General features: G+C 56.0%; 44 protein-coding genes (1 of these 44 cut by a window edge). 23 read left to right on the forward strand and 21 right to left on the reverse strand.

What is annotated here, in order from left to right; translation table 11 throughout:
- The 5 genes in view from RTX96_RS18170 to rhaM are tightly spaced (at most 30 nt apart) and all read left to right on the forward strand, a layout consistent with a single transcriptional unit that may run on beyond the window.
- Positions 1-392, forward strand: partial view of a sugar ABC transporter ATP-binding protein gene (locus tag RTX96_RS18170; RefSeq protein WP_312671727.1) — the 3' end only. 1,111 nt of this gene lie to the left of the window's left edge; only the last 392 of its 1,503 coding nucleotides appear in the window; its start codon lies beyond the left edge, outside the window; it ends in the stop codon at positions 390-392.
- Entirely contained in the window at positions 392-1,396 is a 1,005-nt protein-coding gene (locus tag RTX96_RS18175; protein ID WP_103821694.1) for an ABC transporter permease, read from the forward strand. Before RTX96_RS18170 ends, RTX96_RS18175 begins: the two co-directional genes overlap by 1 nt.
- Positions 1,393-2,397 carry an ABC transporter permease gene (locus tag RTX96_RS18180; RefSeq protein WP_312671728.1) on the forward strand — a complete coding sequence of 335 codons (1,005 nt, stop codon included), beginning with the start codon at positions 1,393-1,395 and terminating at the stop codon, positions 2,395-2,397. The genes RTX96_RS18175 and RTX96_RS18180 overlap by 4 nt, the downstream gene beginning before the upstream one ends.
- A 30-nt stretch (positions 2,398-2,427) precedes the next feature.
- The gene (gene fucO / locus RTX96_RS18185; protein ID WP_312671729.1) at positions 2,428-3,576 is read left to right on the forward strand and encodes a lactaldehyde reductase; all 1,149 of its coding nucleotides are present in this window, start codon (positions 2,428-2,430) and stop codon (positions 3,574-3,576) included.
- On the forward strand, positions 3,573-3,887 hold the full coding sequence (gene rhaM, locus RTX96_RS18190; protein ID WP_042394514.1) for an L-rhamnose mutarotase: 315 nt from the start codon (positions 3,573-3,575) through the stop codon (positions 3,885-3,887). Before fucO ends, rhaM begins: the two co-directional genes overlap by 4 nt.
- 39 nt (positions 3,888-3,926) lie before the next feature.
- Here the strand turns inward: rhaM and RTX96_RS18195 are convergent, their stop codons facing one another.
- From RTX96_RS18195 to RTX96_RS18210, 4 genes are all read right to left on the reverse strand, one after another.
- Positions 3,927-5,192, reverse strand: coding sequence for an MFS transporter (locus RTX96_RS18195; RefSeq protein ID WP_312269551.1), 1,266 nt, complete (start codon positions 5,190-5,192; stop codon positions 3,927-3,929).
- Positions 5,193-5,236: 44 nt separating this feature from the next.
- Positions 5,237-7,360 carry an alpha-galactosidase gene (locus RTX96_RS18200; RefSeq protein ID WP_312671730.1) on the reverse strand — a complete coding sequence of 708 codons (2,124 nt, stop codon included), beginning with the start codon at positions 7,358-7,360 and terminating at the stop codon, positions 5,237-5,239.
- A 104-nt stretch (positions 7,361-7,464) separates the two neighbouring features.
- On the reverse strand, positions 7,465-8,460 hold the full coding sequence (locus RTX96_RS18205) for a LacI family DNA-binding transcriptional regulator (RefSeq protein ID WP_312671731.1): 996 nt from the start codon (positions 8,458-8,460) through the stop codon (positions 7,465-7,467).
- A 20-nt stretch (positions 8,461-8,480) separates the two neighbouring features.
- Positions 8,481-9,029: a helix-turn-helix domain-containing protein gene (locus tag RTX96_RS18210; RefSeq protein ID WP_103821700.1), complete on the reverse strand. Its 549-nt coding sequence runs from the start codon at positions 9,027-9,029 to the stop codon at positions 8,481-8,483.
- Positions 9,030-9,144: 115 nt separating this feature from the next.
- Here RTX96_RS18210 and RTX96_RS18215 point away from each other — a divergent pair, with 115 nt between their 5' ends.
- Positions 9,145-9,804 carry an AzlC family ABC transporter permease gene (locus tag RTX96_RS18215; protein ID WP_103821701.1) on the forward strand — a complete coding sequence of 220 codons (660 nt, stop codon included), beginning with the start codon at positions 9,145-9,147 and terminating at the stop codon, positions 9,802-9,804.
- Positions 9,804-10,127, forward strand: coding sequence for an AzlD domain-containing protein (locus RTX96_RS18220; protein WP_312671732.1), 324 nt, complete (start codon positions 9,804-9,806; stop codon positions 10,125-10,127). Before RTX96_RS18215 ends, RTX96_RS18220 begins: the two co-directional genes overlap by 1 nt.
- A 38-nt stretch (positions 10,128-10,165) precedes the next feature.
- Here the strand turns inward: RTX96_RS18220 and RTX96_RS18225 are convergent, their stop codons facing one another.
- Together RTX96_RS18225 and fdhD are read right to left on the reverse strand one after the other, a co-directional pair.
- On the reverse strand, positions 10,166-10,378 hold the full coding sequence (locus RTX96_RS18225) for a DUF1471 domain-containing protein (protein WP_042394493.1): 213 nt from the start codon (positions 10,376-10,378) through the stop codon (positions 10,166-10,168).
- A gap of 128 nt (positions 10,379-10,506) precedes the next feature.
- On the reverse strand, positions 10,507-11,331 hold the full coding sequence (gene fdhD, locus RTX96_RS18230; RefSeq protein WP_312671733.1) for a formate dehydrogenase accessory sulfurtransferase FdhD: 825 nt from the start codon (positions 11,329-11,331) through the stop codon (positions 10,507-10,509).
- Positions 11,332-11,521: 190 nt separating this feature from the next.
- Here fdhD and fdnG point away from each other — a divergent pair, with 190 nt between their 5' ends.
- Genes fdnG through fdhE form a run of 4 tightly spaced genes read left to right on the forward strand, consistent with a single transcriptional unit; the run spans position 11,522 to position 17,048 of the window.
- The gene (gene fdnG / locus RTX96_RS18235; protein WP_312671734.1) at positions 11,522-14,572 is read left to right on the forward strand and encodes a formate dehydrogenase-N subunit alpha; all 3,051 of its coding nucleotides are present in this window, start codon (positions 11,522-11,524) and stop codon (positions 14,570-14,572) included.
- Positions 14,573-14,584: 12 nt separating this feature from the next.
- Positions 14,585-15,490, forward strand: coding sequence for a formate dehydrogenase subunit beta (gene fdxH / locus RTX96_RS18240; protein ID WP_312671735.1), 906 nt, complete (start codon positions 14,585-14,587; stop codon positions 15,488-15,490).
- Complete coding sequence (gene fdoI, locus RTX96_RS18245) at positions 15,487-16,122, forward strand: formate dehydrogenase cytochrome b556 subunit (RefSeq protein ID WP_042394479.1); 636 nt, start codon at positions 15,487-15,489, stop codon at positions 16,120-16,122. Before fdxH ends, fdoI begins: the two co-directional genes overlap by 4 nt.
- Positions 16,119-17,048, forward strand: coding sequence for a formate dehydrogenase accessory protein FdhE (gene fdhE / locus RTX96_RS18250; protein WP_103821707.1), 930 nt, complete (start codon positions 16,119-16,121; stop codon positions 17,046-17,048). The genes fdoI and fdhE overlap by 4 nt, the downstream gene beginning before the upstream one ends.
- A 40-nt stretch (positions 17,049-17,088) precedes the next feature.
- Here fdhE and RTX96_RS18255 read toward each other — a convergent pair whose 3' ends face one another.
- The 8 genes from RTX96_RS18255 to RTX96_RS18290 form a co-directional block, all read right to left on the reverse strand.
- On the reverse strand, positions 17,089-17,460 hold the full coding sequence (locus tag RTX96_RS18255) for a type II toxin-antitoxin system VapC family toxin (protein ID WP_312269547.1): 372 nt from the start codon (positions 17,458-17,460) through the stop codon (positions 17,089-17,091).
- Positions 17,461-17,462: 2 nt separating this feature from the next.
- Entirely contained in the window at positions 17,463-17,711 is a 249-nt protein-coding gene (locus RTX96_RS18260) for a CopG family transcriptional regulator (protein WP_312269546.1), read from the reverse strand.
- 130 nt (positions 17,712-17,841) lie between these two features.
- Positions 17,842-18,783 carry a fatty acid biosynthesis protein FabY gene (gene fabY, locus RTX96_RS18265; protein WP_181016669.1) on the reverse strand — a complete coding sequence of 314 codons (942 nt, stop codon included), beginning with the start codon at positions 18,781-18,783 and terminating at the stop codon, positions 17,842-17,844.
- Positions 18,784-18,827: 44 nt separating this feature from the next.
- On the reverse strand, positions 18,828-19,265 hold the full coding sequence (gene dtd / locus RTX96_RS18270; protein ID WP_312671736.1) for a D-aminoacyl-tRNA deacylase: 438 nt from the start codon (positions 19,263-19,265) through the stop codon (positions 18,828-18,830).
- Positions 19,262-20,134: a virulence factor BrkB family protein gene (locus RTX96_RS18275; RefSeq protein ID WP_103821709.1), complete on the reverse strand. Its 873-nt coding sequence runs from the start codon at positions 20,132-20,134 to the stop codon at positions 19,262-19,264. The genes dtd and RTX96_RS18275 overlap by 4 nt, the downstream gene beginning before the upstream one ends.
- Positions 20,128-20,727 (reverse strand): glucose-1-phosphatase, encoded by a 600-nt coding sequence (gene yihX / locus RTX96_RS18280; RefSeq protein WP_312671737.1) that lies wholly within the window; start codon positions 20,725-20,727, stop codon positions 20,128-20,130. Before yihX ends, RTX96_RS18275 begins: the two co-directional genes overlap by 7 nt.
- A 159-nt stretch (positions 20,728-20,886) precedes the next feature.
- A complete protein-coding gene (locus tag RTX96_RS18285; RefSeq protein WP_312671738.1) occupies positions 20,887-21,675 on the reverse strand; it encodes a DeoR/GlpR family DNA-binding transcription regulator in 789 nt (262 codons plus the stop codon).
- 34 nt (positions 21,676-21,709) lie between these two features.
- Positions 21,710-22,606, reverse strand: coding sequence for a sugar kinase (locus RTX96_RS18290; RefSeq protein WP_312671739.1), 897 nt, complete (start codon positions 22,604-22,606; stop codon positions 21,710-21,712).
- A gap of 167 nt (positions 22,607-22,773) precedes the next feature.
- Between RTX96_RS18290 and yihU the strand changes: the two genes are divergently transcribed.
- Genes yihU through RTX96_RS18320 form a run of 6 tightly spaced genes read left to right on the forward strand, consistent with a single transcriptional unit; the run spans position 22,774 to position 30,753 of the window.
- Positions 22,774-23,664 carry a sulfolactaldehyde 3-reductase gene (yihU, locus tag RTX96_RS18295; RefSeq protein ID WP_312671740.1) on the forward strand — a complete coding sequence of 297 codons (891 nt, stop codon included), beginning with the start codon at positions 22,774-22,776 and terminating at the stop codon, positions 23,662-23,664.
- Positions 23,665-23,684: 20 nt separating this feature from the next.
- Positions 23,685-24,560, forward strand: a complete 876-nt coding sequence (gene yihT, locus RTX96_RS18300; RefSeq protein ID WP_312671741.1) for a sulfofructosephosphate aldolase — start codon at positions 23,685-23,687, stop codon at positions 24,558-24,560.
- A 14-nt stretch (positions 24,561-24,574) separates the two neighbouring features.
- Entirely contained in the window at positions 24,575-25,816 is a 1,242-nt protein-coding gene (gene yihS, locus RTX96_RS18305) for a sulfoquinovose isomerase (protein WP_312671742.1), read from the forward strand.
- Between the two features lie 16 nt (positions 25,817-25,832).
- On the forward strand, positions 25,833-27,857 hold the full coding sequence (locus RTX96_RS18310; RefSeq protein ID WP_312671743.1) for an alpha-glucosidase: 2,025 nt from the start codon (positions 25,833-25,835) through the stop codon (positions 27,855-27,857).
- A 45-nt stretch (positions 27,858-27,902) separates the two neighbouring features.
- On the forward strand, positions 27,903-29,285 hold the full coding sequence (locus tag RTX96_RS18315) for an MFS transporter (RefSeq protein ID WP_312671744.1): 1,383 nt from the start codon (positions 27,903-27,905) through the stop codon (positions 29,283-29,285).
- A gap of 43 nt (positions 29,286-29,328) precedes the next feature.
- Positions 29,329-30,753, forward strand: coding sequence for an MFS transporter (locus RTX96_RS18320; protein WP_312671745.1), 1,425 nt, complete (start codon positions 29,329-29,331; stop codon positions 30,751-30,753).
- Positions 30,754-30,801: 48 nt separating this feature from the next.
- On the opposite strand, the gene typA is transcribed toward RTX96_RS18320, so the two are convergent.
- Positions 30,802-32,625, reverse strand: coding sequence for a ribosome-dependent GTPase TypA (gene typA, locus RTX96_RS18325; protein ID WP_103821711.1), 1,824 nt, complete (start codon positions 32,623-32,625; stop codon positions 30,802-30,804).
- 372 nt (positions 32,626-32,997) lie between these two features.
- Here typA and glnA point away from each other — a divergent pair, with 372 nt between their 5' ends.
- The 3 genes from glnA (at position 32,998) to glnG (ending at position 37,080) form a co-directional block, all read left to right on the forward strand.
- Positions 32,998-34,407, forward strand: a complete 1,410-nt coding sequence (gene glnA / locus RTX96_RS18330) for a glutamate--ammonia ligase (RefSeq protein WP_103821712.1) — start codon at positions 32,998-33,000, stop codon at positions 34,405-34,407.
- 202 nt (positions 34,408-34,609) lie between these two features.
- A complete protein-coding gene (glnL, locus tag RTX96_RS18335) occupies positions 34,610-35,659 on the forward strand; it encodes a nitrogen regulation protein NR(II) (protein ID WP_103821713.1) in 1,050 nt (349 codons plus the stop codon).
- 11 nt (positions 35,660-35,670) lie between these two features.
- Positions 35,671-37,080 carry a nitrogen regulation protein NR(I) gene (gene glnG, locus RTX96_RS18340; protein WP_103821714.1) on the forward strand — a complete coding sequence of 470 codons (1,410 nt, stop codon included), beginning with the start codon at positions 35,671-35,673 and terminating at the stop codon, positions 37,078-37,080.
- A 53-nt stretch (positions 37,081-37,133) separates the two neighbouring features.
- Here glnG and hemN read toward each other — a convergent pair whose 3' ends face one another.
- On the reverse strand, positions 37,134-38,507 hold the full coding sequence (hemN, locus tag RTX96_RS18345) for an oxygen-independent coproporphyrinogen III oxidase (RefSeq protein ID WP_312671746.1): 1,374 nt from the start codon (positions 38,505-38,507) through the stop codon (positions 37,134-37,136).
- A gap of 200 nt (positions 38,508-38,707) precedes the next feature.
- Positions 38,708-39,223: a Der GTPase-activating protein YihI gene (yihI, locus tag RTX96_RS18350; protein ID WP_103821723.1), complete on the reverse strand. Its 516-nt coding sequence runs from the start codon at positions 39,221-39,223 to the stop codon at positions 38,708-38,710.
- 586 nt (positions 39,224-39,809) lie between these two features.
- Here yihI and yihA point away from each other — a divergent pair.
- The gene (gene yihA, locus RTX96_RS18355) at positions 39,810-40,442 is read left to right on the forward strand and encodes a ribosome biogenesis GTP-binding protein YihA/YsxC (protein ID WP_181016670.1); all 633 of its coding nucleotides are present in this window, start codon (positions 39,810-39,812) and stop codon (positions 40,440-40,442) included.
- A 259-nt stretch (positions 40,443-40,701) separates the two neighbouring features.
- On the opposite strand, the gene polA is transcribed toward yihA, so the two are convergent.
- The 4 genes from polA to RTX96_RS18375 form a co-directional block, all read right to left on the reverse strand.
- Positions 40,702-43,488: a DNA polymerase I gene (gene polA / locus RTX96_RS18360; RefSeq protein ID WP_312671747.1), complete on the reverse strand. Its 2,787-nt coding sequence runs from the start codon at positions 43,486-43,488 to the stop codon at positions 40,702-40,704.
- Between the two features lie 412 nt (positions 43,489-43,900).
- Entirely contained in the window at positions 43,901-44,524 is a 624-nt protein-coding gene (dsbA, locus tag RTX96_RS18365; protein ID WP_268106321.1) for a thiol:disulfide interchange protein DsbA, read from the reverse strand.
- Between the two features lie 27 nt (positions 44,525-44,551).
- Complete coding sequence (locus tag RTX96_RS18370) at positions 44,552-45,538, reverse strand: serine/threonine protein kinase (protein WP_312671748.1); 987 nt, start codon at positions 45,536-45,538, stop codon at positions 44,552-44,554.
- A gap of 76 nt (positions 45,539-45,614) precedes the next feature.
- A complete protein-coding gene (locus tag RTX96_RS18375; protein WP_103821720.1) occupies positions 45,615-45,884 on the reverse strand; it encodes a YihD family protein in 270 nt (89 codons plus the stop codon).
- Positions 45,885-45,954: 70 nt separating this feature from the next.
- Between RTX96_RS18375 and mobA the strand changes: the two genes are divergently transcribed.
- Together mobA and mobB are read left to right on the forward strand one after the other, a co-directional pair.
- On the forward strand, positions 45,955-46,539 hold the full coding sequence (gene mobA / locus RTX96_RS18380) for a molybdenum cofactor guanylyltransferase MobA (RefSeq protein WP_312671749.1): 585 nt from the start codon (positions 45,955-45,957) through the stop codon (positions 46,537-46,539).
- On the forward strand, positions 46,536-47,048 hold the full coding sequence (gene mobB, locus RTX96_RS18385; RefSeq protein ID WP_312671750.1) for a molybdopterin-guanine dinucleotide biosynthesis protein MobB: 513 nt from the start codon (positions 46,536-46,538) through the stop codon (positions 47,046-47,048). The genes mobA and mobB overlap by 4 nt, the downstream gene beginning before the upstream one ends.
- Positions 47,049-47,187: the final 139 nt, after the last annotated feature.

A 47,187-nucleotide genomic window follows, 5' to 3' on the forward strand; every position in this document is an offset into this window, starting at 1 on the left:
GCGAGTGGCAACTCGCCGACGAATATGCCAGACGGCTTCAGGTTAAAGCGTTCAGCTGGAAACAGCCGGTAGAGACGCTCTCCGGCGGTAACCAGCAGAAGGTGGTAATTGGCAAATGGCTCGCCACGCACCCGGACGTCATCATCCTCGATGAGCCAACCAAAGGTATCGATATCGGCTCAAAAGCCGCCGTACATCAGTTTATGTCCGAGCTGGTCGGCCAGGGGCTGGCGGTGATCATGGTCTCCTCAGAGCTGCCGGAAGTGATGGGCATGGCCGACCGGATTGTGGTGATGCACGAGGGGCGAATGGTTGCTGAATACGCGGCGGGTGAAGCTACGGCAGAGACCATCGTTAGCGCCGCCAGCGGTGCGAAACAGGAGGCAGCATAATGTGGCAACAACTGCTTAAAAACCGCGAGGCGCTGCTGGCCGCGGTGATTGTCCTGATGGTGCTGGCTATCGGCAGCCGCGTGCCGTCGTTTATCGCGCCCGGCAACCTGGCGGAGATGTTTAACGATACGGCGATCCTGATTATTCTCGCCCTCGGCCAGATGATGGTACTGCTGACCAAAGGCATTGACCTGTCGATGGCCGCCAACCTGGCGCTGACCGGCATGATCGTCGCCCTGCTCAACTTCCACCATCCTGACATTCCGGTCTGGGCGCTGCTGATCCTAGCGACCGGCCTTGGGCTGGTGATGGGCATGATCAACGGCCTGCTGGTGTGGAAGATGGGGATCCCGGCGATTGTGGTGACGCTGGGCACTATGAGCATCTATCGCGGCATTATCTTTCTGCTCTCCGACGGGGGCTGGATCAACTCCCACCAGATGAGTGGCGATTTCCTTGCCCTGCCGCGCGCCAGCGTGCTGGGGCTGCCGCTGCTGAGCTGGTGTGCCATCGCTGCGCTGCTGGTGGTGGGCTACTTCCTGCGCTACAGCCGCACCGGGCGGGCGCTCTATACCGCTGGCGGCAATGCCACGGCGGCCTACTACACCGGTATCAACGCCGGAAAAATGCAGTTCGTCAGCTTCTGCCTCTCCGGGGCGCTGGCCGGTTTCTGCGGCTACCTGTGGATCTCCCGCTTCGCCGTTGCCTATGTCGACGTCGCCAACGGCTTTGAACTGCAGGTGGTGGCCGCCTGCGTGATCGGCGGGGTCAGCACGATGGGCGGCACGGGCCGCGTGCTCGGCTGCCTGTTTGGCGCCCTGTTCCTCGGCGTGATCAACAACGCGCTGCCGGTGATCGGCATCTCGCCCTTCTGGCAGATGGCCATCTCCGGCACGGTGATTGTAATAGCGGTTCTGCTTAACGAGCGCGGCAATAAACGTAAAGGTCGGCTGATCCTGCGCGATGCGGCGCTGGCCCGACAGAAACAGGCGGTGAAACCATGAGCAAAATGTTAACCACTGATGGGGTGGGCGGCACGCCTGCAACGCTGCCGCTGCTGAAACGGCTCCTGTGCTGGGAGGGTTTCTTACTCGCCGTCACGCTGCTGGTGTTTTTAATTAACGCCTTCGCGTCACCCTACTTTCTCAATATCTGGAACCTCTCTGACGCCACCTTCAACTTCACCGAGAAGGCGATCATCGTGCTGCCGATGGCGATGCTGATTATCGCTCGAGAGATTGACCTGTCGGTGGCCTCTACCATTGCCCTTAGCTCCACCGTGATGGGCTTTTGCGCTCAGGCAGGGGTGGATACGCCACTGCTGGTGATGGTGGGATTAGGCGTGGGACTGCTGTGCGGGCTATTCAACGGCCTGCTGGTGACGCGGTTTAATCTCTCCTCTATCGTCATCACCATCGGCACCATGAGCCTCTATCGCGGCATCACCTACATTCTGCTTGGTGATAAGGCGTTAAATGACTATCCCGAGAGCTTTGCCTGGTTCGGCCAGGGCTACGTCTGGGGGGCGCTGTCGTTTGAGTTTGCGCTCTTTATCGTGTTGGCGGGCATCTTCGCGTTCGTGCTGCACCGCACTAACTTTGGCCGCCGCACCTACGCCATTGGTAATAACCCGACCGGGGCATGGTACTCCGGTATCAACGTCAAGCGTCACAATCTGCTGCTCTTTGCTCTGGTAGGGCTGATGGCCGGGCTGGCCTCGGTGCTGCTCACCTCGCGCCTCGGCAGCACCCGCCCCACTATCGCTACCGGCTGGGAGCTGGCAGTGGTGACGATGGCGGTGTTGGGCGGGGTTAATATTCTCGGCGGCTCCGGCAGCATGGTGGGTGTGATTATCGCCGCCTTCCTGATGGGACTGGTGACCTTTGGCCTGAGCCTGCTCAACGTCCCGGGCATCGTCATGTCGATCATCATCGGCGCGATGCTGATTGTGGTTATCTCCCTGCCGATCATCACCCGCCGGATTTTGCAGCGAAGACGAATTTAACAAAATCAAAGTAATTAACGGAGATCTATCATGAGCTTTATGTTGGCACTGCCTAAAATCAGCCTGCATGGCGCAGGTGCAATTGGCGATATGGTTAATCTGGTAGCAAACAAGCAGTGGGGAAAGGCGCTGGTTGTCACCGACAGCCAGCTGGTTAAGCTGGGCCTACTCGATAGCCTGTTTACCGCCCTGAATGCGCACCGGATGCCATATCATCTGTTTGATAGCGTCTTCCCCAACCCCACCGAGGCGCTGGTGCAGGAGGGCTACGCGGCCTATCAATCGGCGCAGTGCGATTACATCATCGCCTTCGGCGGCGGCAGTCCGATCGATACCGCGAAGGCCATAAAAATCCTCACGACCAACCCAGGCCCCTCAACTGCCTACTCCGGCGTCGGTAAAGTGGTTAACGCCGGCGTGCCGCTGGTCGCCATCAATACCACTGCCGGTACGGCGGCGGAGATGACCAGCAACGCGGTGATCATCGACTCGGCACGTCAGGTGAAAGAGGTGATTATCGACTCAAACATTATTCCAGATATCGCCGTAGACGATGCCAGCGTAATGCTGGCGATCCCGGCCTCGGTCACCGCTGCCACCGGCATGGATGCTCTGACCCATGCGATAGAGGCGTTTGTCTCCGTCGGCGCGCATCCGCTAACGGACGCCAATGCGCTGGAGGCGATTCGCCTGATCAACCTCTGGCTGCCGAAGGCGGTCGACGATGGACAAAACATCGAAGCTCGGGAGCAGATGGCCTTCGGCCAGTATCTGGCGGGGATGGCCTTTAACAGCGCCGGGCTGGGCCTGGTACACGCTCTGGCGCATCAGCCGGGAGCGACGCATAACCTGCCTCACGGCGTCTGCAACGCTATCCTGCTGCCGATTATCGAGAATTTTAATCGTCCGAATGCGGTGGCGCGCTTTGCCCGTATCGCCCAGGCGATGGGGGTCGATACTCGCGGCATGAGCGACGAGGCCGCCAGCATGGAAGCCATTAACGCTATTCGCGCCCTCAGCACCCGCGTAGGTATTCCCTCCGGTTTTAGCCAGCTTGGTGTGACGAAAGAGGATATCGAAGGCTGGCTGGATAAGGCGCTGGCCGATCCGTGCGCGCCCTGTAACCCGCGCACGGCCAGCCGCGACGAGGTGCGTGAGCTCTATCTGGAGGCATTATGATCCGTAAAGCGTTTGTCATGCAGGTCAACGCTAACGCGCACGAAGAGTACGAGCGTCGCCACAATCCTATCTGGCCCGAGCTGGAGGCGGTGCTGAAGGATCACGGTGCGCATCATTACGCTATCTATCTCGATAAGGCACGTAATCTGCTGTTTGCCACCGTGGAGATCGAGTCCGAGGAGCGCTGGAACGCGGTCGCCAATACCGACGTCTGCCAGCGCTGGTGGCAGCATATGCGCGACGTGATGCCCGCCAACGCAGATAACAGCCCGGTCAGCGCCGAGCTACAAGAGGTGTTCTACCTGGAGTGATAGATTGTACGCTGCCGCCGGGACGGCAGCGTTATCACCTTAATTTACTTTCACCGTGTTGCCCGGCGTAACGCCCTGCTGCCTGCCGCTGAGCGTAAACGCCGATACCACCGTAATCGCCAGCACAAAGCAGCCCAGCATCAGGTAGGTATCCTGGAAGCCGATCCGGTCATACATATTCCCGGCAAAGGCAGAGAGGAATATCGCCGCCGACTGCTTAGCAAACTGGAAGCCAATCAGGTAGATGGTGGCAGACAGACGGGTATCAAATACGCCAGTGATGTACTTAAAGGCCCCCACCAGCAGGAACGGCACCTCCAGCGCATGCAGCATCTTCAGGGCCACCACCTCTACCACCGTGGTGGCGAACGACGAGCCGATAATGCGCGTCGCCATAATCAGCCCGGCAATCAGCAGCGTGTTTTTTGCGCCGATGCGGTTAATGATCCACGGCGAGCAGAACATGATGATGGCGTTGCAGATCTCTCCGGCCGTGGTGGCAAAGCCGAAGGCGCGGGTACCCTCCTGGGGCGTGGCGAAGAAGGATTTGAAGAAGGTGGCAAACTGCTGGTCAAACACGTCATAGACGCAGGCAACGCCCACCACGTAGAGAATAAACAGCCACATTTTGCGCTGGCGGAAGAGGTTAAATACCGTTTTCGCCGTGATTTGCGGCTGGTTGGCCCCGAGCGCGTTCATCACCTCTGCCGTCTGGTTGGGTTTTGGTTTGGCGATAATCAGCAGCAGCATCAGCAACAGCGCCGCCGCCGAGCCCATCCAGAACACATATGACGGGTCGATACCGAACAGGATCCCGCCCGTAGAGGCGCAGAGTCCCCAGCCCAGGCAGCCAAACATACGTGCCTTGCCATATTCGAAATAGCTGTTGCGGCTTACGCGCTCAACATAGGCTTCGATGGCCCCCGAGCCCGCTGAGAAAACAAAGCCGATATACAGACCGCCGCTTAGTGCCCCCAGCCAGATGTTGGTTTTCAATAGCGGGGCGAAAACGTAGAGGAAAAACGGTGCGAATAAAAACAGCAGCACCGAGATGATCCACAGCATGTGTTTTTTTAGCCCCAACTTGTCCGAAATCACGCCCAGCACGGGCTGAAAGGCGATGGCGGAGAGCGAGATGCAGGAGAAGACGATCCCGGTATGGGTTTTATTCAGGCCGATGACATCCGACAGCCAGATCGGCAGGAACGGAAAGCAGGTGGCCATAATGAAGAAGTAGAAAAAGAAAAACAATCCGAAGATCCAGAAGTTAGGGTTGTCTTTGTGGGTACAGGCCGTTGTGCTCATTATTATTATCCTCAGCTGTGGGCCGGGAAGCCGGCCCATCACGATTACACCCGTTCTACACCAATCAGGATGGCGCTTTCCGGATCCAGAATCGGCAGTGCAATTCCCGCCTGCATTAACCACTCGCCGCTTACCGTCTGCGGGGCTTCCATCCACGCAGGTAGCTTGCGCATGGTGTGTCCACCCTCGCCGGTTAAGCGAATATTGGGATGGTCGAGCAGCGTGATACGGTACTGCGCGCCCGCCTCCAGTCCCGGCATGCGCAGTGGCATCATCAGGGTATAATCCGGCATCGCCAGCTGGCTGACGATAAATAAGCCCTGGCCTCGATCCTGGCTCACGATCCCCTGCGCAAGGGTGGTGGCATCCGGCATATCCACACGCCATTGGGTACCGGTGTGGATCACCTCGCGCCACTGTTTATGCAGCGCGGCGTAATGCCGGTAGCCTTCACGCTCCTGCTCGTCGACGCTGAGCGGATCCAGCTCCAGCCCCATATGGCCGAACAGCGCGGTAAGACCACGGAACGCAATGCTGTGCTGACGGAAGGTGGCGTGACATTTATGATGACCGATATGCGCGCCCATCACCTCCGGCGGGAAGAAGTAGCTCATCCCGCGCTGAATAGTATTGCGCTCCAGCGCGTCGTTGTTGTCAGATGCCCAGAAGCGATGGCTGCGGGTCAGCACCTCATAGTCAATGCGTCCTCCGCCCGAGGAGCAGGATTCAAACTCAATATGCGGGAAACGTTCGCCAAGGAGATCGAGCAGACGGTAGAACTGACGCGTCTGCGCATCGGCGGCGGCCTTGCCGTTGTGTCCAGGCTGCACCAGCTCCCGGTTCATGTCCCACTTCACGTAGTCCACCGGATGCTCACCCAGCAGCCAGCTCATGCGTTCAAGCAGATACTCGAACGCTTCTGCAATATTCAGGTTAAGGACGTACTGATGGCGGCCCGTTGGCTGTGCGTATCCCGGCATCGCCAGCACCCAGTCCGGGTGCGCCCGGTAGAGATCGGAGTCCGGGTTGATCATCTCCGGCTCCACCCAGATACCGAACTCCATGCCGAGGTTTTTAACGTGGTTAATTACCGGCATCAGGCCATTGGGGTACTTTTCCTCGTCAAGATACCAGTCTCCTAACGCAGCGTGATCGTCGTTGCGCCCTTTAAACCAGCCGTCGTCGATAATAAATCGCTCCACGCCCAGGGCTGCCGCTTCGTCCGCCATCTGCATAATGTAGTGCGGATCGTGGTTGAAATAGATCCCTTCCCAGGTATTGAGGTGAACCGGACGCGGCTTATTTTCCGGGAAGCGGATAACGTTGTCCCGCAGATAGTGGTGGAACTGCTGGCTCATGCCGTTCAGCCCGTTTGCGGAGTAGCTGGCATACAGACGCGGTGTCCACAGGGTTTCTCCTTCGGCGATGGCCATCTCTCCCGGCAGGTAGAGCGCTTCGGCCTGCAGATAGCGGCGGCCGTCGGTTTTGGCTTCGGCCCGCAGACGATGGTTGCCGCTCCAGCCAAGATGTACGCCCCACACGTCGCCGTGCATCTCGCTGAATGCCTGAGTGCCGCTAATCAGCGCCGGGAAGTGTTCATGGGAGGTGCGACCGCGGCGGTTTTCGATCACGAAGCTGTCGTGCTCGAGCTTCACACGATGCGGCTGGAATTCGCGGATCCAGCGCCCGTGAAAGGCCATTACCTCTCCGGCGCGCTCGGCAATCGGCAGCGTGACGGCAAGACGGTCGACCTGCCACGGCTGCGCGCGAAGGTTGGTTAAACCGTGATGCACCACCAGCACGCCGCTATCGTCGAGAGCAAGTTCGCTAGTCAGACGCAGACCGGCATGCGTATCTTCAGCGGTCACCGTCAAGGTTTGCCCCTGCTGTGTAACACCAACGGTTTTGAAGAGCGGTGAGCTATCCATGCCCTCACGATGGCCTTCAATCCCCGGTGTCCCAAACAGACCGTGGCCCAGCTCGGCCATCAGGGTTACCGGTGAGTCCACATCCAGCCTGCCGTTGGCGACCGGGCGCGACAAACTCTCTGCATCCTGCAGCGAAAAGTGGTTAAGATGCGGGCCCCAGTAAAGAATTTCGGCAAACGGATGAGTTTTTAGCACCACGTCCACCGTTTTGCTTTCCAGTCGTAAAATCGAATCTTGCATCAGACATCTCCTGTCGTCGGGATGTCTTGAGTGTTGATCCGAAACGTTTCGGATACAAACCAAAACGTTTCGGTTTTGTGATCCGGTTTAGAGTTTCAGGAGATTTACGCCGTCTGTCCGGCAGAAAAGCCAGGCTGCCACAGTACCTGAAGCCTGGCGATATCCTCGCCGTTAATTAACCGCAGCACCATCTCGGCGATCTGTTTGCCGACCCCCTGACGGGTAGCCTGGATCACCGCCGCCACGTCGACATCCACGATGCTGTCCTGCGGCAGACCGTCGTACACTACCAGCGAAACGGCGTTATCACCGGTTAATCGGCCAAGCTGGGACAGCGCCATCGCCACCCCATCGCCGTGGGTGTTGCAGTCGGTCAGGATGGCCGTAGGCGGTGAGGCCAGCGAGAGCAGCTCCTGAGTGGTGGTATAGCCCGCGCGCCGTGAAGGCGGCATGGTGCGCAGCCATTCGCTGGACAGCCCCGCCTCGGCCAAAGCATCAAGGTAGCCCTGGCGGCGTTGGGTGATAAAAGCCTGGGTATTACTCTCGCCCAGCAGGGCAATACGCTGATGGCCCTTATCAATCAGCCAGCGTGTGGCGTGATACATCCCGGCGTAGTTGTCGAAGTCAAACCATGCATACGGCTGCGGCAGCTGGCTGCGGCCCAGCGCCAGGAAAGGGAAACCGATAGTCTGGAGCTGCTCAAGACGCGGATCGCGATCGAGCGTATGGGCAACGATCAGCGCATCCACGCGGCGGCTTTGCACCATGCGCATATAGCTGTGCTTATCGGCCAGATCGTCGTCGGCAATGAGCAGCAAATCAATCTCATGCCGCGCAAGCTCGTGGCTAATTTCGCCCACCATCTCCATAAATACGCTGTTATTGAGCGGAACGGGATGCACCGGGAAAACCAGCCCAACGGCGTCGATTTTGCCCATCTTCAGACGGCGGGCAAAGGTATTCGGACGATAGCCACGGCGCTGTGCTTCCGCTTCAACCCGGGCGCGCGTCTCTTTGGAGACATCATCATACCCGTTGAGCGCACGGCTAACGGTGGTAACGGACAGCCCCAGTTCTTTGGCAATGGCTTTAAGCGACATGTTTTTCCGTGTCTTACTGTTTAATTTTGTTCCGCAACCAGAAGCGCATGCGTATCCGGCTCAAGCGCTTTAAAGATATGCGGCCGATCGGCGGGATAGCAGATGTAATCCCCTTCCCCTAGCTCTTCCGGCGCATCGGTCAGCCCCACGAGCGCCCGACCCTGGGTTACAATGATGTGCTCCACCGATCCCGGCGGATGAGGCTGGGAGATGCGGTCTGCACCCGGCTGGGTCAGCAGTAGATAGATATCACGCCGCGCCCCTGGTGGACAGGCGGCCAGTAAAATTGCTTCATAATTCGCCTGGCCAGCAATGACCTTTGTTCCCTCTCCCCGGCGGATCACCTGCGTAGCGGGCTGCTGCGGCTCCAGCAGACGGGCGAAAGGAATATCCAGCGCCACGCACAGCGACCAGAGCGTCTCCAGGCTGGGGTTGCCGTTGCCAGACTCTAGCTGAGAGAGCGTGGATTTAGCGATCCCGGCCCGGCGGGCAATTTCCGCCAGTGAAAGTCCGGTTCGCAGGCGTTCTCGCACTAAACTTTTAGCGATCACGCTAATTGGCTGCGTCATATAACGGCCCTTGCTCTATAAATCGAACGAATCGTTCATCTTGTAAAACGATCTTGATGCGTTCATTATAATGGATATTCGTTCGATATGGCTAAACCAATACGGCTAAAACAGTATGAAACATCATCTCTCTTGCCTGAAAGGCGACACGATAAAGGCGATTGTTCTGGTCTGCCTGGCAGTGGGTATTGTCGGGATGTCCTATGGCTCGCTGGCAATGGCGTATGGCTTCCCGATCTGGGTACCTTTTGTGCTCTCCATCACCGTGCTGGCGGGCGCCTCGGAGTTTATGTTTATCGGTATTGTTGCCAGCGGCGGTAATCCGCTGGCGGCGGCGGCCGCTGGGCTATTGGTTAACGCCCGTCATGTGCCGTTTGGCGTGACGGTGCGCGAGCTGGTCGGCAAGCGCGGCGCCAGCCTGCTCGGCTGCCACATTATGAATGACGAAAGCGTGGTGTTTGGCCTGTCGCAAAAGACGCCTGAACAGCGTAAAGCGGCCTACTGGCTGTGCGGCCTGGGGGTAGCGATTATCTGGCCGCTCGGCGCGCTGCTTGGCGCCATCGTAGGTAAACTGCTGCCCGATCCGGAGACCATCGGTCTGGATGCGGTCTTTCCGGCTATTTTGCTGGCGTTAGTGGTGCCTGCGTTTAAAAATCGCACCACGCTTATCCGCGCCTGCAGCGGCGCGGTGCTGTCACTGGCCGCCGTTCCTTTTGCACCGGTAGGTTTACCGGTCCTGCTCTCTCTGCTCGGCCTGGCCGCAAGGAAAAAATAGTGGAAAACATGACGGTATTTATTCTCGGCATCGTCCTGTTGTCCGCAGGAACTTATTTAATGCGCCTCGGCGGCGCCAAACTCGGTAGCCGACTGGCCCTCTCTGAGCGTTCGCAGGCACTGCTTTCCGATGCGGCCACCGTGCTGCTGTTTTCCGTGGCGCTGGCCACCACCTTTTACGAAGGGGATCATTTTGCCGGTATGGCGCGGGTGATCGGCGTCGCCTTTGCCCTATTCCTGGCCTGGCGCAAGATGCCGTTAATTGTGGTGATCGTGGCAGCGGCGGTAGTGACTGCGCTGCTGCGGTTGGTGGGAATAGCATAAAAAAAGCGCCCGTAGGCGCTCTTTCGACAATGGAGATGTTATTTAGTCAGCTCAGCGGTCATGTGTACATAGTTGCCTGAGTAAGCCTGGGTAATTTTGTAAGATGAGGCACCAGCCTGCTCGGCCTGAGCGGCGATTTTCGCTTCCGCACCGGAGAGCGTGGTGTCAGTCGCGGAGACTGACTGGGCAGCAAAAGAACCGAAGGAAGCGGCAAGAGCGATAACTGCAACAAAAGTTTTGATGTTTTTCATGATGGTTACCCTTTGATTAAGTTGTTTGTATAAGGCGTGTCGCCTTGATGTGATAAATAGTAGACCTATTAATCACCAACTAAAAGTAAAGGTATTTGCTGAGTACATTCAAAATTTTTGAATAAATTTTATGCACCCACCAAACGTTGGGGATGGGTATAGATCGTCGCCCTTCCCGGCTTGCAAAAGCCCACCAGCGTCAGGTTGCAGCGCTCGGCAACCTCGACCGCCAGCGTCGTTGCCGCCGATACCGAAAACAGAATTTCCACGCCACACATGGCCGACTTCTGTACCATCTCATAGCTTGCCCGGCTGGAGACCAGCGCCGCGCCCTGCTGCCAGTCTGCGCCTTCCCGGGCGCGATGGCCCAACAGCTTATCCAGCGCCACGTGCCTGCCAACGTCCTCGTGCCCGCCGATCAGTTCGCCATCGGACGCGATCCACGCTGCGGCATGGGTGCAGCCGGTGAGCTGGCCGACCGGCTGCACGCTGCTCAGCTGGCGCAGCGCCCGGTCCAGGTTTGTCAGATCAAACGTCTGGGTAAAAGGCAGCGGGGTGACCGGCTTGCCAATATCGTTAAGCTGCTCCACGCCACAGACGCCACAGCCGGTACGTCCCGCCAGCGCCCGACGGCGCTCTTTCAGTCCCATAAAGCGGCGGCTGGAGAGCTCAATCTGCACCTCCAGGCCATTACAGGAGGGCACAACGTCCATCCCGTAGATCTCTGTCGGGGCGTCGATAATGCCTTCTGAAAGAGAAAACCCAATGGCGAACTCGCTGAGATCCTTCGGCGAGGCCATCATCACCACGTGTGAAATCCCGTTATAGACCAGCGCGACGGGCACCTCTTCCGCCAGGCTATCCGGCTGAGGATGCTGTAGATCATCACGCTTCCAGAGCATCGCCTGGCGACACCCCGTGATATCGGTCGACTTTTTAGGAGTAGAGAGCATTTTATTGTTCACTTTTTGTTAACTGAATGGGAACAGGCCTGGCGACATTGTGGTATTCTGGCGGCAATTCCTCCAGAGCGAGGAGGACCATCCTATTCTGAACCTTTACGGCCATGCCCGCAAAGCGTTAAGACTCGAGATCACCATTCGAGACAATGTCGATAAAATAAAAAAAGTAAGGAGCGACCCCATGCAGGTCAGCAGAAGACAGTTCTTTAAGATCTGTGCTGGCGGTATGGCAGGTACAACGGCAGCCGCACTGGGCTTTGCACCCAGCGTCGCGCTGGCGGAAACACGGCAGTATAAGCTGCTGCGCACCCGCGAAACACGTAACACCTGTACGTACTGCTCCGTTGGCTGCGGGCTATTAATGTATAGCCTTGGCGACGGTGCAAAAAATGCCAAATCATCCATCTTCCATATCGAAGGGGATCCGGATCACCCGGTGAACCGCGGTGCGCTGTGTCCAAAAGGGGCCGGCCTGGTGGACTTTATCCACTCCGAAAGCCGTCTGAAATATCCGGAATACCGCGCGCCAGGTTCTGATAAGTGGCAGCGTATCAGTTGGGATGAGGCGTTTGATCGCATCGCCAAACTGATGAAAGAGGACCGCGACGCAAACTATATCGCGCAGAATGAGCAGGGCGTGACCGTTAACCGCTGGCTCTCTACCGGTATGCTGTGCGCCTCCGCGGCCAGCAATGAAACCGGCTATTTATCCCAGAAATTTACCCGCGCACTCGGCATGTTAGCCGTCGACAACCAGGCGCGTGTCTGACACGGACCAACGGTAGCAAGTCTTGCTCCAACATTTGGTCGCGGTGCGATGACCAACCACTGGGTCGACATGAAGAACGCCAACCTCATCGTGGTGATGGGTGGGAATGCGGCAGAAGCGCATCCGGTGGGTTTCCGCTGGGCGATGGAAGCCAAAATTCACAATGGCGCGAAGCTGATTGTCGTCGATCCGCGCTTTACGCGAACCGCCTCGGTCGCGGATTTCTATGCGCCTATTCGCTCCGGTACTGACATCGCTTTCCTGTCAGGCGTCATGCTGTACCTGTTGAACAACGAAAAATATAACCGTGAATATACCGAAGCCTATACCAACGCCAGCCTGATCGTGCGGGAAGATTTCGGCTTTGATGACGGTCTGTTTACCGGCTATGACCCGGATAAGCGCAAATATGACAAAGCCAGCTGGAACTATGAGCTGGATGAAAACGGCTTTGCAAAACGTGACATGACGTTGACGCATCCTCGCTGCGTATGGAACCTGCTGAAAAAGCATCTGGCTCGCTATACGCCTGAGGTTGTAGAAAACATCTGCGGTACGCCAAAAGCCGACTTCCTGAAGGTCTGCGAGTACATTGCCGAAACCAGCGCCCATGATAAGACCGCGTCGTTCCTCTACGCACTCGGCTGGACGCAGCACTCGGTAGGCGCGCAGAACATTCGTACAATGGCGATGATCCAGCTGCTGCTCGGTAATATGGGGATGGCAGGCGGCGGCGTTAACGCCCTGCGCGGCCACTCCAACATTCAGGGTCTGACCGATCTGGGCCTGCTGACGCAGAGCCTGCCGGGCTACATGACGCTGCCGAACGATAAGCAGAACGATCTGGAGACCTATCTTGCCGGCAATACCACCAAGCCGCTGCTGGAAAACCAGGTTAACTACTGGGGCAACTACCCGAAATTCTTCGTCTCGATGATGAAAGCCTTCTACGGCGATAAGGCAACGGCAGAGAACAGCTGGGGCTTTGACTGGCTGCCGAAGTGGGATAAAGGCTACGACGTCCTGCAGTATTTCGACATGATGGCGAAAAACGAGGTGACGGGCTACATCTGCCAGGGCTTTAACCCGGTGGCATCGTTCCCGAACAAAAACAAGGTTGTCTCGTCGCTGTCGAAGCTGAAGTTCCTGGTCACCATCGATCCGCTCAATACCGAGACCTCGACCTTCTGGCAGAACCACGGCGAGCAGAACGACGTTGATTCCTCGAAAATCCAGACCGAAGTGTTCCGTCTGCCCTCAACCTGCTTCGCGGAAGAGGACGGCTCCATCGTCAACTCTGGCCGCTGGCTGCAGTGGCACTGGAAGGGTCAGGACGCCCCGGGCGAAGCGCTGAACGACGGTGAGATCCTGGCGGGTATCTTCCTGCGCCTGCGTAAGATGTATGCGGCAGAGGGCGGAGCGAACCCGGAACAGGTTCTGAACATGTCCTGGAACTACACCACGCCAGAGAACCCTTCCCCGCAGGAAGTGGCGATGGAGAGCAACGGCAAAGCGCTGGAAGATATCATCGACCCGGTAAGCGGCAAGGTGCTGGCGAAGAAGGGCGATCAGCTCTCCTCCTTTGCTCATCTGCGTGACGACGGTACCACCTCGAGCGGCTGCTGGATCTTTGCCGGTAGCTGGACGCCGGACGGTAACCAGATGGCGCGCCGTGACAACGCCGACCCGTCAGGGCTGGGAAATACCCTCGGCTGGGCATGGTCGTGGCCGTTGAACCGCCGCATTCTCTATAACCGCGCCTCGGCAGATCCGCAGGGTAAACCGTGGGATCCGAAACGTCAGCTGCTCTCCTATGCCAATGGTAAATGGGTGGGCGCGGATATTCCGGACTACAACACCGCGCCTCCGGGCAGCAACGTTGGGCCGTTTATCATGCTGCAGGAGGGCGTCGGACGTCTGTTCGCCATCGATAAGATGGCGGAAGGGCCGTTCCCGGAGCACTACGAGCCGTTTGAGACGCCGCTGGGTACCAACCCGCTGCATCCGAAAGTGATCTCTAACCCGGCCGCCCGCGTGTTCAAAGATGATATGGACGCGATGGGTAAAGCGGATAAGTTCCCGTACGTCGGCACCACTTACCGCCTGACCGAGCACTTCCACTACTGGACCAAGCACGCGCTGTTGAATTCGATTGCGCAGCCGGAGCAGTTTGTGGAGATTGGCGAGAAGCTGGCGGGCAAGCTGGGCATCGTCCAGGGCGATACGGTGAAAGTCTCCTCCAATCGCGGCTATATCAAGGCCAAAGCGGTGGTGACCAAGCGTATTCGCACCCTGAACGTGCACGGCCAGGAAGTCGATACCATCGGGATACCTATCCACTGGGGTTATGAAGGCGTGGCGAAGAAGGGCTTTATTGCCAATACGCTGACGCCGGTTGTTGGTGATGCGAACACGCAGACGCCGGAGTTTAAGGCGTTCCTCGTGAACGTGGAAAAGGTGTAACGGAGACGACCTATGGCTTATCAATCGCAAGACATTATTCGTCGTTCCGCGACTAACAGCTTTACCCCCGCGCCTCAGGCGCGGGATCACCAGCTCGAAGTAGCGAAGCTTATCGACGTGACCACCTGCATCGGCTGTAAAGCCTGTCAGGTGGCCTGCTCAGAGTGGAACGACCTCCGTGACGAAGTGGGTCATAACGTCGGGGTCTATGATAACCCGGCGGATCTGACAGCCAAATCCTGGACGGTGATGCGCTTCTCGGAAGTCGAACAGAACGACAAACTGGAGTGGCTGATCCGTAAGGATGGCTGCATGCACTGTGCCGATCCTGGCTGTCTGAAGGCCTGCCCGTCTGAAGGGGCGATCATTCAGTACGCTAACGGCATCGTCGACTTCCAGTCTGAGCAGTGCATCGGCTGCGGCTACTGCATCGCGGGCTGTCCGTTCGACGTACCGCGCCTGAACCCGGAAGATAACCGCGTCTACAAATGCACCCTGTGCGTGGATCGCGTGACCGTCGGCCAGGAGCCAGCCTGCGTGAAGACCTGTCCAACTGGCGCTATCCACTTTGGTTCCAAAGAGGATATGAAAGCGCTGGCGGGCAATCGCGTCGCGGAGCTGAAAACCCGTGGTTACGATAACGCAGGCCTGTACGATCCGGCAGGCGTTGGCGGTACGCACGTGATGTACGTGCTGCACCACGCCGACAAGCCGAATCTCTATCACGGCCTGCCGGAAAACCCGGAAATCAGCGCCACCGTGAAGTTCTGGAAAGGTATCTGGAAACCGCTCGCCGCCGTCGGCTTTGCGGCGACCTTTGCCGCCAGCGTCTTCCACTACGTGGGCGTCGGTCCAAACCGCGCTGACGATGATGAAGACAACCTTCACGACAAAAAAGATGATGAGGTGCGCAAATGAGAAAACGTGACACCATCGTGCGCTACACCGCGCCGGAACGCATCAACCACTGGGTCACTGCCTTCTGCTTCGTGCTGGCGTCGGTGAGCGGGCTGGGGTTTTTCTTCCCCTCCTTTAACTGGTTGATGAATATCCTCGGCACGCCGCAGCTGGCGCGGATCCTCCACCCCTTCGTTGGGGTGGTGATGTTTGCCTCGTTTATCATCATGTTTTTCCGCTACTGGCACCACAACCTGATCAACCGGGACGATATCTTCTGGGCGAAAAACATCCAGAAAATCATCGTCAACGAAGAGGTCGGCGACACCGGGCGCTATAACTTTGGTCAGAAGTGTGTCTTCTGGGCAGCGATTATTCTGCTGGTGCTGCTGCTGGTCAGTGGGATTATCATGTGGCGTCCGTGGCTCGCGCCTTACTTCTCCATCCCAACCATCCGCCTGGCAATCATGCTGCATTCATTTGCCGCAGTCGGGCTAATTGTGGTTATTATGGTGCATATCTACGCCGCCCTCTGGGTAAAAGGCACGATTACCGCCATGGTAGAAGGATGGGTAACGAAAACCTGGGCGGAGCGACATCACCCGCGCTGGTATCGTGAAGTCCGGAGCAAATCGGAAAAAGAGGCTGAATGAGTATTCGCATAATCCCGCAAGATGCGTTGGAGAAAGGCGAGAAACGTGCGGCGGAAGCCATTCCGCCGTTACTGTTTCCCAGGCTGAAAAATCTCTACAACCGTCGGGCAGAACGCCTGCGCACGCTTGCTGAGAGCAACCCGCTGGGTGACTATCTGCGCTTCGCCGCGCTGGTGGCCCATGCCCAGGAGGTGGTGCTGTACGATCATCCATTAACGATGGATTTGACCGCACGCATCAAAGAGGCTGCCGAACAGGGCAAGCCGCCGCTGGATATTCACGTCCTGCCACGCGACACCCACTGGCATAAGCTGCTGCACTCTCTGATTGCCGAGCTGAAACCAGAGATGAGCGGCCAGGCGCTGGCGGTGATTGAGAATCTGGAGAAAGCCTCGACGCAGGAGCTGGAAGAGATGGCGAGCGCCCTGTTCGCCAGCAACTTCGCGGCGGTGAGCAGCGATAAATCGCCGTTCATCTGGGCGGCGCTGTCGCTCTACTGGGCGCAGATGGCCAGCCTGATCCCGGGTAAGGCCCGCGCCGAGTACGGTGAGCAGCGTCAGTTCTGTCCGGTCTGCGGCTCGATGCCGGTCTCCAGCATCGTGCAGATTGGTACCTCTCAGGGGCTGCGCTATCTGCACTGCAACCTGTGTGAAACCGAGTGGCACGTGGTGCGCGTGAAGTGCAGCAACTGCGAGCAAACCCGCGATCTGCACTACTGGTCGCTGGACAACGAGCAGGCTTCGGTCAAAGCAGAGAGCTGCGGCGACTGCGGTACCTACCTGAAGATTTTGTATCAGGAAAAAGACCCGAACGTGGAGCCGGTAGCCGATGACCTGGCGTCGCTGGTGCTGGATGCCCGCATGGAGCAGGAGGGCTTCGCCCGCAGCTCTATCAACCCGTTCCTGTTCCCGGGTGAAGGGGAGTAATCCTCTGTAACACTGCCGGGCGGCACTACGCTTGCCCGGCCTACAATTGGTAAGGTGTTACTACGCCTGGAATACCCGCAAAATCCTTGGTATTACGCGTCAAAAGCTCACGTCGATGCTCCTGCGCCGTAGCCAGAATAATCGCGTCCGGAAGCTTCATTTTATATTTCTGCCTTAGCATTACGCTGCTTTCTGCTATATCACGTGAAATATCAATCACCTCAAATGCCTTCAGAGCGATTCGGGTTCGGTGCTCTTGATGATATTTTTTTGCACCGACCATGATCTCCATCCATGTGATAAGGCTAATAGCACGTTGTGAGGAGTAGTCATCGAGCACCTGTATTGCCTGACGATGTCCGCTAAACAGATCGATTAAGATATTTGTATCGAAAAGGGCTGGACGCTTCATAACTACCACTCCTCGCGCAGTTTCCTTTCATATTCAAGGCCATCTTCATCGCAGCCTTGCCAAAGCCCTAGCGCGTTGGCAATAGCGGTTTCGGCTTGATTCTGCCTTTCCAGATATTGCTCAACGGCTTCGCGCAGTAGCTCAGCTCGAGGAAGATTGCGCTGCTGCTTGAGATCGTCAAGTTGCTTAATCACGTCATCCGACAGGTCGAGTAGTATTCTGCCCATATCTATACCCGTAACCATACTCATATATCGCTCCAGTATATCATCCTTGGTCAATTTGCAGCCAAAAATACCGTCTGATGATGCGGAGATAAAGTGATGTTTGTTTTCTTCTCGTCGTTTTGCGAGCCGTCTCCAGCAACATGGAGCCAGCCCGCTACTCCTCCTCGTTGCCACCCTCTTCATACGAACCGAAGGGTTTCGCTGGCAGCACGATAAAGATACCTTCAAAGATAGCCCCGGCGACGTCGTTGCCGAACAGCTCAACCTGCAGCTGCACGCGGGCTTTACGACCGCGCGCCAGGCGGTCGAGATCGCCGCTAAGGGAGCCCAGGTCGGCAATCGCGCTGGGTCGCCCGGTGATGGGATGGCTATAGCGGATATGGGCGTCAGCGAGAATAATGGTGCCGCCGAGGTGGCGCTCCCGCAGCATCAGCCAGATCAGCCCCCAGCCGGTGAGCGTGGCAAGCGAGAAGAGGCTGCCGGCAAACAGCGTATGGTGCGGATTCTGGTTGCCTGTCTCCGGCATGGTGGTGATAAATTTCTGCCCGGTATACTGCTGGATACGCACGCCCATCTTTTCACTGAGCGGAATATGCTGATACCAGGCCTGCTGTAGCTGCCCGCACCAGTCGCCGCGATGGAGAATATCGTCCAGCGTGGCGATGGGCTTCATCATTAGAAAGTGGCGCAGCGGCGTGGTTTGCGGCGCGGTGATCTCGCCTTCGTTGACAAACCCAAGCTTGGCAAAAAACTCTACGGCATCCTCACGAGCGCTACAGGTGACCCGCTTAACCCCCTCCTGACGCGCGACCGACTCCAGGGTCATCGCCATCAGCGTACCCAGCCCTTTATCCTGCACCTCGGGGTGCACGGCCATAAAGCGAATCGAGCCTTCGTTATCAGCGTTAATATAGAGCCGCCCGACGGCAACCAGCTGGCCCTCTTCATCCAGTACCATCTGATGATGCGCCATCGCATCCCAGGCATCGCGCTCGGAGCCGCGCGGCTGATGGAGGGGCTTACGCAGCATTTCCCAACGAAACGCGTAGTAGCGCTCTAACTCTGCTTCGGTTTGCGGTACGCGAAGATGATACATAGCAGCACTCTCTCTTGTGACCTGGGGCCAGGCTAGCTGCTGGCTCATACTTGCAGCCAGAAGGTAACCGGACCGTCGTTGACTAGCGAAACCTGCATATCGGCAGCGAACTGCCCGGTTTGCGTAACGATCTCCTGCTGGCGGCAGCGCTCGACAAAATAGTCATACAGCGCTTCGGCGCGCTCCGGCGCAGCACCCCGAGAGAAACTTGGACGCATGCCGCGCTCGGTATCCGCCGCCAGCGTAAACTGCGATACCACCAGCACGTTGCCGCCGGCCTGCTGAACGTTGAGGTTCATCTTGCCGTCAGCATCGCTGAAGATACGGTAGCCTAATACCCGTTCGCAAAGACGATTCGCTTTTTGCTCATCGTCCTCTTTTTCGACACCTAACAGAACCAAAAGTCCTGGGCCAATTTCACCCGTCACGTTACCTTCCACGGTTACGCTGGCACGGGAAACACGCTGAATTAATGCAATCATGGTTGGTCTAATGTCTCTTGCTCTGCGGCTAATTTGAGTTTGCGGTACTCTCCGAGAGTGACAGTTATTTCAGCGCCAAGCAAGACGATACACCAGGTCCAGTAGACCCAGACAAAGAGGATCGGCACCACCGCCAGCACGCCGTAGATGAGCTGGTAGGAGGGAAACATGGTGATATAGAGCGCGAACGCCTTTTTTCCCAGCTCAAAAAGCAGCGCCGCCACCAGTGCGCCGACGACGGCATCACGGTTGGGGACGCGTGTCGTCGGCACGATGCTATAGAGCAACCAGAACGAGAGCCACGAGAGGATCAGCGGAAAGACACGCAGGATATGATCGATCACGCTATTCAAATCGGTCGCCCAGCGCAGCGAGAGCAGATAGGAGCTAATGGCCAGGCTTGCCCCCGCCAGCAGCGGCCCCAGAGTAAGGATCATCCAGTAGACCGCAAACGAGTAGACCTTTGGCCGCGCCCGCTTGCTGCGCCAGATGGTATTCAGCGCGCTATCAATGGCATACATCAGCAGTAGCGCTGTGACGATCAGGCCGCACGCCCCTACCGCCGTCATTTTGCTGGAGTTGGCAACAAACTGCTCAATGTAGCGCTGGATAATATCGCCGGTCGACGGCAGGAAATTGGCAAAAACAAAGTGCCGCAGCTGCATACTGACGTCGTTAAACATCGGAAAGGCAGCAAAAAGCGCAAAGATCACCGCCACCAGCGGCACTAATGAGAGCAGCGAGACGTAGGCGAGATTCCCCGCCAGCGTCGTCATATTATCTTCGTCGATGCGCTGCCAAAGCAGCCGGAGCCACGCCCGCAGCGGGCGGGTATGGTGGCTGGCTTTATGATGAACGGTTTTTAACATAACTGCTTCGCAAAATAGGTCGGTACGGTAGCTTTATCGGTAACAAGGATAGAGGTAATCCCCAGCTGGTTCGCCCCCTCAATATTATCGGCGTTATCGTCAAAAAAGACCGCATCCTCGGCCGAGAAACCCTCTTCCTGTAACAGCGCCTGGTAGATACGCGCCTCGGGCTTACGCATTCCCATCTCCTGCGAGAGGTAGATCTTATCTGCTGCGGCGCGAATCTCCGGGTATTGTTCCGGCCAGAAGGTGGTATGCAGGCGGTTGGTATTGGAGAGCACCACTACGCGATGTCCCTGCGTACGCAGCTTGTGCATGATAGCGATCATCTCCGGGCGCAGGCCGACAAATACCGCCTGCCAGCCGTGGGAGAACTGCTCATAGCTCAGCGGCAGTGACATCTCCTGACACAGCGCTTCCGCAAAATCTTCGTCCGACAGTTCGCCCCGCTCGTGGCGATGAAACGCCTCGCCCATCGTAAAGCTCTGCTTTAGCGTTGCCAGCGGAACCCGGCTGAGATCGCTCCATGCGCCCAGCACGCGATTAAAGTCGATATCAACAATCACGTTACCTAAATCAAAGATATAGAGCATTTTTCTCTCCTTGCTTGCCGTGGAGAGTTAACTGTAGCGGGAAAAAAGATGTTTTACTATGTACCCTGTCCAGGTGCTGAAAATAGCTATTAGCACCCTATTTTTAGGCACGATGAAACAGCCAACAAACCGTTATGGCTGTCTCTAATCTCCTCATCATTACATGTCGCCAATGTTTATCTGTACAACTTCAACCTGGCTCGCTTTAAGCAGATTAAGTAATGATGCGGCGGGAAAGGCATCAGTAAAGAGCGCTGTCGCCTGTGTGACATTACCAATTTCAACAGCAGCGGAAGCGTGATATTTCGTATGATCGGCTGCCAGCAGAATATGCCGTGCATGAGCCATCATTGTTCTGGCCACGCTGGCTTCATTAACGTCAAACTCCAGCATTGCACCGTCGTTTTCAATTGCGCCTATGCTGGTTACCAGGTAATCAGCGCGAAAACCGGAAACAAACGTGGTCGCAGCAGGCCCGATAATTCCGCCATTATGCGGACGCAACGTGCCTCCGGGCACCATGACTTCAAAATGCGGGTTTTTATACAGGATATGTGCCACTCGCAAGCTATTAGTGATAATACGCAGATGGTTATGGTTGAGCAGCGCCCGGGCGACATGCTCAACGGTAGTACCAATAGTGATAAATATGGTTGAGCCATCGGGAATATAGTCGGCGATGGCTTCAGCAATGGCTTGTTTCTCGGCCGTCAGCGACACTTCTCGCTGTTCAAAAGCGGTATTCACCACGCTGGACGCACGTCCCGCGCCGCCATGATGCCGGGTAATCAATCCCTGCTCACTGAGCTTACGAATATCGCGACGCACGGTTTGCGTGGAGACGTCCAGCAGCTGCGCCAGTTCATCAATGTTCATATAACCACGATCTGCAATCAGCATCAGCAGCTGATCGTGTCTTGGATTGCCGGTCATTTTGGTAAGGCTCATGGGTTGTCCTCTGAAAACCATCACGCCTCGCATTTTATACAAAAAGTGACAAAAAAGAGCGGGTTTGATCGTGGTCTGGGATCCCCGCTCGGCCACCGGGGCGCGTGCATTTCAGCGCTGCGACGGCACTAGCAAAACGTACGGCTTCCCCTACAGGCTTACTCCACGCTAGCCCTAACGCCAGCGCGCCATGAAATACATCGCCCGCGCCAGTGGTATCGACCACGTTCACGGCGAAGCTGGGCTGATGGCAGAGCTGCCCATTCTGCAGCCAGAAGCAGCCTTCAGATCCTTGAGTGACATATACGTGTCCATTTGTGAGCGTTTGTGCTTTTTTTAACGCAACGGCGGCGGATTCTTCTTTTGTTAAGCGCCGCAGACCGGGCGCAGAAAAGGCAGCATGGTCGCTTAGCGCGATGAGATCGGCGATATCTTGCGGCGTAACGTCGGCATCCAGTACCGTGGTTACCCCGTACTGACGGGCCAGAGTAAATGCTCGCTTCGCCCCGTCGTGCCAGCGAACGTCTGCCAGTACTACATCCCACTGCGAGAAATCGATAGCGTTGAGCCAGTCCGCTGCTTCCGGCAGATCGGAGCTAGGATAATTGGCGATAATGCGCTCGCCTGCCGTATCCACCAGCACAGCAGACTGCGACGATCGTGCCTCCTGTACCACACGGGTAAAGCGGGTACTTACTCCCAAGGATTCCAGCTCCGAAAGCAGCCGAGTTCCGGTGTCGTCGTCACCCACTCGGCCAATAAAGTCCACTTTTGCGCCCAACTTTGCCGCCGCCACTGCAGCAGTCGCCGCCGGGCCGCCGCCCACTTCCGTATAGTTATTTGCCACATATTTACCTCCTTCCTTCGGTAAATCATCGAGATACCAGATGCGATCTAATACGGCGATACCAACACAAGCGATTCGAGTCATGGTGTTTCCTTCTGCGTTTCTGATGCGCTCATTTTAATTTCACCAAATGTTTAAAAAGTGACATGTGTCAATTTTTCGACCATAAATTACAAATACGATCAAAATTAGACAACAATAACGGTCATTAATTGACAAATTACGACATCCACTCATCTCAGGAGAGCAATATGCCGGTCATAGCATTTATAGGTTTAGGTCAGATGGGCGCACCAATGGCGAGAAATCTCCTTAAGCAAGGTCACACGCTGCAGGTTTTTGATGTCGATCTCCGGGCGATACGGGCGCTAGTGGATAAGGGCGCAAGTGCGGCAGCTACGCCAGCCGAGGCGGCAAAGGGTGCTGAGTTCGTTATCACTATGCTGCCGAACGGCGATCTCGTGCGAACAGTGCTATTTGGCGAAAACGGCGTCTGCGAACAGTTATCCCGCGAGGCGCTGGTGATTGATATGTCGACTATCCATCCGCTGCAGACGGATGCGCTTATCGGCGAGATGACAGAACGTGGCTTCAGCATGATGGACGTCCCGGTGGGCCGCACTTCCGATCACGCCGTGGCAGGCACGCTGCTGCTGTTGGCTGGCGGAACGCCACAGCAGGTCGAACGTGCCACGCCGGTGTTAATGGCGATGGGTAACGAACTCATTAATGCGGGCGGGCCGGGTATGGGCATTCGCGTCAAGCTTATCAACAACTATATGAGCATTGCTCTTAATGCACTCTCCGCCGAGGCTGCGGTGCTGTGCGAGGCGCTGGGCCTCTCCTTTGACGTAGCGCTAAAGGTAATGAGCGGTACGCCAGCAGGCAGAGGGCATTTCACTACCTCGTGGGCAAACAAGGTACTGAAGGGCGATCTTTCACCAGCGTTTATGATCGATCTCGCCCATAAAGATCTCGGTATTGCATTGGACGTAGCCAATCAGCTGCACGTGCCTATACCGCTCGGTGCAGCTTCTCGCGAGGTCTACAACCAGGCGCGTGCTGCAGGGCGTGGTCGCGAAGACTGGACAGCCCTTCTCGAACATGTGCGGGCAACAGCCGGACTGAAACAGACACATTAAATCAGTAAAAGGACTGAAGAATGACGAACTATACCCTCAACGCTATCACCCGTCCTTCCGGCGGCTTCGCCATGCTGGCGGTTGATCAGCGTGAAGCCATGCGCCTGATGTTTGCCGCCGCTGGTACCCCGATACCAGTCAGCGACCAGCAGCTGACCGACTTCAAGGTCAATGCAACAAAGATCCTTTCGCCCTACGCCTCCGCTGTGCTGGTGGATAACCAGTTCTGCTACCGCCAGGTGGTCGAGCAACACGCCGTGGCGCAAAGCTGCGCGATGATTGTAGCCGCCGACGAATTCATCCCTGGCAACGGCATTCCGGTGGATAGCGTGGTTATTGACCGCAGTATTGATGCGCAGAGGGTTAAGCGCAACGGTGGCAAAGCGCTAAAGCTGCTGGTGCTGTGGCGAAGCGATGAAGATCCACAGCAACGTCTGGAGATGGTAAAGGCATTCAACCATCTATGCCATAGCAACGGCCTCGTCAGCATCATCGAGCCAGTGGTACGCCCGCCACGTCGTGGGGCCGAGTTTGACCGCGAGCAGGCGATCATCAATGCGGCGAAAGAACTGGGCGATAGCGGGGCCGACCTCTACAAGGTGGAGATGCCGCTGTTTGGTAAGGGCACGCAGCAGGAGCTATTGACGGCCTCGCAGAAGCTGAACGAGAACATCGGCATGCCGTGGGTGATCCTCTCCTCCGGCGTGGATGATAAGTTATTCCCGCGCGCGGTGAGCGTGGCGATGCAGGCAGGTGCGTCGGGCTTTTTAGCCGGTCGCGCGGTCTGGTCCTCGGTGATTGGCCTGCCGGATACCGAGCTGATGCTCCGCGATATTTCCGTACCCAAACTGCAGCGTCTGGGTGAGATCGTTGACGAAATGATGGCTCGCCGCTGAGAAAGGACCCGAATATGAAATGGTTTAACACCCTGAGCCACAACCGCTGGCTCGAACAAGAGACCGACCGCATTCTCGATTTCGGCAAAAACGCCGCTGTCCCGACCGGCTTTGGCTGGCTGGGCAATAACGGGCAGGTGCGCAGCGATATGGGTACCCATCTGTGGATCACCGCCCGCATGCTGCACGTGTACGCGGTGGCGGCGAACATGGGGCGTCCCGGCGCGTATTCCCTGGTTGAGCACGGCATAAAGGCCCTCAACGGCCCGCTGCGCGACAAACAGCACGGCGGCTGGTACGCCTGCGTAAACGATGAAGGCGTGGTGGATGCTTCCAAGCAGGGCTATCAGCATTTCTTCGTGCTGCTGGGCGCGGCGAGCGCCGTCACCACTGGCCACCCGGAGGCCCGCACGTTGCTGGACGACGCCATCGAGGTGATTGAGCATTACTTCTGGAGCGAACAGGAGCAGATGTGTCTCGAATCCTGGGACGAGGCCTTCAGCAAAACGGAAGATTACCGTGGCGGCAACGCCAACATGCACGCCGTTGAGGCCTTCCTGATCGTCTATGACGTCACGCACGACCGTAAATGGCTCGACCGCGCCCTGCGCATCGCCTCGGTGATTATTCACGACGTGGCGCGCAAAGGGGAGTACCGCGTTAACGAGCACTTCGACACTCACTGGAACCCGATCCGCGATTACAACATCGATAATCCTGCCCACCGTTTCCGCGCCTACGGTGGTACGCCGGGGCACTGGATCGAGTGGGGCCGCCTGATGCTGCACCTGCGCGCCGCGCTGGAAGCCCGCTTTGAAACCCCGCCAGAGTGGCTGCTGGAAGATGCAAAAGGATTGTTCCACGCCACTATCCGTGATGCCTGGGCTCCGGACGGGGCGGATGGTTTTGTCTACTCCGTGGGCTGGGACGGCAAGCCAATCGTGCGCGAACGCGTGCGCTGGCCGATTGTCGAGGCGATGGGTACGGCCTATGCGCTTTATACCGTGACCGGCGAGGCGCAGTACGAAGCCTGGTATCAGAAATGGTGGGATTACTGCATCACATACCTGATGGACTACGAGAATGGCTCGTGGTGGCAAGAGCTGGATACTAACAACAAAGTGACCACTAAAGTCTGGGACGGCAAGCAGGATATTTACCATCTGCTGCACTGTCTGGTGATCCCGCGCCTGCCGCTGGCGCCGGGCTTAGCGCCTGCCGTAGCCGCCGGATTACTGGATAGCCTGGCTAAATAATAAAGACGGAGTTTTTATGCGTACCCTACACAATATTGACCTGAAAAATAACGAAAGTGGTTTCACCCTGCGCTGGCAGGACCGTCTGATTTTATCCCATTCCACCGATGCGCCTTGCCTGTGGATAGGCGCAGGTGAGGCGGATATCGAGATGTTTCGCGGCAACTTCAGCATCAAAGACAAGCTCAACGAAAAAATTGCTCTGACGGACGCGACCGTCACGCAGCAAAGCGCGGGCTGGGCGATCCGCTTTACCCGCGGCGATGCGGTGAGTGCGACACTGCTGGTGGGCGTGGATACGGAAGGCCGTCTGGAGCTTAAGCTGAAAAACGATGCCACCAGCCATAACCGCATCTGGCTGCGGCTGGCGGCCCAGCCTGACGATCACATTTACGGCTGCGGCGAGCAGTTCTCTTACTTCGATCTACGCGGCAAGCCGTTCCCGCTGTGGACCAGCGAGCAGGGCGTGGGCCGCAACAAGCAAACCTACGTCACCTGGCAGGCAGACTGTAAAGAGAACGCGGGCGGCGATTACTACTGGACCTTCTTCCCGCAGCCTACCTTCGTGAGCACCCAGAAGTACTACTGCCACGTGGACAACAGCTGCTACATGAACTTCGACTTCAGCGCGCCGGACTTCCACGAGCTGGCCTTCTGGGAAGATAACGCCACGCTGCGCTTCGAATGTGCGCAAACCTACGTCGATCTGCTGGAAAAACTGACCGGCCTGCTGGGGCGTCAGCCTGAGCTGCCGGACTGGGTTTACGACGGCGTGACGCTGGGCATTCAGGGCGGCACCGAGGTGTGCCAGCAGAAGCTCGACGTTATGCGCAAGGGCGGTGTGAAGGTTAACGGTATCTGGGCGCAGGACTGGTCCGGTATCCGCATGACCTCCTTCGGTAAACGGGTGATGTGGGACTGGAAATGGAACAGCGAACTGTATCCACAGCTTGACGAGCGCATTCCGCAGTGGAAACAGGAGGGTGTGCAGTTCCTCTCCTATATCAATCCGTATGTCGCCAGCGATCGGGATTTATGCGAAGAGGCGGCCGCGCGTGGCTATCTGACCAAAAATGTCGACGGCCAGGATTATCACGTTGAGTTCGGTGAGTTCTACGCGGGCGTTATCGACCTCACCAATCCGGAAGCCTACCACTGGTACAAAGAGGTCATTAAAAAGAACCTGATTGAGCTGGGCTGCGGCGGCTGGATGGCCGATTTCGGCGAGTATCTGCCGACCGACACCTTCCTACACAACGGCGTCAGCGCGGAGATAATGCATAACGCCTGGCCTGCTTTGTGGGCGAAATGTAACTACGAGGCGCTGGAAGAGACCGGCAAGCTGGGGGAGATCCTGTTCTTCATGCGTGCGGGCTATACCGGTAGCCAGAAACACTCCGTGATGATGTGGGCGGGCGATCAGAACGTCGACTGGAGCCTGGATGATGGGCTCGCCTCCGTGGTCCCTGCTGCGCTATCTCTGGCGATGACTGGACACGGTCTGCACCACAGCGATATCGGCGGCTATACCACTCTATTCGATATGAAACGCAGTAAAGAGCTACTGCTACGCTGGTGCGACTTCAGTGCCTTTACCCCGATGATGCGCACCCATGAAGGAAACCGTCCTGGCGATAACTGGCAGTTTGACGGTGACGCCGAAACGATTGCGCATTTCGCACGGATGACCACCGTCTTTACCACTCTGAAGCCGTATATCAAAGCCGCCGTCGCGCAGAACGCAATGAGTGGCCTGTCGGTGATGCGTCCGCTGTTCCTGCACTACGAGGACGATGCACGTACCTATACGCTGAAATATCAGTATCTGTTTGGTCGCGATCTGCTGGTCGCTCCTGTTTATGAAGCGGGCCGCAGCGAGTGGACGCTCTATTTGCCAGAGGATCGCTGGGTGAATGCGTGGACAGGTGAAACGCACCGCGGCGGTGACATCACTGTTGCCGCCCCGCTTGGCAGACCACCGGTCTTTTATCGCCAGCAAAGCGAATGGGCGTCGCTGTTTGGCTCCCTACGTCATATCTGATCAGGCTCGCCCGCAGGGCAACCTGCGGGCAGATGGAGAAAAATAATGAGTCAACCATCATCTGACCCGGCAACCCTACGCCTGCCGTTTAAAGAAAAACTTGCTTACGGGATGGGCGATCTCGGCTCTAACATCCTGCTGGATATTGGTACGCTGTATCTGCTGAAGTTTTATACCGACGTGCTGGGACTGCCTGGCACCTATGGCGGGATCATCTTCCTGATTGCGAAATTCTTCACCGCCTTCACCGACATGGGCACCGGGATCATGCTCGACTCCCGGCGCAAGATCGGCCCAAAAGGAAAATTCCGTCCGTTCGTGCTGTATGCCGCCTTCCCGGTAACGCTGCTGGCGATTGCCAACTTCGTCGGCACGCCGTTTGAGATCACGGGTAAAACGGTGATGGCGACGGTGCTGTTCATGCTGTACGGCCTGTTCTTCAGCATGATGAACTGCTCCTACGGTGCGATGGTACCCGCCATTACCAAAAACCCGAACGAGCGCGCCTCGCTGGCCGCCTGGCGACAGGGCGGTGCCACGCTTGGCCTGCTGCTCTGTACCGTAGGTTTTGTCCCAGTGATGAACCTGATTGAAGGCAACGATCGGTTTGGCTATATCTTTGCCGCTACCCTCTTCTCGCTGTTCGGGCTGTTCTTTATGTGGTGGTGCTACAAAGGCGTGACCGAACGTTATGTCGAGACGCAGCCTGCTAACTCCACGCAAAAACCGGGGCTGTTGCAGTCGTTTCGCGCCATTGCCGGTAATCGTCCGCTGTTTATTCTGTGCATCGCCAACCTGTGCACGTTAGGGGCGTTTAACGTCAAACTCGCCATTCAGGTTTACTATACGCAGTATGTGCTGAACGATCCGATCCTGTTGTCGTATATGGGTTTCTTCAGCATGGGCTGCATTTTTATCGGCGTATTTATGATGCCCGGTGCGGTACGTCGCTTCGGTAAGAAGAAGGTCTATATCACTGGCCTCCTGCTCTGGGTAGCAGGCGATCTCCTTAACTATTTCTATGGCGGCGGCTCAGTCAGCTTTGTGGCGTTCTCCTGCCTGGCGTTCTTCGGCTCGGCGTTTGTGAACAGCCTGAACTGGGCCCTGGTCTCTGATACCGTGGAATACGGCGAGTGGCGTACCGGCGTGCGCTCCGAGGGGACGGTCTATACCGGTTTTACCTTCTTCCGGAAGGTATCGCAGGCGCTGGCGGGCTTCTTCCCAGGGATCATGCTCACGCAGATCGGCTATGTGCCCAACGTGGTGCAATCCGCCGGAACGGTTGAAGGCCTGCGGCAGTTGATTTTCATCTACCCCAGTATCCTGGCGGTGATCACCATTGTAGCGATGGGATGCTTCTATAACCTTAACGAGAAAATGTATGTGCGCATCGTTAAGGAGATAGAACTGCGTAAGCGTCCGGCCTGAATAACTTGAGATAGCGCTCTTCAGGGCGCTATGAGGATCGACTATGAACCGCCTCCCTGATCCATTGACCCTAAAACTAAGCCTGCGCGAAAAATGTGCCTATGGAATGGGCGATTTTGGCTCGAACCTAATGCTCTGTATTGGCACACTCTATTTGCTAAAGTTTTATACCGATGAGTTAGGTATGCCTGCATTTTACGGCGGGATTATCTTCCTGGTAGCAAAGTTTTTCACGGCGTTTACCGATATGCTGACTGGCGTGTTGCTGGACTCCCGACGCAACATGAGCGTAAGAGGAAAATTCAGGCCGTTTATTCTTTACGCTTCCATACCCGTCGCCCTGGTGGCTACGGCGCAGTTTATGACAAATCATTTTAGCCTGACGGTGAAAACGGCCATTGCTACTGTGCTGTTTATGTTATTTGGCCTGTTTTATAGCCTAATGAATTGCTCCTATGGAGCTATGGTTCCTGCCATCACCAAAAACCCGAATGAGCGTGCCCACCTTGCCGCCTGGCGTCAGGGCGGGGCCACGGTAGGGTTATTGCTCTGTACCGTTGGCTTTATGCCGATTCAAGCACTGTTTGTGAGCCAGCCGTCTCTAGGCTATTTTGTTGCGGCTCTGATCTTTACCACCTGTGGGCTGCTCTGTATGTGGTGGTGCTACAGCGGCGTGAAAGAGCGCTACGTCGAAATCACGCCCAGTCACCACAAGCCGAGTATTGTAAAGTCGTTCTGCGCTATCTTTCGAAATCCACCGCTGTTGGTGCTATGTCTGGCTAACCTCTGTACGTTAGCCGCGTTTAATATCAAACTTGCGATCCAGGTTTATTATACCCAGTACGTGCTCAACGATATTAAGCTGCTCTCATGGATGGGCTTTTTCAGTATGAGCTGTATCTTGATGGGCGTACTCCTGGTGCCCGTCGCGGTAAAACGCTTTGGTAAGAAGCAGGTCTATTTAGGCGGGCTGATGCTATGGGCGATAGGCGACATACTGAACTATATCTGGGGCAGCAGTTCGCTATGGTTTGTACTCTTTTCCTGCATGGCGTTTTTCGGGACCGCCTTTGTAAATAGCCTGAACTGGGCCCTGGTACCGGATACCGTAGACTATGGCGAGTGGAAAACAGGTATCCGTGCAGAGGGGTCGGTCTATACCGGCTATACTTTCTCACGCAAGATCTCTGCCGCGCTTGCCGGTTTCCTGCCGGGCATCATGCTGATGGAAATTGGTTATATTCCTAATGCCGTGCAAAGCGCCGCTACGCTATTGGGCTTACGTCAGCTGATATTCCTCTGGCCTTGCGGACTGGCGATAATGGCTGCCGTTATCATGGGACTTTTCTATAAGCTCAATGAACAGCGTTTCGCTTTTATTATCGCTGAAATTGCGCAACGCAAAAAATCCGCTTTCTCCGCCAGCGATACCAAAGACCGAGCGACTCCCCCTGCCCGCATTGCATAAAAAAAGCCGCTGAATATCAGCGGCTTTTATCGTCATGCGAAAAACAGATTACGCGTCGCGAGGACCACGCATCGCACGTTTACGGTCGTTCTCGGTCAGGTGACGTTTACGGATACGGACAGAGGTCGGGGTGACTTCTACCAGTTCGTCGTCATCGATGAACTCAAGCGCCTGCTCCAGAGACATTTTGATCGGCGGAACCAGAACCGTTGCTTCGTCGGTACCCGACGCACGCATGTTGGTCAGTTTCTTACCGGTCAGACAGTTTACGGTCAGGTCGTTAGAACGGCTGTGAATACCGATGATCTGGCCTTCATACACTTCAGCACCGTGACCCAGGAAGAGCTTACCGCGATCCTGCAGGCTGAACAGCGCGAATGCGACTGCTTTACCCTGGCCGTTGGAGATCAGCACGCCGTTGTTACGCTGGCCGATTTCGCCCGGACGCACGTCGTCGTAGTGGCTGAAGGTGGAGTACAGCAGACCGGTACCGGAGGTCATGGTCATGAACTCGGTACGGAAGCCGATCAGGCCACGTGCCGGGATCAGGTAGTCCAGACGAATACGGCCTTTACCGTCAGGGATCATGTCTTTGACATCGCCCTTACGCTCGCCCATCGCCTGCATAACCGCGCCCTGATGCTGCTCTTCGATATCCAGCGTCACGTTCTCGAACGGCTCTTGCATACGGCCATCGATCATACGGTTGATAACTTTCGGACGGGACACAGCCAGTTCGAAGCCTTCACGACGCATGTTTTCGATCAGTACAGAGAGGTGCAGCTCGCCACGACCGGATACGCGGAATGCGTCCGCATCTTCAGTCTCTTCTACACGCAGCGCCACGTTGTGCACCAGCTCTTTGTTCAGACGGTCAAGGATCTGACGCGAAGTCACAAACTTACCTTCTTTACCGCAGAACGGTGAGGTGTTGACGTTGAAGAACATGGTTACGGTCGGCTCATCAACAGAGAGTGCCGGCAGCGCTTCGACGTTTTGCGGATCGCAAAGGGTGTCGGAGATGTTCAGCTCGCCCAGACCGGTGATCGCGATGATATCGCCTGCTTCAGCTTCGGTGGACTCAATACGCTCCAGACCGAGGTGGGTCAGTACTTTACCCACTTTACCGTTGCGCGTTTTACCTTCGCTGTCGATCAGGGTGATCTGCTGGTTCGGCTTCACCTTACCGCGCTTGATGCGGCCGATGCCGATAACGCCAACGTAGTTGTTGTAGTCCAGCTGGGAGATCTGCATCTGGAACGGACCGTCAAGGTCAACGTTCGGCGCCGGGACGTGGTCAACGATCGCCTGATACAGCGGGGTCATATCTTCCGCCATGTCAGTGTGGTCGTTACCCGCAATGCCCTGCAGGGCCGATGCGTAGATGATCGGGAAGTCCAGCTGCTCGTCGGTGGCGTCGAGGTTAACGAACAGATCGAAGACCTGATCGACAACCCAGTCAGGACGCGCGCCCGGACGGTCAACCTTGTTGATAACGACAATTGGCTTCAGGCCATGCGCAAACGCTTTTTTCGTTACAAAGCGGGTCTGCGGCATCGGGCCGTCCATAGCATCGACCACCAGCAGTACGGAGTCTACCATGGACATGACACGTTCAACTTCACCACCGAAGTCGGCGTGACCCGGGGTATCAACGATGTTGATACGGTAGTCATTCCATTTAATAGCGGTGTTTTTCGCGAGGATGGTAATCCCACGCTCTTTCTCCAAATCGTTGGAGTCCATCACGCGTTCGGTCGTCTCAGCACGTTCGCTGAAGGTACCGGATTGCTGCAGCAGCTTGTCAACCAGGGTCGTTTTACCGTGGTCAACGTGCGCAATGATGGCGATGTTACGCAAATTTTCGATCACAACTTTGCCTCAGGCATTAGAAATAGCGCGTTATTGTACACGTATTAATCGCAGTACAGAACAGGATCACAAAGAACCTTTACAAACAATATAGAAAGTAGGGCTTTGTGATCGGTTTCACGGAGCGGTAGAGAGCCGCCTTAATGTAAATTGCACCAATATAGTGCACTACGATCGCGCAGATGCACTATATTGATGCAAGATATCCATTATGGTGCAGCCCTTTTGCACTATGACGTGCATGATAGCGCCTTTTGGGGGTGTTTTAAAAGTTGGCACAGATTTCGCTTTATCTTATGCAAGGCGATTATGCCACTTATAAAGTGTAGAACCTCGTTACCACGACGACCAAAAATTCCGGGAGAGTTAAGTATGTCCGCTGAACACGTTTTGACGATGCTGAACGAACATGAAGTGAAGTTTATCGATCTGCGCTTCACTGATACCAAAGGTAAAGAGCAGCATGTCACTATCCCAGCTCATCAGGTTAATGCTGACTTCTTTGAAGAAGGCAAAATGTTTGATGGTTCTTCGATTGGTGGCTGGAAAGGCATCAACGAATCCGACATGGTACTGATGCCGGACGCCTCTACCGCTGTTATTGACCCGTTCTTCGAAGAGTCTACCCTGATTATCCGTTGCGATATCCTTGAGCCAGGCACGCTGCAGGGCTACGATCGCGACCCGCGCTCCATCGCTAAACGCGCTGAAGAGTACCTGCGCTCCACCGGCATCGCAGACACCGTTCTGTTCGGGCCAGAGCCAGAGTTCTTCCTGTTCGACGACGTTCGCTTTGGTGCCAACATCTCCGGTTCCCACGTAGCTATCGACGATATCGAAGGCGCATGGAACACCTCCACCAAATACGAAGGTGGTAACAAAGGTCACCGTCCGGCAGTGAAAGGCGGTTACTTCCCGGTTCCGCCGGTTGACTCCTCTCAGGACATCCGCTCTACCATGTGTCTGGTAATGGAAGAGATGGGCCTGGTGGTTGAAGCACACCACCACGAAGTGGCAACCGCAGGTCAGAACGAAGTGGCGACCCGCTTCAACACCATGACCAAAAAAGCGGACGAAATTCAGATCTACAAATATGTCGTGCACAACGTTGCGCACCGCTTCGGCAAAACCGCGACCTTTATGCCAAAACCGATGTTCGGCGATAACGGCTCCGGCATGCACTGCCACATGTCTCTGTCTAAGAACGGTACCAACCTGTTCTCTGGCGACAAATATGCTGGCCTGTCTGAAGAAGCCCTGTACTACATTGGCGGCGTAATCAAACACGCAAAAGCGATCAACGCCCTGGCGAACCCGACCACCAACTCCTACAAGCGTCTGGTCCCGGGTTACGAAGCACCGGTTATGCTGGCCTACTCTGCCCGTAACCGCTCTGCCTCTATCCGTATTCCGGTAGTGACCTCGCCGAAAGCGCGTCGTATCGAAGTGCGCTTCCCGGACCCGGCTGCTAACCCGTACCTGTGCTTCGCTGCCCTGCTGATGGCTGGCCTTGACGGTATCAAGAACAAGATCCACCCGGGCGAAGCAATGGACAAAAACCTGTACGACCTGCCGCCGGAAGAGGCGAAAGAAGTACCGCAGGTTGCTGGCTCCCTGGAAGAGGCCCTGCAGGCGCTTGATGCAGACCGCGAGTTCCTGACCGCAGGCGGCGTATTCACTAACGACGCGATCGATGCCTACATCGCCCTGCGTATTGAAGAGAACGACCGCGTTCGCATGACGCCGCACCCGGTTGAGTTCGAACTCTACTACAGCGTTTAATTTTTTATTGAGTAATGCTCAGCCAATTTTTGCTCCGGCCCTGCTGGAGCAAAAAAGACGCCGAGAATTTTAGTTGCCGTGGAAACTTTAGCCCATCCCTGATGGGCTTTTTTCTCCGCCAACAATCTGATATTACGCGCTTTTTAACCATAAAAAGCTATAATGCACTAAAACAGTGCAACTCATTTCAGGAGACTGCTTAATGGCAACTGGCACGCTGCCCGATGCTGGGCAGATCCTCAACTCTTTAATCAACAGCATTCTACTGGTTGATGACGAGCTGGCGATTCACTACGCGAACCCCGCCGCTCAGCAGCTGCTGGCACAAAGCTCACGCAAGCTGTTTGGTACACCCCTGCCGGAGCTGCTGAGCTACTTCTCCTTGAACGTCGCCCTGATGCAGGAGAGCCTGGAGGCCGGACAAGGGTTCACGGATAACGAAGTCACCCTGGTGATCGATGCCCGCTCGCACATTCTCTCCGTGACGGCACAGAGGCTGCCTGAGGGGCTGATCCTGCTGGAGATGGCACCGATGGATAACCAGCGCCGCCTGAGCCAGGAGCAGCTTCAGCAGGCCCAGCAGGTCGCCGCACGCGATCTGGTCCGCGGCCTTGCCCATGAGATTAAAAACCCGCTGGGTGGCCTGCGCGGTGCAGCGCAGCTGCTGAGCAAAGCGCTGCCCGATCCGGCGCTAACCGAGTACACCAAAGTCATTATTGAGCAGGCGGACCGGCTGCGTAACCTGGTGGATCGCCTGCTGGGGCCGCAGCATCCGGGTATGCATGTGACCGAGAGCATTCATAAAGTCGCCGAGCGCGTGGTGAAGCTGGTCTCGATGGAGCTGCCGGAGAACGTCACCCTGGTGCGTGATTATGATCCCAGCCTGCCGGAGCTACCGCACGATCCCGATCAGATTGAGCAGGTTCTGCTGAATATCGTGCGCAACGCCCTGCAGGCGCTGGGGCCAGAGGGCGGCGAAATTACGCTGCGCACGCGCACGGCCTTCCAGCTCACGCTGCACGGCACGCGCTATCGTCTGGCGGCACGTATTGACGTTGAGGACAACGGGCCGGGTATCCCGTCACACCTGCAGGACACGCTATTTTATCCGATGGTGAGCGGGCGCGAAGGTGGGACCGGGCTTGGGCTGTCAATTGCCCGCAGTTTGATTGATCAACACTCCGGCAAAATTGAATTTACCAGTTGGCCGGGTCATACCGAGTTTTCGGTTTACCTGCCAATTAAAAAATAAAGGTGACGATGATGCAACGAGGGATAGCGTGGATTGTTGATGACGATAGCTCCATTCGCTGGGTGCTTGAACGCGCCCTGACGGGGGCTGGCTTGAGTTGTACAACATTTGAAAGTGGTAACGAGGTGCTCGACGCGCTGACCACCAAAACCCCGGACGTGCTGCTGTCGGATATTCGCATGCCGGGCATGGACGGTCTGGCGCTGCTGAAGCAGATCAAACAGCGTCACCCTATGCTCCCGGTCATCATTATGACTGCGCACTCCGATCTCGACGCGGCCGTTAGCGCCTACCAGCAGGGAGCCTTTGACTACCTGCCTAAACCGTTCGACATCGACGAGGCGGTCGCGCTGGTTGAGCGAGCCATCAGCCACTACCAGGAGCAACAGCAGCCGCGCAACGTGCAGGTGTTTGGCCCGACAGCGGATATCATCGGCGAAGCGCCCGCGATGCAGGACGTGTTTCGCATCATTGGCCGCCTCTCCCGCTCCTCGATTAGCGTGCTGATCAACGGCGAGTCCGGGACCGGTAAAGAGCTGGTCGCCCATGCGCTGCATCGCCATAGTCCACGGGTTAAAGCGCCCTTTATCGCCCTCAACATGGCTGCTATTCCAAAGGATCTTATTGAGTCCGAGCTGTTTGGTCATGAGAAGGGGGCGTTTACCGGCGCAAATACCGTCCGACAGGGGCGTTTTGAGCAGGCCGACGGCGGCACGCTGTTCCTGGACGAGATTGGCGATATGCCGCTGGACGTGCAGACGCGCCTGTTACGCGTGCTGGCGGACGGACAGTTTTACCGCGTCGGCGGCTATGCCCCGGTGAAAGTAGACGTGCGCATCATTGCCGCCACCCATCAGAACCTTGAGCTGCGGGTGCAGGAGGGTAAGTTCCGGGAGGATCTCTTCCATCGTCTGAACGTGATCCGCGTGCATCTCCCGCCCCTGCGTGAGCGCCGGGAAGATATCCCCCGCCTGGCGCGTCATTTTTTACAGGTGGCCGCCCGCGAGCTGGGCGTAGAAGCCAAGCAGCTGCATCCGGAGACCGAGGCGGCGTTGACCCGCGTCGCCTGGCCAGGCAACGTCCGTCAGCTAGAGAACACCTGCCGCTGGCTGACGGTGATGGCCGCGGGTCAGGAGGTGCTGATCCAGGATCTCCCCAGCGAGCTGTTTGAAACCACGATACCCGACAGCCCGACTCAGACGCTGCCGGATAACTGGGCCACGCTGCTGGCGCAGTGGGCGGACCGCGCGCTGCGTTCCGGTCATCAAAACCTGCTCTCTGAGGCGCAACCGGAGATGGAGCGTACTCTGCTCACTACCGCCCTGCGTCATACCCAGGGACATAAGCAGGAAGCCGCAAGATTGCTCGGCTGGGGACGTAATACCCTGACGCGCAAGCTGAAAGAGTTAGGGATGGAGTAGCAGATAAAACGCCCGGTGGCGCGATGCCTACCGGGCATACAGATCCTGATCTGTTAAATCACGCGAGAGAACTGCTGCAGTCGCGCCTTCTGGCGTAGATAGGCATCAAAGCACATGCAGATATTGCGGATCAGCAGTCGGCCTTTCGCCGTCACCTGAATGCCGTGCGCATCCACCGCCACCAGCCCGTCTTTTGCTAACGGGGCAAGCAAGTTTAAATCTTCCGCAAAGTAGTCGGCGAAATCGAGATCCCACTCTTTTTCTACCGCACTAAAATCCAGACGGAAGTTGCAGATCAGCGACTTGATGACATCCCGGCGGATGCAGTCATCTCTTGTCAGGGCAATGCCCCGCCACAGTGCATTACCGGTCTCATCTACCTGCTGATAGTAGTGCTTCAGCTCTTTCTGGTTCTGCGCGTAGCAGTCGCCAATCATGCTGATGGCTGAAACGCCCATGCCCAGCAGGTCACTATCGCCCTGGGTGGTATAGCCCTGAAAGTTACGGTGCAGTACCCCTTCGCGCTGGGCCACGGCCAGCTCGTCATCCGGGCGTGCAAAGTGATCCATACCGATGAACTGATAGCCCTCCTCGGTGAGCGAGGTAATCGTCTGCTGCAGAATATCCAGCTTCTGCTGCGCCGAGGGCAGATCGGCGTCCTTAATCTTCCGCTGCGCAGCGAAGAGCGTCGGCAGGTGCGCATAGTTGAATACGCTCAGCCTATCGGGGTTTAGCTCTCCGACACGTTTCAGGGTGAAGGCGAAGCTCTCCGGCGTCTGCTTCGGCAGACCGTAGATCAGATCGATATTGGTAGAGGTGAAGCCAATCTCGCGCGCATGCCGTAACAGCGCAAAGATAAACGCTTCATCCTGCTCCCGGTTGACCAGCCGCTGCACCTCTTTGTTGAAGTCCTGCACGCCCATGCTCAGGCGGTTAAAGCCCTCGGCGCGCAGATGGTCGAGCACGTTCAGCTCGATCTCACGCGGGTCAACCTCAATAGAGATTTCGGCATCGGCGTTAAAATTGAAGTGGTGGCGCAGCAGCCCCATCAGGCGACTAATTTGCGCTTTGTTCAGGTAGGTAGGCGTCCCGCCGCCCCAGTGCAGCTGGCTGACCCGGCGACCGGTAAACAGCGGCGCGCGGTGGATAATTTCCTGCTCAAGCGCGTCGAGATACTGGTCTGCCTTATGCTGCTGGCGGGTGACGATCTTATTGCAGCCGCAGAAGTAGCACAGCCGGTGACAGAACGGGATATGCACGTAGAGCGACAGCGCACGCTCAGGATAGCGAGCAACGGCCTGCTGAAAATCCGCTTCGCCAAAGGTATCGGCGAACTCAAGGGCGGTCGGGTATGAGGTATAACGCGGCCCGGAATAGTTATATTTCTGGATCAGGGCCAGATCCCAGTCGATTAACTGCGAAGACATGCTCACTCCTTCGGGTAGCGCCGCTGACGACGACGACGGCCTGGCCTGCCTCCATGACGAAGTGCAAGCCGGTTGCGCAGCCATTTCTGTCGCTGCGACAACCGTCGTAGTTTAACGAATAACCACGCCAGATAACACATAACCGGAAGGGTTATAAGCAGGACGAGCAAGCCCATGCTGTAAAGCGAGTTGTCCAGGGATTAGTTGCCGCCTTTGAGCAGGCGCATCATATCCTCTTTCTCCTCTTCCTCTTCTTCGTCTTCTTCATCGTCATAGGAGAGACCGAGCTGCTGCATCAGCGCGTCAATGCGGTCCAGTTTAGCGTCAACCCACGCCTGATCTTCTGCGCTCAGGGTGTCGCCATCCTCCAGACGTTCCAGCAGCGCATCCAGGCGCTCATCAGTTTCCAGCATATCCAGTTCAGCCTGCGGTGAAAGCATAGGTTTCTCGCTCTTAGGTTTTTGCTGACGCGTGACCGGAGTAGCTGTTACGCCCAACGGTACGGGGGTTTTACTGCCGATACGGGGATCTTTCTGCTGCTTCTGGCCACGAGAGCCGGATGCGCTATCGTTGCCGGTAGCACGGCTGCCTGCCGCGTTGCCGCGATGCTTTTTCTCACGCTTACGGTCGCGAGCTTCCTGATTGATTTCATCGCGCGTTTTGCGGCGCGCTTTTGCGGGGCCTTTGCCACGCGGAGACGATGCGGGTTTATTCATCATAGTTGGTCTTTAAGCCGTTTTATTCAGTATAGAATTGCGGCGGAATCTAGCAGAAAGCAAGCAAAGAAAAAAGGCGACAGAGTAAACTGTCGCCTTTTTTCTTGACCACCCACCCTCAGCGGGTTAACTATTCCGTGTTTGCTTACAACCGACCCTGTTTATCCCTTAGCATGAACGTTCCCTGTTGCGGTCCATTTCCCTGTGTATCACGTCTCCTGACGTTTGCCATCCTGGCTATCCAGCGTCTTCGCCTCCTGGCGCTCCTGACCCCTTTTCCTTAAGTCACAATCCCCGGCGCTCCTCGCCTTTGCCAGATACTTTACCTTGTTCAAAAAAAGTGACAAGACGCAAAAAGGCATAAAAGGCTAAATTCGGAAAATTCTAATCAATCAACTATTTGATTTAAAAGGAATTCACCCTTTCTGAAACCTGCAATTACTCTGAAATATCGCAAGCGTAGAGTCGTCAATATCTTACAGGGTCTATAGCCAGCGCGGCAGTCAAAGAGGGATGGCGAGAAAAGCCGCCTTTTTCCTGCGTTCAGGTATAATCCCCCAAAGCTTTACTTATGGAGACGACCGCTTTGACTAATTTGAATTATCAACAGACGCACTTTGTCACCAGCGCGCCTGATATTCGCCACTTACCTGCCGATACCGGAATAGAAGTGGCCTTTGCCGGCCGTTCCAACGCGGGTAAATCGAGCGCCCTGAACACCCTGACCCATCAGAAGAGCCTGGCACGCACCTCCAAGACGCCGGGCCGTACCCAGCTGATCAACCTGTTTGAAGTGGCAGACGGCAAGCGTCTTGTTGACCTGCCCGGCTACGGCTACGCCGAAGTGCCGGAAGAGATGAAGATCAAATGGCAGCGCGCGCTGGGCGAATATCTGGAGAAGCGTCAGTGTCTGCAGGGCGTGGTGATCCTGATGGACATTCGCCATCCGCTCAAGGATCTCGATCAGCAGATGATCCAGTGGGCCGTTGAGAGCAATATTCAGGTACTGGTGCTGCTGACCAAGGCCGATAAGCTGGCGAGCGGTGCGCGGAAGTCACAGTTGAATATGGTGCGTGAAGCGGTTCTGGCCTTTAACGGTGACGTTCAGGTTGAAGCGTTTTCATCCCTGAAGAAGCTGGGCGTGGACAAGCTGCGGGCGAAGCTGGATAGCTGGTTTAGCGATTTAACGCCGGTAACGGAAGCGGACGCCGAAGCGTAAGCCAATAAAAAACGCCCCAGTCATTACTGACTGGGGCGGCTAAATATTCAGCCAAATCCGATTACGTGAAGTAAAAGGTCTGAAAGATAGAACATCTTACCTCTGTACCCTACGCCTTTAACTCTACTCTTTTTTTAGACAGTTACAAACGCTTTTTGTAATTTTTTTTCATTCTTTACATAGGTAATTCTAATGATCATCACAAAAAGCTCTATCTTATGTTGCTTACTTACATAAAACCGCGTCATTGCCCCAGAGCTTAGTGCGCGAGATCCCAGTTTTCACCACTGCCCACCTCCACCAGCAACGGAACATCCAGCTGGGTGCTGTTCTCCATCAGCTCATGGATCTTCTGGGAAACCTGGTCCACATCGTCTTTATGCACTTCAAACACCAGTTCATCGTGAACCTGCATAATCATACGCACGCGCGGCTGCGCCGCCTGTAGCCAGGCATCCACGGCTATCATTGCCCGCTTGATGATATCTGCCGCCGTGCCCTGCATCGGAGCGTTAATCGCAGCACGCTCAGCGCCAGCGCGGCGCGCAGCATTGCTGGATTTGATGTCCGGCAGATAGAGGCGACGCCCCTCTAACGTTTCAACGTAGCCCTGCTCTTTCGCCTGGGCACGGGTGCGCTCCATATACTCACGCACGCCCGGATAGCGCTCAAAGTAGAGATCCATGTAACGCTGCGACTCTTTGCGCGGGATGTTTAGCTGGCGCGACAGACCAAAAGCGCTCATGCCGTAGATCAGACCAAAGTTGATCGCCTTCGCGCTGCGGCGCTGATCGTTCGATACGCTCTCTAGCGGCATGCCAAATACCTCAGCCGCCGTGGCGCGGTGGATATCCTGACCCTCGGCAAAGGCGGAGAGTAGCCCTTTATCGCGCGACAGGTGCGCCATAATGCGTAGCTCGATCTGTGAGTAGTCCGCAGAGACGATGACGTAATCCTCCGGGGCGATAAACGCCTGGCGGATGCGTCGTCCCTCCTCGTTACGCACGGGGATATTCTGCAGGTTCGGATCGGTGGAGGAGAGCCGTCCTGTTGCGGTGACCGCCTGGTGGTAGGAGGTGTGCACGCGCCCGGTTTTAGGGTTGATCATCAGCGGCAGCTTATCGGTATAGGTCGATTTCAGCTTTGACAGCCCGCGATGCTCCAGAATGACCTTCGGCAGCGGATAGTCCAGCGCCAGCTCTTCCAGTACCTCTTCAGAGGTTGACGGTGCGCCGCCCGGCGTCTTCTTCAGCGGCTTAATGCCCTGCTTTTCAAACAGGATAACCTGCAGCTGTTTGGTTGAAGAGAGGTTAAACGCTTCGCCAGCGATCTCATGGGCCTTTTTCTCCAGCTCGGCCAGACGCAGGGTGATCTCACCGGAGTGCTTGTGCAGTACCGCCGGATCGATCTTCACTCCGTTACGCTCGATGCGAGAGAGCACCGGCACCAGCGGCATCTCAATGTTCTGGAAAATATTCAGCGGGCCCGCATGCTTCTCCAGCTTTGGCCACATCTTAAGATGCAGCTGCAGGGTGACGTCAGCGTCTTCCGCCGCATAGTGCCCGGCCTCTTCCAGTGCAATCTGGTTAAAGGTCAGCTGGTTTTTACCTTTGCCAGCGATCTGCTCAAAGGTCACGGTCTGGTGCTTCAGCCAGCGATCGGAGAGGCTGTCCATATCATGACGTCCGGCAACGCTGTCGAGAATATAAGACTCGAGCATGGTGTCAAAAGCGATGCCGCGCAGCTCAATGCCGTAGTTCTGTAAAATGCCGCGATCGAATTTCAGGTTCTGCCCCACCTTCAACGCTTTTTCATCTTCCAGAATCGGCTTTAACAGCTCCAGAACCCGCTCGCGGGAGAGCTGCTCTGGTGCATCCAGGTAGTCGTGGGCAACCGGCACGTAGGCCGCCAGGCCCGGCTCCGTAGCAAACGACAGCCCCACCAGCTGGGCGCTGACATTGTCCAGGCTATCCGTTTCGGTATCGAAGGCAAACACCGGCGCCTTTTTCAGCCGCGCAATCCACTCGTTCAGCGTCGGCTCATCAAGGATGGTGACATAGTGCTCTGCGGAGAGCGGCGTGGCTGGCTCATCATCTTCAACTTCAACGACCGGGGCGGCCTGTGGCTTCGCGGCCGGTTTTGCCCCTTTACCCTGCAGCCATGTCCCCGCTTCAACATCCGCCGTCCAGCGTTTGAATTCGTATCGTTTAAACAGGCTCAGCAGCTCATCTGCAGCAGGCTGCTGTACCGTCAGCTGTTCACAGGTGAGATCCAGCTCAACGTCGGTCTTGATGGTCGCCAGCTGATAGGAGAGACGGGCAACCTCTTTATTCTGCTCCAGCTTCGCCGCCATCGTTTTTGCGCCGCGGAAGCTGAGGCTGGCAATTTTATCGGACTCATTAAGCAGCATTTCCAGACCGCCCAGCCCCTGCAGCAGCGCCTGCGCCGTTTTTTCACCCACGCCAGGCACGCCGGGGATGTTATCGGAGGAGTCACCCATCAGGGCAAGAAAATCGATGATCAGCTCAGGCGGCACGCCATATTTTGCGATCACCTCCTCCGGGCCGAGAATGGTGTTGGTCATGGTGTTAATCAGCGTCACGTTCGGCGTGACCAGCTGAGCCATATCTTTATCACCGGTGCTGATGAGTACCGGGCGTCCCATTTTTTCGGCCTCGAGGGCTAGCGTACCGATAACATCATCCGCCTCAACGCCGGAAATGGCCATCAGCGGCAGGCCCATCGCTTTGACCATCGCATGCAGCGGCTCTATCTGCGAGCGCAAATCATCAGGCATTGGCGGACGGTGGGATTTATAGTGCTCAAACAGTTCGTCACGGAAGGTCTTCCCTTTAGCATCGAACACCACCGCGGCATGCGTAGGCTGATACTGCAGGATCAAGCTTCTGAGCATGTTCAGCACCCCATACATTGCGCCGGTTGGCTCTCCCGCGCTATTGGTCAGCGGTGGGAACGCGTGATAAGCGCGATAGAGGTATGACGAGCCATCAACGAGGATTAGCGGGTTTTCTGGGATCTGAACCATGTTATCCGTGCCTGTTTAATAATTTATGGTTAAAGGATGCCACATACCGGACGAAAACTTGAGTTTTTCGCGGTAATTCGTGGAAAAGATTTCCGGATCGTCGCGATCGTTCGCATTATTATCCTGTGGATAACTTTGTGCATGCTTTTTTGCTGAAGAAATAATAGACCATGTAAAATTGGCGGGGTTGTTTATTTTTCTTTTAATATTATAGAGATATAAAAAGGATCGCGATCCTTATGTCCGTTAAGCGGCAGTTTACTCCATGTGGATATAAGCTTTTGCCCATGCGTTTGATTGGTACGGCGAGCCGTCAGTTAACCTTAATTCGTCCTGCGGGCTGTTTTTGAACAACATCAATATGTCGTACTACAGAAAGGATAAAAAAGCCGGTCATTGACCGGCTTTATGATTACTTCTGGCCAACCAGATATTTTACCGTTGCAGCATACTGCTGGACGAAAACGTCCATGCTGCTGGTATCCATTCCCTGCGGGTTAACCTGATACTTGCCGTTGACAAACATGGCTGGAACGCCCTGCAGCTGCAGATCGGCAGCCGCTTTCTCCTGCTGGGCAACCAGAGATTTCACCACAAAGCTGTTCCACGCGGCATCGTAGTCTTCGCCTTTAATACCCGCATCAACAAATACCTTACGGATATCGGCTACGGAGGTGACGGTCTGGGTTTTCTGCACCGCTTCAAACATCGGAGCGGTGATCTTATCTTCTACACCCAGCGCCATCGCGACAGCCCAGGCCTGAGTCAGATCTTTACCCAAGGGACCCAGAAACTCGACGTGGTATTTCGTCATTTTAGTGCCTTCCGGCAGCTGCTGTTTCACCGTATCAGAAACGTGCCATACGCGTTCAAAATCGTAGCAGTGCGGGCAGTAGAAGGAGAAGAACTCCAGCACCTGCGGCTCTCCCACCGCCGGTTTATCAAGGGCGATGTACTGTTTTCCTTCGGTAAACTGAGCCGCAGACGCGCTAAATGCCAGAATGAGACCTGCCAGCGCCAGCCAAATTTTCTTCATGGTTAATACTCTCCTGAAAGTGTCAAATTAATACATCGGCGTAAGTTGCAGAGGCGGTTCTTGCAGAACCTTAACCTGCTCAATAAAAGTCAGAGTTTGCCTGTGCCAATAGTCTTCCCCGGTAAGCCACGGGAAATTTTTGGGGAATGCGGGATCGTCCCAGCGGCGGATCAGCCATGCCAGATAATAGACCATACGCATGGCGCGTAAAGGTTCGATGAGCGCGATTTCATTAGTATTGAACTCGCTAAACTCTTCATAGGCCTCAATAATCGTCTCAAGCTGCATACGCCGCTCGGCTTTGTCGCCGTTGAGCAGCATCCACAGATCCTGAACCGCAGGGCCGTTACGCGCATCGTCGAGATCGACAAACAGTGGCCCGTCACGCCAGAGAATGTTCCCGGCATGACAATCGCCATGAAGGCGCAGCAGATCGAAACGCGTATGCCACTGCGCCATTACCGCCTCGATAAGGGAATCCGTGGCGTTAAGAAACGCTGCTTTCAGACCAGAGGGAATAAGCGCCGACTGTTCGAAGAGTTTACGAGGCTCAATCAGGTACTCATTGACGTCAATAGAGGGGCGGTGGGTGAAGACTTTTTTACGCCCGGTTTGATGCAGGCGGCCAAGATAGCGCGCAACCCACTCCATCTGATCCAGATTATCGGCTTCGAACTGACGACCGCCGAGGCTGGGGAATATGGCGTAGCAGTATCCCTGATGGGTCAGCAGCGTCTGGCCGTTAAATTCAAGCGGGGCCGCAACCGGAACCTCATCGTTCATCAGCTCATGGGCGAACTGGTGCTCTTCGCTGATTTGCGCTACCGACCAGCGCTGCGGACGATAGAATTTCACCACGTAACGGCGGCGATCTTCATCCTGAAATTGATAGACACGGTTTTCGTAGCTGTTAAGTGGGGTAAGGCCGGAATCCACCCGGATCCCCTGTTCAAACAGCGCATCCATGATGGTATCCGGGTGTAGCGTCTGGAAAGTAAAAGCGTTGTCGTTCATCCCATCATCCGGAAAATACTACGAATAGTTCAGGATATCATTTCGTAGCGTTTTCCGTTGCACCACTTACAACCTTTTACTCTTTAATTACGCCCCGGGCGCGCAGCAGGGCTGTTTTGAAATCTTCTTCGTAATCTTTCTGAATACCAGGAATAACAGCATCCTTTGCTGCGTCGCGCATTTTAAGGTGATAGATCAGGATGTCGTCAGAAAGATCGGTTAACTCACCGTCATAGCCTGACTCCTGCGCCAGTTTTTGCAAAAATTGCATCAGGTTAAGCTCGGGCTCCTTTTGCCAGGCGGGCTGGAGGAGTTCAATAACTTCGTTCAGACGTTTACATTTCATGGCCAGTGCTCCTTACTCTTGAGAGAGACACGTTAGCAGGGTCAAACCCACAATAAAAGAGGCGATATTAGTGAATAGTGGACTAGACATTACGGGTGTCGTACTGGCTGGCGGCAGAGCGTCGCGTATGGGTGGGGAAGACAAAGGATTATTGCTGCTCAACGGCATTCCACTTTGGCAGCATGTTGCAAGCAGGCTGGCTACGCAGGTAGATCATGTTGTATTAAGCGCTAACCGCAACCTTGATCGCTATAGGGCAAGCGGTCTGATGGTCATTGAAGATACGCTGGATAACTTCCCCGGTCCGTTAGCCGGTATGCTGGCCGTTATGCAACAGACCACTGCCGACTGGTTCCTGTTTTGTCCGTGCGATACCCCAGGCATACCATCCGATTTGGCAGCGCGGTTGGCTTCTGAACGTAGGGATGCGCCAGTAGTATGGGTGTCCGACGGTGAGCGCGATCATCCCACCGTTGCACTGGTTCATCGCCAGGCGATCCCGCAGCTTACGGCTTATTTGGCATCCGGTGAGCGGCGGGTAATGGTATTTATGCGCCAGGCGGGAGGCCATGCCGTGGACTTTAGTAATTGCCGGTCGGCATTTATTAATATCAATACGCCGGACGATCTCACCGGCAGGCAGGAGAAAAAATGAAGCCGATCCTCGCGATAGCCGCATGGAGTGGTACAGGGAAAACCACGCTGCTTAAGCAGCTGATCCCCGCTCTCTGTGAACGGGGCATCCGTCCCGGCCTGATTAAGCATACGCATCATAATATGGATGTCGATAAGCCCGGCAAGGATAGCTATGAGTTACGCAAGGCGGGTGCGGCACAAACGCTTGTGGCCAGCCAGCAGCGGTGGGCCCTGATGACCGAGACGCCGGATGAAGCGCCGTTAAACTTAACGTTTCTGGCCAGCAGAATGGATCGCACGAAATTAGATCTGGTGCTGGTAGAGGGCTTCAAGCATGAGCCGGTGGCGAAAATTCTGCTGTTTCGGGCAGATGCCGGGCATCGGCTGGAGGAGCTGGAGATCGATGACAATGTGATTGCGATCGCCAGTGATGTCGCGATCGACGCTGCCGTTCCAGTGCTGGATTTGAAGGATGTGGCTGGGATAGCTGATTTTATAGAGCTGTGGTTAAAGCGACAGAGTCATTAAGGCAGGATAGGTAGCGTTTGTAGGCCGGGCAAATGTAATGCCGCCCGGCGTTTATCTGCCGCAACGCAAAAAGGCCATCCTTACGGATGGCCTTCTGCTTTGTTTGATGCCTGGCAGTTCCCTACTCTCGCATGGGGAG

Origin of the sequence: Pseudescherichia sp. (genome assembly GCF_032052675.1) — a bacterium.
Classification (GTDB): Bacteria; Pseudomonadota; Gammaproteobacteria; order Enterobacterales; family Enterobacteriaceae; genus Pseudescherichia.

Coding starts and splice junctions, on each gene's coding strand:
- RTX96_RS18175 (WP_103821694.1), top strand. CDS start 392: ATGTGGCAACAACTGCTTAAAAACCGCGAGGCGCTGCTGGCCGCGGTG.
- RTX96_RS18180 (WP_312671728.1), top strand. CDS start 1,393: ATGAGCAAAATGTTAACCACTGATGGGGTGGGCGGCACGCCTGCAACG.
- fucO (WP_312671729.1), top strand. CDS start 2,428: ATGAGCTTTATGTTGGCACTGCCTAAAATCAGCCTGCATGGCGCAGGT.
- rhaM (WP_042394514.1), top strand. CDS start 3,573: ATGATCCGTAAAGCGTTTGTCATGCAGGTCAACGCTAACGCGCACGAA.
- RTX96_RS18195 (WP_312269551.1), bottom strand. CDS start 5,192: ATGAGCACAACGGCCTGTACCCACAAAGACAACCCTAACTTCTGGATC.
- RTX96_RS18200 (WP_312671730.1), bottom strand. CDS start 7,360: ATGCAAGATTCGATTTTACGACTGGAAAGCAAAACGGTGGACGTGGTG.
- RTX96_RS18205 (WP_312671731.1), bottom strand. CDS start 8,460: ATGTCGCTTAAAGCCATTGCCAAAGAACTGGGGCTGTCCGTTACCACC.
- RTX96_RS18210 (WP_103821700.1), bottom strand. CDS start 9,029: ATGACGCAGCCAATTAGCGTGATCGCTAAAAGTTTAGTGCGAGAACGC.
- RTX96_RS18215 (WP_103821701.1), top strand. CDS start 9,145: ATGAAACATCATCTCTCTTGCCTGAAAGGCGACACGATAAAGGCGATT.
- RTX96_RS18225 (WP_042394493.1), bottom strand. CDS start 10,378: ATGAAAAACATCAAAACTTTTGTTGCAGTTATCGCTCTTGCCGCTTCC.
- fdhD (WP_312671733.1), bottom strand. CDS start 11,331: ATGCTCTCTACTCCTAAAAAGTCGACCGATATCACGGGGTGTCGCCAG.
- fdxH (WP_312671735.1), top strand. CDS start 14,585: ATGGCTTATCAATCGCAAGACATTATTCGTCGTTCCGCGACTAACAGC.
- fdoI (WP_042394479.1), top strand. CDS start 15,487: ATGAGAAAACGTGACACCATCGTGCGCTACACCGCGCCGGAACGCATC.
- fdhE (WP_103821707.1), top strand. CDS start 16,119: ATGAGTATTCGCATAATCCCGCAAGATGCGTTGGAGAAAGGCGAGAAA.
- RTX96_RS18255 (WP_312269547.1), bottom strand. CDS start 17,460: ATGAAGCGTCCAGCCCTTTTCGATACAAATATCTTAATCGATCTGTTT.
- RTX96_RS18260 (WP_312269546.1), bottom strand. CDS start 17,711: ATGAGTATGGTTACGGGTATAGATATGGGCAGAATACTACTCGACCTG.
- fabY (WP_181016669.1), bottom strand. CDS start 18,783: ATGTATCATCTTCGCGTACCGCAAACCGAAGCAGAGTTAGAGCGCTAC.
- dtd (WP_312671736.1), bottom strand. CDS start 19,265: ATGATTGCATTAATTCAGCGTGTTTCCCGTGCCAGCGTAACCGTGGAA.
- RTX96_RS18275 (WP_103821709.1), bottom strand. CDS start 20,134: ATGTTAAAAACCGTTCATCATAAAGCCAGCCACCATACCCGCCCGCTG.
- yihX (WP_312671737.1), bottom strand. CDS start 20,727: ATGCTCTATATCTTTGATTTAGGTAACGTGATTGTTGATATCGACTTT.
- RTX96_RS18285 (WP_312671738.1), bottom strand. CDS start 21,675: ATGAGCCTTACCAAAATGACCGGCAATCCAAGACACGATCAGCTGCTG.
- RTX96_RS18290 (WP_312671739.1), bottom strand. CDS start 22,606: ATGACTCGAATCGCTTGTGTTGGTATCGCCGTATTAGATCGCATCTGG.
- yihU (WP_312671740.1), top strand. CDS start 22,774: ATGCCGGTCATAGCATTTATAGGTTTAGGTCAGATGGGCGCACCAATG.
- yihT (WP_312671741.1), top strand. CDS start 23,685: ATGACGAACTATACCCTCAACGCTATCACCCGTCCTTCCGGCGGCTTC.
- yihS (WP_312671742.1), top strand. CDS start 24,575: ATGAAATGGTTTAACACCCTGAGCCACAACCGCTGGCTCGAACAAGAG.
- RTX96_RS18310 (WP_312671743.1), top strand. CDS start 25,833: ATGCGTACCCTACACAATATTGACCTGAAAAATAACGAAAGTGGTTTC.
- RTX96_RS18315 (WP_312671744.1), top strand. CDS start 27,903: ATGAGTCAACCATCATCTGACCCGGCAACCCTACGCCTGCCGTTTAAA.
- RTX96_RS18320 (WP_312671745.1), top strand. CDS start 29,329: ATGAACCGCCTCCCTGATCCATTGACCCTAAAACTAAGCCTGCGCGAA.
- glnA (WP_103821712.1), top strand. CDS start 32,998: ATGTCCGCTGAACACGTTTTGACGATGCTGAACGAACATGAAGTGAAG.
- glnL (WP_103821713.1), top strand. CDS start 34,610: ATGGCAACTGGCACGCTGCCCGATGCTGGGCAGATCCTCAACTCTTTA.
- glnG (WP_103821714.1), top strand. CDS start 35,671: ATGCAACGAGGGATAGCGTGGATTGTTGATGACGATAGCTCCATTCGC.
- hemN (WP_312671746.1), bottom strand. CDS start 38,507: ATGTCTTCGCAGTTAATCGACTGGGATCTGGCCCTGATCCAGAAATAT.
- yihI (WP_103821723.1), bottom strand. CDS start 39,223: ATGAATAAACCCGCATCGTCTCCGCGTGGCAAAGGCCCCGCAAAAGCG.
- polA (WP_312671747.1), bottom strand. CDS start 43,488: ATGGTTCAGATCCCAGAAAACCCGCTAATCCTCGTTGATGGCTCGTCA.
- dsbA (WP_268106321.1), bottom strand. CDS start 44,524: ATGAAGAAAATTTGGCTGGCGCTGGCAGGTCTCATTCTGGCATTTAGC.
- RTX96_RS18370 (WP_312671748.1), bottom strand. CDS start 45,538: ATGAACGACAACGCTTTTACTTTCCAGACGCTACACCCGGATACCATC.
- RTX96_RS18375 (WP_103821720.1), bottom strand. CDS start 45,884: ATGAAATGTAAACGTCTGAACGAAGTTATTGAACTCCTCCAGCCCGCC.
- mobB (WP_312671750.1), top strand. CDS start 46,536: ATGAAGCCGATCCTCGCGATAGCCGCATGGAGTGGTACAGGGAAAACC.